Annotated in this window: 53 protein-coding genes (1 of these 53 running past the window's edge); 29 read left to right on the top strand and 24 right to left on the bottom strand. The window is 58.2% G+C overall.

Going from position 1 to position 57,671, the window contains the following annotated elements; translation table 11 throughout:
• The 10 genes from EYC79_RS02405 to EYC79_RS02360 all read left to right on the top strand — a co-directional run.
• Positions 1-214, top strand: partial view of an ABC transporter ATP-binding protein gene (locus EYC79_RS02405; RefSeq protein ID WP_130977045.1) — the end only. It extends 848 nt beyond the left edge of the window; 214 of the gene's 1,062 nt are visible here — the last part of the coding sequence; its start codon lies beyond the left edge, outside the window; its stop codon occupies positions 212-214.
• 30 nt (positions 215-244) lie between these two features.
• Positions 245-1,054, top strand: coding sequence for an inositol monophosphatase family protein (locus EYC79_RS02400; protein WP_130977044.1), 810 nt, complete (start codon positions 245-247; stop codon positions 1,052-1,054).
• A 204-nt stretch (positions 1,055-1,258) separates the two neighbouring features.
• Positions 1,259-1,996 carry a FadR/GntR family transcriptional regulator gene (locus EYC79_RS02395; RefSeq protein WP_130977043.1) on the top strand — a complete coding sequence of 246 codons (738 nt, stop codon included), beginning with the start codon at positions 1,259-1,261 and terminating at the stop codon, positions 1,994-1,996.
• Positions 1,997-2,060: 64 nt separating this feature from the next.
• Positions 2,061-3,572, top strand: a complete 1,512-nt coding sequence (locus tag EYC79_RS02390) for an ABC transporter substrate-binding protein (RefSeq protein ID WP_130977042.1) — start codon at positions 2,061-2,063, stop codon at positions 3,570-3,572.
• 81 nt (positions 3,573-3,653) lie between these two features.
• On the top strand, positions 3,654-4,601 hold the full coding sequence (locus EYC79_RS02385; RefSeq protein ID WP_062441422.1) for an ABC transporter permease: 948 nt from the start codon (positions 3,654-3,656) through the stop codon (positions 4,599-4,601).
• On the top strand, positions 4,598-5,470 hold the full coding sequence (locus EYC79_RS02380) for an ABC transporter permease (protein ID WP_130977041.1): 873 nt from the start codon (positions 4,598-4,600) through the stop codon (positions 5,468-5,470). The genes EYC79_RS02385 and EYC79_RS02380 overlap by 4 nt, the downstream gene beginning before the upstream one ends.
• Positions 5,471-5,491: 21 nt before the next feature.
• On the top strand, positions 5,492-7,276 hold the full coding sequence (locus tag EYC79_RS02375) for a gamma-glutamyltransferase family protein (protein ID WP_130977040.1): 1,785 nt from the start codon (positions 5,492-5,494) through the stop codon (positions 7,274-7,276).
• A 3-nt stretch (positions 7,277-7,279) separates the two neighbouring features.
• Positions 7,280-9,106 carry an ABC transporter ATP-binding protein gene (locus EYC79_RS02370; RefSeq protein WP_130977039.1) on the top strand — a complete coding sequence of 609 codons (1,827 nt, stop codon included), beginning with the start codon at positions 7,280-7,282 and terminating at the stop codon, positions 9,104-9,106.
• A 159-nt stretch (positions 9,107-9,265) separates the two neighbouring features.
• Positions 9,266-9,805 carry a cytochrome b gene (locus tag EYC79_RS02365; RefSeq protein WP_418121685.1) on the top strand — a complete coding sequence of 180 codons (540 nt, stop codon included), beginning with the start codon at positions 9,266-9,268 and terminating at the stop codon, positions 9,803-9,805.
• A gap of 10 nt (positions 9,806-9,815) precedes the next feature.
• The gene (locus EYC79_RS02360) at positions 9,816-10,649 is read left to right on the top strand and encodes a RibD family protein (RefSeq protein ID WP_130977038.1); all 834 of its coding nucleotides are present in this window, start codon (positions 9,816-9,818) and stop codon (positions 10,647-10,649) included.
• Here the strand turns inward: EYC79_RS02360 and EYC79_RS02355 are convergent.
• From EYC79_RS02355 to EYC79_RS02340, 4 genes are read right to left on the bottom strand one after another with little or no spacing between them, the layout of a single operon-like run.
• Entirely contained in the window at positions 10,578-11,372 is a 795-nt protein-coding gene (locus EYC79_RS02355) for a class I SAM-dependent methyltransferase (RefSeq protein ID WP_130977037.1), read from the bottom strand. The two genes, EYC79_RS02360 and EYC79_RS02355, sit on opposite strands and share 72 nt — an antisense overlap.
• Positions 11,369-12,415 carry a glycosyltransferase family 4 protein gene (locus EYC79_RS02350; RefSeq protein WP_130977036.1) on the bottom strand — a complete coding sequence of 349 codons (1,047 nt, stop codon included), beginning with the start codon at positions 12,413-12,415 and terminating at the stop codon, positions 11,369-11,371. The genes EYC79_RS02355 and EYC79_RS02350 overlap by 4 nt, the downstream gene beginning before the upstream one ends.
• On the bottom strand, positions 12,412-12,810 hold the full coding sequence (locus EYC79_RS02345; protein ID WP_062424332.1) for a 6-pyruvoyl trahydropterin synthase family protein: 399 nt from the start codon (positions 12,808-12,810) through the stop codon (positions 12,412-12,414). Before EYC79_RS02345 ends, EYC79_RS02350 begins: the two co-directional genes overlap by 4 nt.
• A gap of 13 nt (positions 12,811-12,823) precedes the next feature.
• Positions 12,824-13,825 carry a zinc-dependent alcohol dehydrogenase gene (locus tag EYC79_RS02340; RefSeq protein WP_130977035.1) on the bottom strand — a complete coding sequence of 334 codons (1,002 nt, stop codon included), beginning with the start codon at positions 13,823-13,825 and terminating at the stop codon, positions 12,824-12,826.
• A 156-nt stretch (positions 13,826-13,981) separates the two neighbouring features.
• Between EYC79_RS02340 and ribA the strand changes: the two genes are divergently transcribed.
• The 3 genes from ribA to EYC79_RS02325 are packed head-to-tail and all read left to right on the top strand — an operon-like array spanning position 13,982 to position 16,629.
• Complete coding sequence (gene ribA / locus EYC79_RS02335) at positions 13,982-15,088, top strand: GTP cyclohydrolase II RibA (protein ID WP_130977034.1); 1,107 nt, start codon at positions 13,982-13,984, stop codon at positions 15,086-15,088.
• Between the two features lie 24 nt (positions 15,089-15,112).
• A complete protein-coding gene (locus EYC79_RS02330) occupies positions 15,113-15,877 on the top strand; it encodes a CDP-alcohol phosphatidyltransferase family protein (protein ID WP_062424334.1) in 765 nt (254 codons plus the stop codon).
• Complete coding sequence (locus tag EYC79_RS02325) at positions 15,874-16,629, top strand: FkbM family methyltransferase (protein WP_245495172.1); 756 nt, start codon at positions 15,874-15,876, stop codon at positions 16,627-16,629. The genes EYC79_RS02330 and EYC79_RS02325 overlap by 4 nt, the downstream gene beginning before the upstream one ends.
• An 8-nt stretch (positions 16,630-16,637) precedes the next feature.
• Here EYC79_RS02325 and EYC79_RS02320 read toward each other — a convergent pair whose 3' ends face one another.
• Positions 16,638-17,555, bottom strand: coding sequence for a lysylphosphatidylglycerol synthase transmembrane domain-containing protein (locus EYC79_RS02320; RefSeq protein WP_245495171.1), 918 nt, complete (start codon positions 17,553-17,555; stop codon positions 16,638-16,640).
• Positions 17,556-17,672: 117 nt separating this feature from the next.
• Here EYC79_RS02320 and EYC79_RS02315 point away from each other — a divergent pair, with 117 nt between their 5' ends.
• Positions 17,673-19,250 (top strand): LTA synthase family protein, encoded by a 1,578-nt coding sequence (locus EYC79_RS02315; RefSeq protein ID WP_130977033.1) that lies wholly within the window; start codon positions 17,673-17,675, stop codon positions 19,248-19,250.
• Positions 19,251-19,270: 20 nt separating this feature from the next.
• On the opposite strand, the gene EYC79_RS02310 is transcribed toward EYC79_RS02315, so the two are convergent.
• The 8 genes from EYC79_RS02310 to dinB form a co-directional block, all read right to left on the bottom strand.
• Complete coding sequence (locus EYC79_RS02310; RefSeq protein WP_130977032.1) at positions 19,271-21,004, bottom strand: M14 family metallopeptidase; 1,734 nt, start codon at positions 21,002-21,004, stop codon at positions 19,271-19,273.
• Positions 21,005-21,009: 5 nt separating this feature from the next.
• Positions 21,010-21,858: an ABC transporter permease gene (locus EYC79_RS02305; protein ID WP_062441393.1), complete on the bottom strand. Its 849-nt coding sequence runs from the start codon at positions 21,856-21,858 to the stop codon at positions 21,010-21,012.
• Between the two features lie 6 nt (positions 21,859-21,864).
• Complete coding sequence (locus tag EYC79_RS02300; protein WP_062424339.1) at positions 21,865-22,788, bottom strand: ABC transporter permease; 924 nt, start codon at positions 22,786-22,788, stop codon at positions 21,865-21,867.
• Positions 22,789-22,862: 74 nt separating this feature from the next.
• On the bottom strand, positions 22,863-24,398 hold the full coding sequence (locus EYC79_RS02295) for an ABC transporter substrate-binding protein (RefSeq protein ID WP_130977031.1): 1,536 nt from the start codon (positions 24,396-24,398) through the stop codon (positions 22,863-22,865).
• Positions 24,399-24,437: 39 nt separating this feature from the next.
• Positions 24,438-26,273: an ABC transporter ATP-binding protein gene (locus EYC79_RS02290; protein ID WP_205654299.1), complete on the bottom strand. Its 1,836-nt coding sequence runs from the start codon at positions 26,271-26,273 to the stop codon at positions 24,438-24,440.
• A 470-nt stretch (positions 26,274-26,743) separates the two neighbouring features.
• Positions 26,744-27,097, bottom strand: coding sequence for a hypothetical protein (locus EYC79_RS02285; protein WP_130977030.1), 354 nt, complete (start codon positions 27,095-27,097; stop codon positions 26,744-26,746).
• Positions 27,094-27,837, bottom strand: a complete 744-nt coding sequence (locus tag EYC79_RS02280) for an exonuclease domain-containing protein (RefSeq protein ID WP_245495170.1) — start codon at positions 27,835-27,837, stop codon at positions 27,094-27,096. The genes EYC79_RS02285 and EYC79_RS02280 overlap by 4 nt, the downstream gene beginning before the upstream one ends.
• A gap of 36 nt (positions 27,838-27,873) precedes the next feature.
• Entirely contained in the window at positions 27,874-28,971 is a 1,098-nt protein-coding gene (gene dinB, locus EYC79_RS02275; protein WP_116493385.1) for a DNA polymerase IV, read from the bottom strand.
• A gap of 150 nt (positions 28,972-29,121) precedes the next feature.
• On the opposite strand from dinB, the gene EYC79_RS02270 reads away from it, so the two are divergent.
• Complete coding sequence (locus EYC79_RS02270) at positions 29,122-29,415, top strand: hypothetical protein (protein ID WP_062599871.1); 294 nt, start codon at positions 29,122-29,124, stop codon at positions 29,413-29,415.
• A gap of 125 nt (positions 29,416-29,540) precedes the next feature.
• Positions 29,541-30,431, top strand: coding sequence for a LysR substrate-binding domain-containing protein (locus tag EYC79_RS02265; RefSeq protein ID WP_112953802.1), 891 nt, complete (start codon positions 29,541-29,543; stop codon positions 30,429-30,431).
• A 6-nt stretch (positions 30,432-30,437) separates the two neighbouring features.
• Here EYC79_RS02265 and EYC79_RS02260 read toward each other — a convergent pair whose 3' ends face one another.
• Positions 30,438-30,704, bottom strand: a complete 267-nt coding sequence (locus EYC79_RS02260; protein WP_112953800.1) for a CBU_0592 family membrane protein — start codon at positions 30,702-30,704, stop codon at positions 30,438-30,440.
• Between the two features lie 235 nt (positions 30,705-30,939).
• Between EYC79_RS02260 and EYC79_RS02255 the strand changes: the two genes are divergently transcribed.
• The 5 genes from EYC79_RS02255 to EYC79_RS02235 all read left to right on the top strand — a co-directional run bounded on the left by EYC79_RS02255 (position 30,940) and on the right by EYC79_RS02235 (position 37,973).
• Complete coding sequence (locus tag EYC79_RS02255; protein WP_112519694.1) at positions 30,940-32,502, top strand: ABC transporter substrate-binding protein; 1,563 nt, start codon at positions 30,940-30,942, stop codon at positions 32,500-32,502.
• Entirely contained in the window at positions 32,502-33,449 is a 948-nt protein-coding gene (locus EYC79_RS02250) for an ABC transporter permease (RefSeq protein ID WP_062424349.1), read from the top strand. Before EYC79_RS02255 ends, EYC79_RS02250 begins: the two co-directional genes overlap by 1 nt.
• A complete protein-coding gene (locus tag EYC79_RS02245) occupies positions 33,446-34,270 on the top strand; it encodes an ABC transporter permease (protein WP_062424350.1) in 825 nt (274 codons plus the stop codon). Before EYC79_RS02250 ends, EYC79_RS02245 begins: the two co-directional genes overlap by 4 nt.
• Positions 34,267-35,880: an ABC transporter ATP-binding protein gene (locus EYC79_RS02240; RefSeq protein ID WP_116493384.1), complete on the top strand. Its 1,614-nt coding sequence runs from the start codon at positions 34,267-34,269 to the stop codon at positions 35,878-35,880. The genes EYC79_RS02245 and EYC79_RS02240 overlap by 4 nt, the downstream gene beginning before the upstream one ends.
• Positions 35,881-35,969: 89 nt before the next feature.
• Positions 35,970-37,973, top strand: a complete 2,004-nt coding sequence (locus EYC79_RS02235) for a CocE/NonD family hydrolase (protein ID WP_116493383.1) — start codon at positions 35,970-35,972, stop codon at positions 37,971-37,973.
• A 139-nt stretch (positions 37,974-38,112) separates the two neighbouring features.
• On the opposite strand, the gene ggt is transcribed toward EYC79_RS02235, so the two are convergent.
• The gene (gene ggt / locus EYC79_RS02230) at positions 38,113-39,870 is read right to left on the bottom strand and encodes a gamma-glutamyltransferase (RefSeq protein WP_116493382.1); all 1,758 of its coding nucleotides are present in this window, start codon (positions 39,868-39,870) and stop codon (positions 38,113-38,115) included.
• Positions 39,871-40,420: 550 nt separating this feature from the next.
• On the opposite strand from ggt, the gene EYC79_RS02225 reads away from it, so the two are divergent.
• The 7 genes from EYC79_RS02225 to EYC79_RS02195 all read left to right on the top strand — a co-directional run bounded on the left by EYC79_RS02225 (position 40,421) and on the right by EYC79_RS02195 (position 48,150).
• On the top strand, positions 40,421-41,305 hold the full coding sequence (locus EYC79_RS02225; RefSeq protein WP_116493573.1) for an AraC family transcriptional regulator: 885 nt from the start codon (positions 40,421-40,423) through the stop codon (positions 41,303-41,305).
• Between the two features lie 93 nt (positions 41,306-41,398).
• Entirely contained in the window at positions 41,399-42,310 is a 912-nt protein-coding gene (locus tag EYC79_RS02220; RefSeq protein ID WP_082479273.1) for an ABC transporter substrate-binding protein, read from the top strand.
• Between the two features lie 128 nt (positions 42,311-42,438).
• Entirely contained in the window at positions 42,439-43,941 is a 1,503-nt protein-coding gene (locus EYC79_RS02215) for a sugar ABC transporter ATP-binding protein (RefSeq protein WP_116493381.1), read from the top strand.
• The gene (locus EYC79_RS02210; RefSeq protein ID WP_062441356.1) at positions 43,931-44,908 is read left to right on the top strand and encodes an ABC transporter permease; all 978 of its coding nucleotides are present in this window, start codon (positions 43,931-43,933) and stop codon (positions 44,906-44,908) included. Before EYC79_RS02215 ends, EYC79_RS02210 begins: the two co-directional genes overlap by 11 nt.
• Before the next feature lie 37 nt (positions 44,909-44,945).
• Positions 44,946-45,677 carry an SDR family oxidoreductase gene (locus EYC79_RS02205; protein ID WP_112357999.1) on the top strand — a complete coding sequence of 244 codons (732 nt, stop codon included), beginning with the start codon at positions 44,946-44,948 and terminating at the stop codon, positions 45,675-45,677.
• An 80-nt stretch (positions 45,678-45,757) separates the two neighbouring features.
• Positions 45,758-47,368, top strand: coding sequence for an FGGY-family carbohydrate kinase (locus EYC79_RS02200; RefSeq protein ID WP_112358000.1), 1,611 nt, complete (start codon positions 45,758-45,760; stop codon positions 47,366-47,368).
• A gap of 56 nt (positions 47,369-47,424) precedes the next feature.
• Positions 47,425-48,150 carry an SDR family oxidoreductase gene (locus tag EYC79_RS02195; RefSeq protein ID WP_112358001.1) on the top strand — a complete coding sequence of 242 codons (726 nt, stop codon included), beginning with the start codon at positions 47,425-47,427 and terminating at the stop codon, positions 48,148-48,150.
• A gap of 65 nt (positions 48,151-48,215) precedes the next feature.
• On the opposite strand, the gene EYC79_RS02190 is transcribed toward EYC79_RS02195, so the two are convergent.
• From EYC79_RS02190 to EYC79_RS02175, 4 genes are read right to left on the bottom strand one after another with little or no spacing between them, the layout of a single operon-like run.
• On the bottom strand, positions 48,216-49,277 hold the full coding sequence (locus tag EYC79_RS02190) for a CobW family GTP-binding protein (protein WP_130977029.1): 1,062 nt from the start codon (positions 49,275-49,277) through the stop codon (positions 48,216-48,218).
• Positions 49,277-49,576 carry a hypothetical protein gene (locus tag EYC79_RS02185; protein ID WP_062599859.1) on the bottom strand — a complete coding sequence of 100 codons (300 nt, stop codon included), beginning with the start codon at positions 49,574-49,576 and terminating at the stop codon, positions 49,277-49,279. Before EYC79_RS02185 ends, EYC79_RS02190 begins: the two co-directional genes overlap by 1 nt.
• Positions 49,577-49,602: 26 nt before the next feature.
• A complete protein-coding gene (locus EYC79_RS02180) occupies positions 49,603-50,502 on the bottom strand; it encodes a polysaccharide deacetylase family protein (protein ID WP_062441341.1) in 900 nt (299 codons plus the stop codon).
• Positions 50,503-50,543: 41 nt separating this feature from the next.
• Positions 50,544-51,269, bottom strand: coding sequence for a FadR/GntR family transcriptional regulator (locus tag EYC79_RS02175; RefSeq protein WP_130977028.1), 726 nt, complete (start codon positions 51,267-51,269; stop codon positions 50,544-50,546).
• Positions 51,270-51,434: 165 nt separating this feature from the next.
• Here EYC79_RS02175 and EYC79_RS02170 point away from each other — a divergent pair, with 165 nt between their 5' ends.
• On the top strand, positions 51,435-52,418 hold the full coding sequence (locus EYC79_RS02170) for an asparaginase (RefSeq protein WP_130977027.1): 984 nt from the start codon (positions 51,435-51,437) through the stop codon (positions 52,416-52,418).
• A gap of 64 nt (positions 52,419-52,482) precedes the next feature.
• Here EYC79_RS02170 and EYC79_RS02165 read toward each other — a convergent pair whose 3' ends face one another.
• The 5 genes from EYC79_RS02165 to EYC79_RS02145 all read right to left on the bottom strand — a co-directional run.
• Positions 52,483-53,532, bottom strand: coding sequence for a sn-glycerol-3-phosphate import ATP-binding protein UgpC (locus EYC79_RS02165; RefSeq protein WP_113261099.1), 1,050 nt, complete (start codon positions 53,530-53,532; stop codon positions 52,483-52,485).
• Positions 53,532-54,380 (bottom strand): sn-glycerol-3-phosphate ABC transporter permease UgpE, encoded by an 849-nt coding sequence (gene ugpE / locus EYC79_RS02160; protein WP_062424364.1) that lies wholly within the window; start codon positions 54,378-54,380, stop codon positions 53,532-53,534. Before ugpE ends, EYC79_RS02165 begins: the two co-directional genes overlap by 1 nt.
• A 9-nt stretch (positions 54,381-54,389) precedes the next feature.
• Positions 54,390-55,271 carry a sn-glycerol-3-phosphate ABC transporter permease UgpA gene (ugpA, locus tag EYC79_RS02155; protein WP_112358007.1) on the bottom strand — a complete coding sequence of 294 codons (882 nt, stop codon included), beginning with the start codon at positions 55,269-55,271 and terminating at the stop codon, positions 54,390-54,392.
• 79 nt (positions 55,272-55,350) lie between these two features.
• Complete coding sequence (gene ugpB, locus EYC79_RS02150; protein WP_062441329.1) at positions 55,351-56,655, bottom strand: sn-glycerol-3-phosphate ABC transporter substrate-binding protein UgpB; 1,305 nt, start codon at positions 56,653-56,655, stop codon at positions 55,351-55,353.
• A gap of 293 nt (positions 56,656-56,948) precedes the next feature.
• Positions 56,949-57,671, bottom strand: a 723-nt coding sequence (locus EYC79_RS02145) for an efflux RND transporter permease subunit (RefSeq protein ID WP_165456942.1), incomplete at its 5' end; no start/stop codon positions are given.

The raw sequence follows: 57,671 nt of genomic DNA, 5'->3' as shown, positions 1-57,671 counted from the left end.
TCCAGGGTCGATCCGGATCGGCGGGCCGGGCGAGACCGGGATGCCGGGACGCGTGCTGCACACGGCCTATCTCGGCGGGCACCTGGAATACGAAGTCGAGACAGAAGTCGGCACGCTGTTCATCGTTGATCACGACATGAACCAGACTGTGAACGAGACCAGCGATGTCACACTCAGTTTTAAAAATCGTGGCATAGCGCTCATCGACGCGTGACCTTAGTGAATTCAATCAAGGACATTGGAAATGACAGAACGGAATGACGGCCTCGAACAGCGCTTTGCGCTTGCACAGGAATTGGCGGTCGAGGCCGGTGCGATGGCGCTCGACTATTTCAACAAGCGCGACAGCCTGGTGATCGAGACGAAGAGGGATCTTCAGGACGTCGTCTCGATCGCCGATCGCAACGTCGAAACCATGCTGCGGGAGCGCGTCGCTGCGACCTTCTCCGGCGACGGCTTTCTTGGCGAGGAGCATGGCTATGACGACGGTGTCTCCGGCTACACCTGGGTGGTAGACCCGATCGATGGGACCGCGCCTTTCGTCAACGGCATGCCAAGCTGGTGCGTCTCGATCGCCGTGGTCCGGGAAGGAAAGCCGGTCATCGGCGTGATCCGCGTGCCATGTGCCGACGAGACTTACGCATCTGCTGAAGGACATGGCGCGACCCTGAACGGCAGGCGTTTGACGCTCGATCCTTCCAGAAATATTCAAAACGCTCTGACCGGCATCGGTTCCAACAATTACGTCACGCCGGAGAGAGTTGGTCGGATCATCAGTGATGTCATGGCGCGTGGCGGCAATTTTATCCGCAACGGCTCCGGCGCGCTAATGCTGGCCTATGTGGCTGCAGGCCGGCTGGTCGGTTACTATGAACCCCATATGCGAGCCTGGGACTGCATGGCCGGTTTCTGCCTGGTGAAAGAAGCCGGTGGTCAGGTCATGCCATTCTCGCTGGAGGGCGAAAAGCTCTTCGAAGGTCAGCCTGTTCTTGCAGGAAATACATCATGCTATCAGGAGCTTGTGGAAATTCATCAAACCGGTTTGGCAGCTTGAGCTTGTTCTAATTTAAAAATCATCTTTAGCGATTTTAGAAAGCAGCGGTCCGTACCATGGCCGCTGCTTTTTCCATATATCTCAGGCAAGCATATTCGCTCGGTGGTGCGTTTTCTGCATAAAATTTCTGCGTGGATAAAATTTGAGCTTGACGAATGAGCTCGTTCCGCATTCATTGAACCAATGTGAAATTGGTACGCACCAATGAATGAGAAATCCAACATCGCTGGTCTCGACAATGCGAACTACGCGCTTGAACGTCTGCGCGAACTTATCGCTGTAAGTGCTTTTGGTCGCGATGGAAAATTGCCGACGGAGCGCACGTTGAGTGAGCGCCTTAGTGCGGGCCGCCGTGAAATTCGGCGAGCACTGGAAGTGCTTGAAGCGGAAGGCTTGATCTGGCGCCGCCAGGGTGCAGGCACGTTCCTCGGTCAGAAGCCCGATAGCTGGGGCGACCATGCGGCAAGCCTCGTCCCCGGCACGAACTTCATGGAAATCATGGAGGTGCGTCTTCGCATCGAACCGCAACTGGCGCAGCTTGCCGCCATGCGAGCCAAACCTTCCGATATTCTGCGCATGCGCGAAACCTGCGCCAAGATCTATGAGCGCACCGATGCGGATTGGCGGGAGCTTTGGGATGGTTCGCTCCATCGTCTGATCGCCCAGAGCGCGGGCAATCAGCTTTTTCTGTCGCTCTTCGACGTCGTCAATCGCGTGCGCCAAGACCCGTCCTGGCAGGCGGTTCGCGAGCGCGCCCGCCGGCTCGATGACACGCTGAAGGAATCGCGCGACCAGCATGCCGAAATCATCGACGCGATTGCGGCACGCGATCCTTCCAAGGCCGGTGAAGCCATGCGCAATCACCTCCTGACACTGCAGGAGCGCCTTATCCGCCAGACATCGATGGATCATCTCGATCACGGATCGAAGGGAGAGATCTGACAGACATCACCGCGGCAAGAACCGGAACACCGGCTGCCTGAACACCATCCAGAGGAAGAACGACATGAGACAGATCACCAAATTTTCCGCCACTCTGCTGACCGCAGCATTGCTCTCCACCTCGGCCTTTGCCGCGGATATTCGCATCGGCCTGCAGGACGACGCCGACGTGCTCGATCCCGCCCAATCGCGAACCTTCGTGGGGCGCCTCGTCTATACCAGCATGTGCGACAAGCTGGTGGATCTCGACAACAATCTGTCCGTCGTTCCGCAACTGGCCACCAAATGGGCCTGGGGCGACAATGGCAACACGCTGACGATGGACCTGCGTGAAGGCGTCGTTTTTCACGACGGCACGCCGTTCAATGCCGAGGCGGCCGTCTATACGATCGAGCGCAACATGACGATGCCGGAATCTCGCCGCAAGAGCGAACTCGCCTCCGTGGCGAAGGTGGAAGCGATCGGCGAGTATCAGATCAAGTTCACGTTGAAGAAGCCTGATGCCAGCCTGCTGGCACAGCTTTCTGACCGCGCCGGCATGATGATTTCGCCGAAGGCCGGCAAGGAACTCGGTGCGAACTTCGGTTCCAAGCCGGTTTGTGCCGGACCCTTCAAGTTCGTCGAGCGCATTCAGCAGGACCGTATCGTGCTGGAAAAGTTTGCCGATTATTGGAACAAGGACAACATCTTCCTCGACAAGGTGACCTTCCTGCCGATCCCGGACACCACGGTACGTCTGGCAAACCTGCGCGCCGGTGATCTCGACATGGCGGAGCGCATCTCTGCTTCGGATGCGGCATCGGTCAAGGACGATCCGAAGCTGACCTATGGTGAAGTCGTGGGACCGGGCTACATGGCCATGTATGTCAATATCGGCAACGGTCCGAAGGCCGACAATCCTTTTGGCAAGGACAAGCGTCTGCGTCAGGCTTTCTCGCTTGCCATCGATCGCGAGGCGATCAACCAGGTCGTCTTCGAAGGGACGGCAATGGCCGGTAACCAGGCATGGCCACCGACCAGCCCCTGGTACAACAAGGACGTCCCCGTGCCGGCGCGCGACGTGGAAAAAGCCAAGGCGCTGATGAAGGAAGCTGGCTTCGACCGCTACGAAATCGAGTTGCAGCATGCCAACAACACCACTCAGACGCAGATGATGCAGGTCATCCAGGCTATGGCGGCGGAGGCTGGCTTCGACGTGAAACTGAAGGCAACCGAGTTTGCCACACTGCTTTCCGAGCAGACGGCGGGCAACTACGTGCTTTCACGCTCAGACTGGTCTGGTCGTTCCGATCCCGACGGCAATATCCACCAGTTCGTCACCTGCAAGGGTGGCATCAACGACACCAAATATTGCAATCCGGAAGTGGACAAGCTGCTTGATGAGGCGCGTGCCTCGACTGACAATGCTGTTCGCAAGGAGAAGTATGATGCGGCGACCAAAATCCTCGATGACGATCTGCCGCTGATCTATCTCGGCCATCAAGCCTATCTCTACGCGACCTCCAAAGCGGTGACCGGCTTCACCCCTTCATCCGATGGCATGATCCGCCTGACCGGGGTGAAGAAAGGCTCATAAGCCCTTGATGTTCCGTCGCAGGCGCTGGCAACGGCGCCTGTGCCAATCTCTGGCACCTCCGGTGTTTCAAGGATCGATCCAATGCACATCTATATCGGCAAGCGGCTCCTGGTTGCCATACCAACGCTGCTTATCATTTCCATTTTTGTTTTCTCGCTGCAAAAGCTTCTGCCGGGCGATCCCATTCTCGCCATGGCGGGTGAGGAGCGCGATCCTGCCGTCATCGAACTCCTGCGCGAGCGGTATCGATTGAACGACCCGGTCGTTTACCAGTATTTCTACTGGCTCGGATCGGTGCTTCAGGGGGATTTCGGCATATCGCTGAGGACCAATCAGCCGGTTCTTGAATTGATCGGCCAGAAGCTGCCGGTCACCATCCAGCTTGCCGTGATGTCGATGTTCTTTGCGCTGATCATCGGTGTGCCGATCGGCATTCTTGCTGCCGTCAAACAGAATACGTGGATCGATTATCTTTCGAACATCGTGGCGCTGTCCGGTCTCTCTATCCCGAATTTCTGGCTTGGTATCATGCTGATCCTGCTGGTGTCGGTCCATCTCGGATGGCTTCCGGCATCAGGCTACGAATCTATTTTCGTTGATCCCGTGCGCTCGATCCAGACCATGATCATGCCGTCCTTCGTTCTCGGTAATGCGCTGGCGGCGACGCTGATGCGTCACACGCGATCTGCCATGCTCTCGGTGATGAAGTCCGACTATATCCGTACCGCGAGAGCGAAGGGACTATCCAGCTGGCAGGTGGTGCTCAGCCATTCCTTCAGAAACGCTCTTCTGCCCATCATCACTTTGTCGGCGCTGCTCTTCGGAGAATTGCTGGCCGGGGCTGTTTTGACCGAGCAGATTTTCACCATTCCAGGCTTCGGAAAGCTCATCGTCGATGCGGTCTTCACGCGTGATTATGCCGTCGTCCAAGGTGTGGTGCTCTGCACCGCGATCGGCTTCATCCTGATGAACCTGCTGGCGGATGTCGTTACGGTTCTCCTCAATCCACGCATGAGGGCTGCCATATGAGTGCGACCGTTCCAATAGCGGCCCCGGTCGCCAAGCGCTCGCAAAATCGCGCATGGAAAAAGATGAAGCGCAACAAGAGCGCCATCGCCGGTCTCATCATCATCGTGTTCTTTGCAGTTGTGGCTCTGCTCGCACCCGTTCTGCCGATCGCCGATCCCTATGCCACAAGCTGGAGCGCTATTCGCAAGGCGCCGTCGGCGGCACATTGGCTTGGTACGGATGATATCGGCCGCGACATCCTCTCGCGTATGATCTGGGGCGCGCAGGCCTCACTGATGGCGGGCGTCGTCTCCGTGTTCATCGCGGTCATCACGGGTGTTCCGCTCGGTCTTATCTCCGGCTATTTCGGCGGCTGGCTCGACCAGGTGATCTCGCGCATCACGGAAGCCTTTCTGGCAATGCCATTTCTGATCATGGCGATCGCGCTTGCCGCGTTTCTTGGCCCAAGCCTCACCAATGCGATGATCGCGATCGGTCTTTCTGCCATGCCGATCTTCATCCGGTTGACACGTGCACAGGTGCTTGCAGTCAAGACGGAGGACTATATCGAAGGGGCCCGCTCGATCGGGCTCGGTCATCACGATATCATGCTTCGCTACATCCTTCCCAACATCGTGCCGCCTATTATCGTTCAGGCGACATTGACGGTGGCAACTGCAATCATTGCCGAGGCAAGCCTGTCCTTCCTCGGTCTTGGACAGCAGGCGCCGGCGGCAAGCTGGGGCTCGATGCTCAATGTCGCGAAGAACTATCTTTCACAGGCACCCTGGATGGCCATCTGGCCAGGTGCAGCCATCTTCCTCGTGGTGATCGGTTTCAATCTCCTGGGCGATGGCCTGCGGGATGCGCTCGATCCGCGTGAACACTGATAATCCCGAAGGACTGATCCTATGACTGCATTCACAACTCGTCCTGAAATCCTCGGTACCTTCGGTGTCGTGACCTCCACGCACTGGATTGCATCCTCGGTCGGCATGAGCATTCTCGAAAAGGGCGGAAACGCTTTTGACGCTGCCGTGGCAACGGGCTTCGTGCTCCAGGTTCTCGAACCACATCTGAACGGTCCAGGCGGCGACATGCCCGCGGTGATCTATTCGAAGAAGAAGGACAAGGTCGAGGTCATTTGCGCGCAGGGTCCGGCCCCTGCTGGCGCAACCATCGAGCACTACAGAGGCGAAGGCATCGACATCATCCCCGGCGACGGTCTGCTGGCAACCGTGATTCCGGGCGCCTTCGACGGCTGGATGCTGATGCTGCGCGATTACGGTACGATGAGTGTCCGGGACGTGCTGGAGCCCGCCATCCATTATCTCGAAAACGGCCATCCGCTGCTGGCGCGCGTTTCCGCTTCGATTGCGGGACTTGCGCATTTCTTCGAGACGGAATGGCCGACATCCTACGAGACGTGGGTGCCCGGCGGTCACGTTCCGCAACCACTGTCAAACTTCAAGAACCCGGTTCTTGCCGAAACCTGGAAGCGGATCGTCAAGGAGTCTGAAGCCAAGCCTAGTCGTGAAGCTGGCATTGAAGCGGCACGCGATGCCTTCTACCGCGGCTTTGTCGCTGAGAAGATTGCCGACTATCTCGCTGAAGCCGAGGTGATGCATGCCAGCGGTTCGCGCCACAAGGGTGTCCTGACAGCCGATGACATGGCGGGCTATCAGGCCACCATCGATGCACCGACCACCTATGATTATCACGGCTGGACGATTGCCAAGACAGGTCCGTGGGGGCAGGGGCCAGTGCTGTTGCAATCGCTCGCGCTGTTGAAAGGCCTCGATATCGGCAAGATGGATCCGGCTGGCCCGGATTTCGTCCACACCGTCGTTGAGGCGATGAAGCTCGCCTATGCTGACCGCGAGGTTTACTACGGAGACCCGGACTTTGCGCAGGTGCCGGTGCAGACCTTGCTGTCGGACGCTTACAATGACGAGCGCCGCAAGCTTATCTCGGACCAAGCATCGATGGACCTGCGGCCGGGACTTGTGCATGGCTTCGAAAACCAGCGCGATCTGACACTCTCCATGCTGGACTCGATGCAAGGCACCGGGGCGGTTTATGAGCCGACCATGTCGCATCTGACCGAAAAGCGCGGTGACACCGTCCATATCGATGTCATCGACCGGGAAGGCAACATGGTCTCGGTCACGCCGTCCGGTGGCTGGCTGCAAAGCTCGCCCATCGTTCCTGGCCTTGGATTCTGCCTGAATTCCCGCGCGCAGATGTTTTGGCTGAAGCCCGGTCTTCCGACCTCTCTTGCGCCGGGCAAGCGCCCTCGCACGACATTGACACCGTCGCTGGCACTTTTCGAGGGTCGCCCGACATTGGCCTTCGGAACGCCTGGTGGCGACCAGCAGGACCAGTGGCAACTGTCCTTCTTCCTGCGCTATGCGCACTTTGGACTGAACTTGCAGGAAGCAATCGATCTGCCGCTCTTCCACACATCGCACTTCCCGGGGTCGTTCTATCCGCGGACCCGCCAGCCCGGCAATGTCATGATCGAGACGAGCGTCGGTGACGATACTCTGCGCGAATTGCGCAGCCGCGGTCATGACGTCACGCCCGCCGAACCTTGGACCGTGGGCCGCCTGACGGCTGCGCGCCGCGATCACGATGGGCTGCTGCGCGCAGCGGCAACACCACGCCTGATGCAGGCCTATGCTGTGGGGAGATGAGCCATGACCAACAATGGGCAGACGTCTAGCGAAACAGTTCTGCGTGTCAAAAACCTGACGACCTCCTTCAAGGTCGATGACGAATGGAAGACGGTGGTCCGCGGACTTTCCTTCGAGGTGAAAGCCGGGGAGACGGTCGCGATTGTGGGTGAAAGTGGTTCGGGCAAGAGCGTCACCTCGCTATCGCTGATGCGGCTTCTCGATCCCCTGTTTAGCCGCATCGAAGGTGAGGTTGAACTCAACGGCAAGGCCATTCTCTCCCTTTCGGAGCAGGAGATGCGCCATGTACGCGGCAATGATGTTGCGATGATCTTTCAGGAGCCGATGACATCGCTCAATCCGGTCTTCACCATCGGGCGGCAGATTTCTGAGGTGCTGATCCGGCATAAGGCGATGACCAAGGGTCAAGCCAGGGACGAAACGATACGGCTGCTGGAAAAGGTACGCATTCCCAATGCGGCTGGTCGTTTCGACGAGTATCCGCATCAATTTTCCGGCGGCATGCGCCAGCGTGTCATGATTGCCATGGCGCTGGCCTCGAAACCGAAGCTTCTGATCGCCGATGAACCGACGACCGCACTCGACGTGACGATCCAGGGGCAAATCCTCGACCTGATCAAGACCTTGCAGGAAGAGGAGGGGATGGCAGTCCTCTTCATCACCCATGATATGGGTGTCGTCGCCGAAATTGCCGATCGCACCATCGTGATGTTCCGCGGCGACCAGGTCGAGACCGGTGACACCGCGGATATCTTTCACCGTGGAAAGCATCCCTACACGCGTGCGCTTCTGGCAGCAGTGCCGAAACTTGGTTCGATGGATGGACATGGCAGACCCCTGCGCTTCCCCAAGGTCGATATGCAAACGGGAGAGGTGGGCGAGAGCGTCGAGGTCGCGGACACCGTGGAGGGCGGCCTGACGCCGGTTCTTTCGGTCAAGAACCTTGTCACGCGCTTTGCCATCCGCTCCGGTCTCTTCGGCCGGGTGACGGGTGCGGTGCATGCTGTCGAGAATATCAGCTTCGATCTCTTTCAAGGGGAGACGCTTTCCCTGGTGGGCGAGTCCGGCTGCGGGAAGTCCACAACGGGCCGGTCGATCACCAGGCTCGTGGAGCCGGAGTCCGGTGAAGTCTCTCTCGACGGTTACGATGTGCTGAAGCTCGGCCCAACGGACCTGCGTTCTTTAAGGCGAAGCGTGCAGATGATCTTCCAGGACCCGTTCTCAAGTCTCAATCCGCGCATGACAGTTGGGTCGGCTGTGGCCGAGCCGATGATCAAGCACCGCATCGCATCACCATCGGATGCGCGTCGAAAAGCGGCTGATCTTCTGGAGCGGGTCGGATTGTCATCGACCATGATGGATCGCTACCCGCACGAGTTTTCCGGCGGTCAGCGTCAACGCGTGGCGATTGCTCGCGCTCTCGCGCTCAATCCGAAAGTCATCGTTGCCGACGAGAGCGTCTCCGCCCTTGATGTGTCGATCAAGGCGCAGGTCTGCAATCTGCTGATGGATTTGCAGGAACAGTTCAAAATCGCCTTCCTTTTCATCAGCCATGATATGGCGGTTGTCGAGCGCGTCAGCCACCGGGTGGCGGTGATGTATCTCGGAGAGATCGTCGAAATCGGCCCGCGTACGCAAATCTTTGCCAATCCACAGCACGCCTACACGAAAAAGCTGATGGCAGCGGTGCCCGTGCCAGACCCAGCCCGCCGCGGCATTCGCCGCAATGCCGGTATCGAAGAGCTGAAAAGCCCTGTCCGCAATGTCGGCTATGTCGCGCCCAAGAGGGAGTATCGTGAAGTTTCGCCGGGACATCTCGTACTGGCCTGATCGGGCCACAACGAATGTGGTCAACAGCGTGACCTGACATCGGGTCACGTTGGGGTCACTCGGCGCCTCGCAAACGTACCGCACCGATTTCCATCCATGCCGACAACTATCCTTGGCTCCGTCCGTTGTGGCATGATGATGCTCAATCCTGGAGGAGTCATGAGGATGAGTGATCGATCGTTGCCAGATATTCCCAGATACAGTGCCGCTTCGCGGGTGCTGCACTGGATCGTTGCCATCCTGGTTTTTCTGACATGGCCGCTGGGGCTGATGATTGGCTTCGTCAAAGATGAAGTGAAGCTCGACTTCTACTTCGTCCATGAAAGCCTCGGCTTTCTCATCCTTTGGGTCATGTTGCTGAGGGTAGGAGTCAGGCTGTATAGACGGGCGCCACCGATTGGGGGACCGGCGCTGGAGCGGATTGCCGCCCACTCAGTCCACGGTCTGCTCTACCTCTTCCTCATCATCATGCCGGTGTCGGGTTTTCTTGCCACGAATGCGCATGGCTTTCCCCTGCAGTGGTTCGGACTGGTGCCTATCTGGAGCCCGATCGGAAAATCTCCAGACATCGCGCCGACATTTTCGGCGATCCATGAATGGAGCGCGTGGATCATTTTGGCGTTGGTCGCGTTACACATGCTGGCTGTGATCTTCCACCATTTGATCCGCCGGGACGCCACGCTTTACCGCATTCTTTAAAGGGACGTCGATGCGCAACCTTCACATGACCGACAGGCTCTGGACGAAGCTTCTTTCCATTCGCGATGGGAAGGACACGCTCCGCCGTAAGGAAGCCGACCCGGCGCTGATGCTTTATGGTCCGATTGCAGCGGGAAGGGAGGGTTTCGTCATCGCGCAGGTTGGTCAGTCGCTCGATGGGCGCGTCGCAACGCCGACAGGCGATGCCCGCGACATTTCCGGACCTGACGGTCTGGCGCATCTGCATCGGTGCCGCGCGCTCGTGGACGCGGTCATCGTCGGTGTCGGCACGGTACAGAACGACAATCCCCGGCTCTCCGTGCGCGAAGTCAGGGGACCAAGCCCAACGCGTGTCATCATCGACTGCAAAGGCGAACTGACGGGGAAGGAAGGACTGTTCAATGATGACGGTGCGCCGGTGATCGTCATACAAGGACATGACGCCCCCGCAACGTCGTATCGCGCCGAGGTGGTAAAGCTTCAGCGCAACGGCCGCGGTCTTGATCCGCGCGATATTCTTGATTGTCTTGCACAGCGCGGCCTCAAGCGCGTTCTTGTCGAAGGCGGCGCGCGCACAATCGCCCGCTTCATCGATGCGGGACTGATCGACCGACTTCATGTCGCGATTGCGCCCCTGATCATTGGTTCGGGCCCGTGCGGCATTTCGCTTCCGCCGATTGCACAGCTTTGCAATGCTCACCGCCCTCAGGCCGATATTTACGGCCTTGGGAGCGATGTGCTTTTCGACTGCTGTCTGAAGCCGCAAGCAGATTCAAGCGTTCGGAAGGGCCAGGAAATCCGTGTGGCCGACGATGCACCGGCTTCCATCTATGCCAACGCGTGACAGACGAAAGTCGAGCCACTGCTTGAACTCTGCGGGGTCGATGTTTCCGATTTCGTGGATAGGGGTGGCAAGCCCAGCAAGAAACTCGATTTGAAGCGCCTCGGATTCCGGTCCAAGCTCCCATGGGCTGGAGGCCGTCTCAATGGAGAATCCCGCTTCTTCGCATAAGCCCGATAAATAATCGGTGGCATCTGGTCCCAGAGCGGGTCCGAAACCCTTGTCCTTGCGCTGATGCGCGTTGAAATCGGCCACAACGGCACTATCCAAAGGGTGCTTGATCGACCATTCCATGACGCCATCATAGTTGAGCGCGGCATAAAGCCCGATCTTTTTGCGTGCCAATCGCTGGATAAATCGGCGGCAAAAATCCTCCGAACAGAGGTCGAACAAAGCGGATGCGGTAACGACCGCGACATTCTCGAGCAGACTTTCGTCGAGCGTGTTCAGGTCGGCGCAATGAAACGACACATCGTCCCGCGGTCCGATCTGGCGTTTTGCTTCGTCAAGCAACACCGCCTCGTAATCCAGCAACCTCCAGTCCACATCGGCCAGAAGTGGCGAGAGGGTGCGGAAGGTCGATCCGGTGCCGCAACCAATATCCATGACGACACGCGGGGAGTGAGACTCGATGTACGTTTTCACCGTCTCAACAAGAGACGACGATCGTGCCGCGCGATCGGCCGGTTCACGAAGGCGAAGCCATTCCTTGTCAAAGCCGCTCATATCAAACCTTTCAATCTGTTGGAAATGATGGTGGACGTATCGGTCCAGGTCGGAAGCTCTCCGCCCGCGAATGCGGCAGCCTCGGCCCGGCGAGCTCGCTCGTGGGGATCGATCAAGAGGCGTCTCAGTGCAAAGGCCACAGCCTCGACATCATCCACCGGGACCAGGAAACCGGCATCGCTTGGGACGACATCCGGCACGGCGCCCGAATGACATGCAACGATCGGTAGGCCGTACGAGAGTGCTTCCGCAAACACCATGCCGTAGCCTTCATACCGGCTGGCAAGGGCAAAGATATCGGCGCTGGCATAGGCAGCCGAAAGATCTTCACATTCGCCCGCAAGCGTGATGCGGTCATTGAGGCCAAGAGCTCCGATCTGCTCCTCCAGAGCTGAGGCGACAGAAGGGTCGAGATGTGGGCTGCCGATGATCGTAGCCTGCCACGCGAGATCGACGATCGTTGCGAGCGATGCGATCAGAACATCGTGGCCTTTCCGTCTCGTGAGTGAGCCGACGGAGAGGATCTGCGGGACCTCGTTGTGTGTCTTATACCCTTGCAGCGGCTTTGCTGTGCCGGGCACAGCGACGCTAACCTTTGATTCTGGCACACCAAAGTTCTCGATCAATTCGCGCGCCGTCATCGGTGAGGTGACGAAAATATGCTGCGTGGCGGCAAGCGCGTTTGTTTCGGTGTACCGCAAGCGAGTTTGATCGCTCTCGCTGACGCCGGTCTCGAGCGCCAAGGGATGATGAACGAGCGCCACGATCTTGAGACGCGTTTCCTCCCGTTTTGCCCACTCGTCCATCACGCCAAAAGCAAGCCCATCAATCATCACGAGCATGCCGTCAGGCAGCGCAGAAAGCCGCCTTTCAGCCTCTCTCAGAAGGTTTGAAGACGGGGAGGGGAAACCCTCCCCGAGGGGAAGGAGATCGATCGACCATCCAAGCCGATCGAGCCCCGCTATGATTTCGCGATCATAGCCGTAGCCCCCGGTTTTCAGCTCGAGATCACCGGGGTAGGCAAAGGCCAGCCTTGATATCAAAGGTCGGCCTCATACCAGCCGCGCGCGGCATGCGATTCATGCAACAGCACCCGAATGCGGCAAATCCGATGGCTGCCTGGGCCAAGACGCTTGACGGCCACCGCTTCAGCCAACTGATCGAAAATGTGTTTTGCGATGACTTCAGTGGTGCTGACCTTACCCTTGAAGATATCGAGCTCATCAAGGTTCTGATAATTCAAGGGCTTCAGGGTTTCGGAGAGAACAGTCGTCGCTGCCCCGATGTCGACTGCAAGACCGTCTTCGTCCACGTCTTTCGTGAAGAAAGCTGCATCGACGACGAAGGTGGCGCCATGCATGCCCTGTGCCGGTCCGAATACCGGACGCGGAAGGCTGTGGGCGATCATGATGTGGTCTCGGACTTCGACTGCGAACATGGTCTCTCTTTCGTTAGTAGCGGATGCGGTGGCAGAGCGTCGTCTGCGATGAAAGGATACGGGGATAGTCGTCGGCCAGATCAGCAAAGTCTGTCTCGCCGGAAATGAGGTGATCGAGGCTATCGTCCGCCAACAGTTCCAAAGCTTTCGCCATGCGTCGGCCAAAACTCCAGCGCGCTCGCCGTGCAGGGGGAACGGCACCTACCTGTGAACTTAATAGTTGCAGGCGCTTGGAATGAAAGGCGCCGCCGAGCGGAATGGAAATGATCTTGTCGCCATACCAGCTTGCCTCGATGATACGCGCCTCGGTGCCAGCATGTTCGATGGCTTCGGAAAGCGCGGCGCCGGCCGCCGATGCGTTAATCAATACGTCAAATTCGCCCTTGAGCGTGCCGGCCTCTGCAAAGGAGATGCCCATGGCCTCAGCATGCGCGCGGCGATCGGTATTGGTATCCACCAATACCGTATCGGTGCCCGCAATTCGGAGAGAAATGTTGGCGATCAAGGTTCCTACGACGCCGGCGCCAAAGACAGCGACACGGTCACCGGGTTGGATCATGGCATCCCAGACGATGTTGAGTGCCGTCTCCATATTTGCTGCGAGAACGCCACGCTCCGGGGGAAGACCTTCCGGCAATACAGCGATCATGTCCTTCGTGGTGACGAAACGATCCTGATGCGGATGGAGGCAGAATACCGTCTTGCCGATCAGATCGTCCGGGCCGGCTTCAATCCTCCCGATTGTGGAATAGCCGTACTTTACCGGAAATGAGAAGCTGCCTTCCATGTGAGGGCCGCGCATTCTGTCAAACTCGCTCTGCGGCACCTTGCCAGCAAGCACGAGAGATTCGGTACCGCGGCTGATCCCACTGTAGAGCGTGCGGACAAGAACCTGATCTGCCTGAAGAGGTTCGATACCCTCTTGCCTGATGGCGCAACGGTTGGCCGTCTCGATCCACAGCGCCCGGCATAATGTGGTCTTGTTACTCAAAGTTTCGGCCGATGCTGATGCCAAAATGGTGATCCTAATAAATGCAAATTCCAATGGAGCGTATTGCCGAGACACGCGTTTTGTTCCGTACGGATTGCTAAAATAAATTCCGTGTCTGCGAGAAATCCAACCATGATCTTCTCCGTAGAAAACAAAAACCGTCTAGGGAGAGTATGTCACATGTCGTCTGCCACCCATGCTGCTTTTCAGTTTTCCACCCCAGAGATCGAAGTCGAGCGCGCCGTTTCAGAACTCCGCTACGGTCGCCCAATCCTCTTCTCCTCAAACGAGCGACGGCTGGCAGTTCTGGCACTGGATGCCGTTGCGCCTTCGATTTACGACCAGTTTGCGATGGCGACCGAAAACAACCATTCTCTCCTTCTCACTGCACCGCGCGCAACGCGCCTGGGCATTGCGGGTGGTGGAGACGTACTCACGCCGCTTTCGGGCGTCAGCTTCGAGGAGGCGTCGCGGCTGTCCTACGTTCTTGGCGCAGACCGTCCCCAGAATTGGACGACAGCCGACGAACTTGCATCGCAGACGGCAGAATTGGCGCGTGTCGCGCTTCTCCTGCCTGCTATGGTCATGGCCGATGTTTCTTCCTCGCCTGAGCGTTTTGCCGGATGCTGCGAGCTCTCTGCGTCACGCCTGCTGAATACAGAAATGGCGCTCCAGCGCTTCGAGAAGGTGGTAAGAACGCGCGTTCCACTCAAAGACCTGGGCAATTCCGAGTTTGTCGTTTTTCGCGGCGGTCTTGCGCAAAAAGATCAGGTTGCGATCGTCGTTGGCAATCCGGACGTGTCGCGCACCGTACCGATCCGCATCCATTCGTCCTGCATTACGGGTGACCTCTGCAACTCGCTGAAATGCGACTGTGGGGATCAGTTGCGCAATGGTCTCGCACTGTTGAAGCAGGCGGGTGGCGGCGTGCTGCTTTATCTTGACCAGGAAGGTCGTGGCACTGGCATCGGCGCGAAAATGCGTGCCTATGGCTACCAGCATCTCGGCCTTGACACGATCGACGCTGACGCCGAACTTGGCCTTTCCGAGGACCACCGTCGTTATGAAGCGGCGGTTGCGATGTTGGGTCATATGAACATCAAGAAGGTCGCCGTCTACACAAACAATCCAACCAAGATCAACGGCCTTCGTGCCGGAGGTATCGAGGTGGAGGCGCGCGCTCCGGTAACGGGCACCGTCACCGCCGAGAACCAGAACTACCTCCGCACCAAGACCGTCCGTGCCGGGCATCTGATGGACCTTGAAACGCTCGTTGCAGCCGAATAAGTCCATGATCCCGGGAGGATAAAAATGGCACTAATACAGGGCGAGTCGCTCGCGACCTTGAGAGACCGGAGGCCTCTCGTGCGAAACACGTTGGCAAATCTCGCCTGCCTGCTGCTCGGCACCATCGCCGTCGCGGTTTTGGTGCGTGTGGAAATGTCGCTGGGGTGGGATTTTGTTGTTGCCGCAACGCTGTCCCTTTCGGCAATATTTGCCTTCGTGCTCTACCTGCTTCCGCAATATCCGCATCGGCGGTTCGGCTATGCCAATACGGTGACGGCCATTCGAGCCTCGCTCGTGAGTTTGACTGCAGCAACTGTGCTCTGTTTCGAAAGTCTGCAGCAGGCGGACACGGTCTTATGGATCCTCGTTGGTGTCGTTGTGGTGGCGCTGGCGCTTGACGGAATAGATGGCTATCTCGCACGGCGGTATCGTCAAGAATCCGAGCTTGGCGCTCGCTTCGATATGGAAGTCGATGCCTTCCTGATCCTCATCCTCTCGGTCGCGGCCGCTCTTCTGGACAAGGCGGGTGCCTGGGTGCTGCTGATCGGACTGATGCGGTATTTCTTCGTCGCGGCCGGTTGGCTTGTTCCGGCGCTCGCGGCTGATCTTCCTTCATCGATCAGGCGCAAGTTCGTCTGTGTGGTGCAGGTGTCGATCCTGTGCCTCATCCTCGTTCCAGCCGTGGTTGCTCCAGTCTCAAACTATCTGGCGGCGGCGGCACTCCTGGCGCTCGTTTACTCATTTGCTGCAGACATCGTGTATCTCGTGCGCAAGCGGGTGAGCGCATGACGATGGCCAGGACGCTATCGTCATCGCTTGGTCTTGCTCGGTCTCTCGTCGTTTATTACGGTCAGCCGTGGCGGCGCTTTGGATTGAAGCGCTTCTACCGCTCCCTCGTCTCTCCCGGGCAGCTTGTCTTCGACATCGGCGCTCATGTGGGAAGCCGCAGCCGAACGCTAATCGAGATCGGAGCGAGGGTCGTCGCAATCGAGCCCCAGCCTCTCTTTGCTGACTTCGTCGAAAAGCATCTTGGCAAAGAGCTTGAGGGCTTCGAACGTGTCGCTGTGGGTGCAACGCAAGGAAGCGTCGATCTGCTGATCTCCAGCCGTCACCCAACGGTCACCAGCGTTTCGTCCAGCTTTGTCGAGGCGGTTAAGAAAAATGCAGGGTTCTCCCACGTCAAGTGGGATGGGAAGGTCACCGTGCCCATGGTGCGACTGGATGATCTCATCGAAAAATTCGGTGTGCCAGCCTTCATCAAGATCGATGTGGAAGGCGCTGAAGCCGCGGTTCTGGCAGGCCTGAGCCGGCCCATCGACCTGATTGCGTTCGAGTATATTCCCGCCATGCCGTCGGTTGCCAACGACGCGATCGCAAAGCTTGCCTCGATCGGCGACTATCGTTTCAATCGCGTCGAGGGCGAAACGCATCGCTTCGTTTCGCAAGGCTGGAAAACGGGAAGCCAGATGCTGACGGAACTTGCTGCGATGCCGGCCGATGCCAAATCGGGCGACATCTATGCGCGGATCGATCGTCGGTGAGGTAGTGGTCAGGCGTGGCTCGGTCGTCTCTTCAAGGCGCTCGCGGCAAGAAAGATCACGCCGGGCGCCGTGCCAAGGAGCGACAGCCAGCCATAGGTGATGCTCGCCGCCAGTCCATCGAGCGGTGCGGCTCCCAACAACGGCCAGAGCGCCATTGCCGCAGCCTCACGCGTGCCCCAGCCGCCAAAGCCTGTCGGAATGAGCATTGCCACGAGACAGAAGGGAATAATGGTCAGACAGGCGACCCAAGGCAGTTGCGCGCCCGTCGCGCCAGCGGCAATAAAGAATATGATCACATAGGTCGAAAGCACGCCCGCACTGGTTGTGGATTGCATGATCCAGGCTCCCCGCCGCACGAAGACTTCGGCGATGCTTTCATGCAACGCGTTTTGCGTGGCCCACTTGGGCTTGGCGACATAAAGAGCGACGATCGCGGCCAGAAGCAATGCGCCGGCGAACAAGAGGTAGTGCCGCAGCTGTTGTCCGAAATCCGCCTGCGTCACCAACGGCCAGACGCTGAGGCCGACGATCGCAAGAATGAAGAATGCGATCTGTCCGGACAGTCTCTCAAATATCACTGCCTTGGCAGGTTGCCGCCAGCCCCCGGGTTCGTCACCCCGCATGCGCCACGCTCTGATCGCATCTCCACCCACGCCGCCAGGGAGCGTCTGGTTGAGAAAACTCGCGACATAATATTCTCGTATTGCCTTCAGCGTGGCGATGTCCTGCCCAAGACGGCGGGAGGTGAAACGCCAGCGAAGTGCAGACAGAACGATTTGCAGCTGGACGAGCGCAAGGCACACTGCGACAACGGTCCACGAGGTGCGGGAGAGCGATTGTCCAAGAGCATTCAAATCTGTTCTCAGGACGATCGCCGCCAGAAAAGCAAGCGTGATGAAAGAGACGACTATTCGCAGTTTGTTCAAGCGGAATACCTTTGCATTTTGGCTGCTTTTCCAGCTCAGTGATACGCACTGCATTGAGAGTGGATTGAAGTGAACGGGAAAATCGGGTTCAGCCGCAAACACATTAACTTGAAAGCCATGATCGGCGCATTGCTTTTCTCTTTTGCTGCACTGCTCGCTTTCAACCTGCCTGATCACCCCGACGCGTTCGGTGTGGGAGCGTTTACGAGGCTACCACTCGAATGGGCGCTCATCGGCCTTCTCACGCTTTTGACGAGGGGCTGGCTGCGGCGCATCGTGATTTTCTTATGCGGCTTTATCGTCTTTCTCGTCCTTTTCCTGAAGCTGGCTGACATCGGCGTCCAGTCCGCCTTCCAGCGCCCATTCAATCCCTATCTCGATCTGAAGATGATGAAGGATGGTTGGAACCTGATTTCAGGCACGATCGGCACACCGGCAGCGCTCGCAGCGCTGATCGGCGGCGGTCTGCTTTTCCTTCTTGTCGCAAGCATCTTTCTGAGGTCGCTCAAGTGGATGGCCAGCGCAACGGTATCAACGGGGCGGATTTTGACCGGGGCGTTTGCAGCAATCCTTGTGATCGGGGCGGGGCTGATGTGGCTCGGCTTGCCTTGGGTCGATCTTCGCACGCCCGTCTATTTGTCGAACAGACTGAGCCTCGTCGTCCGTTCCGCGGAGGATATGCAAGCTTTCGAAAAGGAGCTGGCGAGCGGGCTCGGCCCGACGAGTGGAGACGACCTTTTCCAAAGGGTCAAGGGCAAGGATGTCATTCTGGTCTTCGTGGAATCCTACGGGCGGTCCGCGGTCGAAGATCCTCTTTATGCCGATATCACAGGTCAGCGGCTCGGTGCCATCGACCAGCAGCTCGGAACCGCGGGCTTACACGCGGCCAGTGGCTGGGTCACGTCTCCAACGGTTGGAGGTCTGAGTTGGCTTGCTCACGGCACCTTGCTGTCCGGGCTGTGGGTCGATAGTCAGGCACGCTACGATCGGCTGATGATCAGTCACCAGCCGAGCTTGAACCGGCTGTTTTCTCAAGCCGGATGGCACTGTGTGGCGGTCATGCCGGCGATCACTATGGCGTGGCCGGAAGCGAACTATTTTGGCTACGACCAGATCCTGTCGGCATCCGGCCTTCAATATCGCGGCAAGCCATTCAATTGGGTCACGATGCCGGATCAGTACACCATGTCTGCCTTTGATCGGTTAGCGCTGACGCCTGCCCATGAGCGCGGACAACGGGTCATGGCCGAGATTGCGCTCATATCCAGCCACGCGCCTTGGACGCCGGTGCCGACGCTCATCGATTGGGACAAAGTCGGCGATGGCTCTGCCTTTAACGACCAGGCTGTCAGCGGCGACCCGCCGTCCGTCGTCTGGGCCGTCCCAGACCGGGTGCGTCGCCAATATATACAGACCATCGATTATTCGCTGGCGACGCTTGGGGAGTTCATGGAAAGTCAGCGCCGAGATGTGGTCTACGTCATCCTCGGTGATCACCAGCCGGCGTCGATCATCACGGGGCAGGGTGCGTCACGCGCGGTGCCGGTGCATATTGTCAGCGATGATGCAGACCTTGTTGCGCGCTTCGAAGCCAAGGGATTTGCCAGCGGTATGATGCCCGCTGACACGACGAAGGAGCAACCGATGAGCACGCTTCGCCAAACTCTGATCGACACCTTCAGTGGCGCGCCCTGAGAACGGCGCGCCTGCCTGCATCAGGCGGATGCGCGTTCGCGCATGATATCCTGCCAGGCATCATAGGCCGAGAGAACTGTTTCCATCTGCGCCGTATGGCCGGTGATAAAATCGTCGCCATAGATCGTTTCGTCCGGGTACTCCGTGATCAGGGTCATCGGGACGGTATGCCGATCATCGACGGATGAGAGGCAGGGGAAGCCGTTGATGATCCGAAAACCGGTTTCGCCAGCGTGGATTTCATAGAGCGCGATCTGGCGGTTGTTGTAATCGAGAAGCCCAGGGATAGCACCGAGATGACGGGTCACCCTGTCCAGTAACGCTTCGGCCTGACGTTCCCAGTCCGGGTGATGGCGGATGATGAGGAAGAAGCCCTTCGGCAATGTCCACATGGCGAAGTTGCGCGGCACATAGCCGGAAAGCGGGCGCGTCCATTCATGCGAGGGATAGCCATGCAGGTTCACATGCAGCTTGGCATCGCTCCTTTTCTCCGCCTTGAAACGAATTTCCTTCTCGAACAGGTTGGTACCTGCATTCTCGGAGGTCCGATATTCGAGATCGTCGCCCAGCGCGGTGTAACGTGCGGCATGGTGCATGTGGCGCGGGTTGTCGAGGCGAAGACGCTGGTGCACGGCATATCCGTCGGGGTTCTCCAGCGGCGATATCGTGAAGTGGGCCTGCTTCCTCTGGCCGAGCTTCCGGGCCGCGCGAAGAGCGCCGACAATGCCCGTCGTTTCGTTCGGATGTTGCCCGCCGCTGATCATCACCGCGGCATCGTCGCCGGATTTGTAGCGGGCAGATAGGATGCGTCCGGAACGGGACCGTGCTTCGAAAGCGTCTCCGCCGACTTCGGCCAGGAGCTTCCTCACCTGGCTTTCCGCAATCGGCTCTTGAGCGGTGTCGATCGGCTGCTCATCCCCGTCTGAGAAACCTGTGGTAAGGGCCCGCGTCTCGATGACGACAGAAATTTCGCCATTGCTCCTGGCGATTTCAGGCACGATCTGTCCTGGTCTGAGACCTCGATCGCCCAATGGGCGCCCCGACTTCTTCTGGAAAAATTCGAGAAGCGAAAAATAGAAATCCTCGTGCAGCGCCTCGCGAAGGCTGACGACCTCATCGCCGACCGGCAACAAGATGTCTTTCGCGGGGTGAACAACGCGGATGTTCAGCTCTTCGAAATAGGGCTCCTGATCACCCCAGGCATGATCGGCTACGGCTTTGATGCCTGCTTCGAAGAGCTCCTCGTAATCCGTCGCCAGTCGCTCGCCCGGCTGCCCGCCAAGCTTCAACCAGCCTGTGGGCGAGACATTGATTTCGCCGACGATGTCCGTATGCACCCGGTTCGGCGCGAGGACGATCACGCTCTCGATCCGCTCCCCACGCTTCAGCGAGACATCATAATGAAAGTCACCGTCGTTACGGGCAATGAAGTCAATCTTCGCCTCACCAACCAGAGCCGCGAGCGGATAGGCCTCCAGGCGGAAGCGGTTTGCCGGGGCGTTGGCATGGACCGGATAGCGCACTTCGATCGCCTCGACACCATCGAGGTCGATCTCTTCCAGGAAGGCAAAGAGAAGAGGTTTGTAAGCGCTGCGAATGCGGGCAGTCACGCCCTTCTCCTGCAACCGTCTTTCCGCCTCTCTCCGGCTTTCCGTGTCGTCGAAGGTCCAGGCTTCCAGCAGTTGGCCCGGAATGGCGAGCTCGACAATAGCGTCCAGCGTTCGAGTGAAAGTCTGGTTTAAAAGCGGGCTCATGGCGATTACCTCGAGGTTCTGCCGGTCGGATCGAGGCTATCGCGCAGCCAGTCGCCGAGGAGGTTGAGACCGAGAACGGTCAGAAGGATCGCCAAGCCTGGAAAGACGCTGACCCACCACGCGGTCTGAAGATAGGTCCGCCCGTCTGCCAGCATGCCGCCCCAGCTTGGGATAGTGGGATCGACGCCAAGGCCGAGGAAGGTGAGGCTGCTTTCAAGCAGGATGTTGTTGGCAACATTCAGTGTCATCAGCACGATGACGGGACCGATCAGGTTTGGCAGCAGGTGCTGGAGGATGATGCGCCAGTCCTTCACGCCGATAGCACGGGCCGACAGAATGAATTCGCGCTCCCTCAGTGTCAGCACCGAGCCGCGCACGAGGCGGGCATATTGCACCCACTGCGAGACGATCAGCAGGATGATGGTGTTGGTGAGGCTGCCCCCGACGATCGCGATAAAGGTGATCGCAAGCAGGATAAAGGGCATGGCAAGCTGGATGTCTGCAAAGCGCATTACCAGCATGTCCCAGAAGCCGCGGTAGTAACCCGCCACAAGCCCGACCGCCACGCCGAAGATCACCGCGCCGATGACAGAGGTGAAGCCAACGAGGAGTGAGATTTTGCCGCCGGCGACGACGCGGGCCAGCACGTCACGGCCAAGCGGGTCGGTGCCGAATGGATGGGCGGCATTCGCAAACGGCTTCGCGAGCCGCGCCATCAGATCGATTTTTTCCGCGCCACCTGGAAAGAGGACATCAGAGAAAACGACGGCAAGGCAGATCACGACCGTCAGCGTTGCGCCAAGGATGAATTCAAGACTGTTGAAGCGCGAGAGGCGCGAGGTGTTGGCAGCCATCGTCTCTTACTCCGTGCGGATGCGCGGATCGACAAGCCCATAGGCAATATCGACCAGAAGGTTGATGCCGACAATCATCAGCGACAGGACAGTGATGACGGCCTGGAGAACCGGATAATCACGAGCGCCGACCGCATCGAAGGCAAGCGTACCGAGCCCGGGCCAGTTGAAGACGCGCTCGATGACGACGATGCCGCCGAGCAGGCCACCGAACTGAAGGCCAAAATAGGTGATGAGCGGAATGGCGCAGTTGCGCAGGGCGTGCTTGTAGAGCACCTTGTTTTCGCTCAAGCCCTTGGCGCGTGCCACCATCACATATTGCGAGCGCAAAGTGTCAAGCATGGCCGTGCGCACAAGCCGGACATTGGTCGCTGTCAGGATGACGCCCATTGTCACGGCCGGCATGATATAGCTTGCAAATCCGCCCATGCCGCTCGGTGGCAACCAGCCGAGCGTGATCGAGAAGAGCAGCACCAGCATGGTTGCGAGCCAGAAATTCGGAAACGACAGGCCGACGAGCGAGAAGATGCGGATCACCTGATCCGCCGTCTTGCCGCGTGACGTGGCAGCCTTGATCCCAAGCGGAATGGAAAGCGCAATCGACACAGCCATGGAGATGAAGGCGAGCGCCAGTGTGGCTGGGAGTGCGTCTGCAATCAGTCGCGAAACAGGGGTGCTGCCTGTAAAGCTGCGTCCGAAATCAAGCGTCACGAGCCCTTTCAGGAAGCTGAAATACTGGACGAAGAATGGCCGGTCGGTGCCAAGCGCCGCACGGATGCGCGCAAGATCGTCCTCCGTCATGCTGCCGCCGCCCTGGAACATGGTGACCGCAGGATCGCCCGTCAGACGGATCGCAAAGGAGACGAGAAGGGTGATGGCGATGACGACAAAAATCGCCTGCAGCAATCGCTTGATGAGAAAACCGGCCACGAGCTTTTCCTTGAGAAATGTCCTGCCTTGCCCGCGCAAAACGGGCAAGGCGATGCGTCAAAGGGTCGAGAGACTTATTCGACGGTGACGTCGGTGAGCTTCAACCGGTTGTCCGGTGGTGCGACGAAACCCTTGACCCGCTTGTTCAAGCCGTAGATGGCATTGGTGTTGTAAAGCGGAAGTTCGAGTGCGCGATCAGCGGTGTAACTGCCGATCTCCTTCAGGATCTTTTCGCGTTCGGCACGGTCGGTCAGCGGGCGCTGGGATTCCAGCATCTTGTCCAGCTTCTCGTCCTTGTCGTACGGGTTCCACTTTTCGCCGGAGTGGTACATGGAGTAGGCCGTGTTGTCGTAGTCGAAGGTCCAGCCGCCCCATTTCTGCTGGAACATGGCGCCGGTCTTGCCCTGCGGGATAATGTCGTTCAACAGCACGTTGGTTTCGTAGGGCTTGATCGTTGCAGTGATACCGACCATCGAGAGGTAGCTGGAAATGACCTGAGCTACTTCGTTCATCGTTGCGTCATTGCCGCGAATGTCGATCTGGAGCGTCGTGCCCGGCTTCACACCGGCTTCTGCCAAGAGCTTTTTGGCAGCTTCCGGATCGTAAGGCAGCGGCTTCAGTTCTGGGTCGTAGCCAAAGGACAGTGCGCTCTGGAAGCTGGCGATTTCCGAGGCCTGTCCGGCGAGGATCGACTTCACGATCGTGCCGCGATCGACCGCCATGATGATCGCCTTGCGCACCTTTGGATCGGCTGTGACGCCGTCGCGCGTGTTAAAGCGCAGCGCATCGACCGTGGGCCCCGGAACGCTGACGATCTCAAGTTTGGAGTCGCCTTCGATAACAGGGATCATGCCGATTGGAATGGTCGGCGGGATGACCAGATCGACGCGGCCAGCCTGAAGTTCCGCCACTGCGGTCGCCGGTTCGGCGATGAAGCGGTATTCCAGTTCCGAGAGCTTCGGAGCGCCGCCCCAGTAATCGGGGTTGGCTTCCAGCTTGATGTTGTTTTTCGGTGCGTAGGACACGAACTTGAACGCGCCGGTGCCGACAGGATTAAGGTTGAAGTTGTCCTCTCCCTTTTCCTGGATGTATTTCGGCGGCACGATCATGGCGCCGTAGCCTGCCAGCTTGGTCAGCAGCACGGGATCGGGCGCCTTCAGCTTCATGTCCACGGTGTAGTCGTCAATAACATCGACGCTTTCGATCGACACATAGTTGGAGCGCTGTGGGCCCTTTGCACCCTGTTCGCCTAGAAGGCGCTCGAAGGTGAACTTGACCGCGGCTGCGTTAAAGGGCTCGCCGTTGTGGAACTTGACATTCTGGCGAAGCTTGAAGCGGATACGCTTGCCCTCATCCAGTTCTTCCCAGGATTCGGCAAGGCCCGGCACCAGTTTCAAATCCGGACCACGATAGGTGAGACCGTCAAAGATGTTGGTGGCGACCGCCGCCCACTGAACCAGAAAGGTGTCGATCGGGTCCCAGCTACCCGGATCCTGCGGGCTGGAAATGGTCATTTTGCCGGCGGCAAGAGCGGGCGATGCCACGAATGCAACGCTGGCCAAAGCCAGCGATGTCACAGCAGCGGATATTCCCCTTTTGATTATTCTCATCTTCTGTTTCCTCTTCAGATGGTGTGAACGTTGGATCGGTCAGGCACTTTGAGCGATGAAGTGGCCTGGGTTGATTTCCCGATGGACAAGGATTGGTGGTTCGTCGCCCACGCGGCGCACCGGATTGGGGATCTCACCTTCGATCATGGCGATGCGACGCTCGATAGTCGGGTCGGCGACCGGGACGGCGGAGAGCAGCCGGCGGGTGTAATCATGCGTGGGCGTCTCGAACACCTGGCGACGGCTTCCCATCTCCATGATCTGACCGAGATAGAGCACCGCCACGCGGTGGCTCATCTTCTCAACCACGGCCATGTCATGGCTGATGAAGAGATAGGCCAGCCCGCGTTCGGCCTGAAGATCCATGAAGAGATTGATGATCTGGGCCTGAATGGAAACGTCGAGCGCCGAAAGAGCTTCATCGGCAATGATCAGCTTCGGATCGGATGCGAGGGCACGGGCGATACACACACGCTGCCGCTGGCCGCCGGAAAACTCGTGAGGATAGCGCGAGGCGTGTTCGGACGTTAGTCCAACGCGCTCCAGCAACTCATCCACACGTCGTTTCACGGCCTTGTTATCGTTGATCAATCCGTGAGTGTTGATCGGCTCTGCAATCGAAAAGCCAACTGTCTTGCGCGGATCGAGCGAGGCGAAAGGATCCTGGAAGATGTATTGAACTTCCTGGCGCATGCGGAAGCGCTCGGGGGCGGACATCTGCGAAAAGCTGCGGCCATTGAACGAGATCTCGCCAGATACGGCGTTTTGCAATTGCTGGATGGTCCGTCCGATGGTGGACTTGCCGGAACCGGATTCACCGACCAGCGCCAACGTTTCGCCTGCATGAATGTCGAAACTCACCTTCTGGACTGCACTCAGACGATGGGTCGTCTTGCCGAACAGGTTCTTGCGGATGTCGAAACGCACGAAGAGATCTTTGACGGAGAGAAGCGGCTTTTGATCGTATTTTGCCGTGTCCTGGACACGCTCTTCACCGACGGTGACGGGTTCGCCATTCTGCAATACGGTCAGCGGCAAGCGTTTGGGATAGTCTTCGCCTTCCATGCTGCCAAGGCGGGGAACAGCGGAGAGCAGGGCGCGCGTATAAGGATGTTTCGGATTGGCAAAGACCTCCCTGACCGGACCTTCCTCGACCTTTTTACCCTTCCACATCACGACGACATCATCGGCCATCTCTGCCACCACGCCCATATCGTGGGTGATGAAGACCATGCCCATGCCGAGTTTCTTCTGCAGGTCGCGCATGATGTTGAGGATCTGCGCTTGAATGGTGACATCGAGTGCGGTTGTAGGTTCGTCGGCAATCAAAAGTTTCGGCCGGCAAGCGAGCGCCATGGCGATCATCACGCGCTGGCGCATGCCACCGGAGAGCTGGTGGGGATAGCGATTTAACAGTTCGGCCGCATCCGGCAGACGCACCATGTCCAGAAGCGAGCGAGCTTGCGCCATCGCAGCCTGTTTGCTCAGTTTCTCATGTAAAATCAGCACTTCGCAGATCTGATCGCCGATGGTGAAAACTGGATTGAGAGAGGTCATCGGCTCCTGGAAGATCATGGCGATCTCCTTGCCGCGGATCGACCGCATCTCCTTCTGAGAAGTTTTCAACAGATCCTTGTTTTCAAATAGAATTTTCCCCGTCGGATAGGTCGCACCCATCATATCTGCCAGACGCATCGTCGAGAGTGAGGTGACGGACTTGCCCGATCCTGATTCACCGACAACTGCAACAGTCCGACCCGCCTGCACCGTAAAAGACAGATCGTCCACGACGCGGCTTTCGCCAAACTCAACGCTCAGACCTTGGACGGAGAGGAGCGGCTTGCTGTTGTCCATAAAAGTAATGTCCTTCGTCATGCTCATACCAGCACTCTTGGTGCAAGGACCGTGCCAGTGTCGCAAAGGTGGAGGACATAAGCATTGTCCACGCCAGCTGCGCAGGCGCTAGAATTGGTCACAGGGTCGCTTTTGAGGCCGATGAGCAGCATCGTACTGGTTTCCTCCACAATACAGGTCGACGCTAACAAAGGCGAACAATCCTGTCCATCCTGTTGAACAATTTTTGCATATTGCCCTACAAATAGTCACATGCTTTCGCATTGGGCGAGAGGTGCACGCGATGGGCCGGCATGGCATGGCATGATCACGCGTTTTGAAACTGGATGCGGGTCGGCCGAGCTTTTCGGGTTTGAGGCATCTTAACCGGATGCCGCCGAGCGCGGATGAAGACGCCGAACGCGATCCGCTCGACGGGAGTGACATGGAGGGACTGGAACCTTGGGGGCCTTTGACGAGGCATTCATAAATTGAGCTGTCACCCTGTCCGCTCAATTACCGTTGGCACGGTCTTCTTCGGCAAGCTGCGAAAACCAGGCCGCATAGGCTGTGTTCTTCACGAGATGCCGATTAAGATCCGGCTCCCCATCGTCCCACCACACCTTTCCCCTCTCGCCGAGAGCGATCTTGGCTTCGTCGACCCGCGCTCTCGCTTGCGCCAGCGCTACACGATCGCCCTTGGCTTGCCGAACCGCTCGCCTCGCGGCCATCAGTTCCTTGACCAACCGTATCCTGGTCTCTTCATCCAGAGCGGGATCGCTTTTGCGCCAGAGGCGCCCGCGGACCACGAAGTACCGACCATCCGGCGTGTCAGGGTAAGAGAAGGGCTTTTCACGACTGCTCACAGCAACGACCCCTGCGCCGGTTCCAAGTCCTGCTGCGTTTCCATTTCACCGCGCCTTGTCAGCTCGGTTTGTGCGCTGAAGCGCACGTCGCTATCCCGGTCTTGAAGATAACTGATCAGCGTTTCGGTGCTCAGGCGGTCCCAACCTTTGCCGCGATCGGGACCGGCGGGCACGCGCGGCAGCAGCCCTGGCTCGGCGCTCCAAGCCAAGAGCTCTTCGAGCGAGGCGGCGTTCAGCATATCGCGCAGGTGATGGGCGGTCACATAGGCGTCTGGCATGGCGCGGTGTGCCGGCAGGCCAATCTCATGCGCCAGGCCTTCCGGCATGCGCAGATAGCGTAACATCTGATTGGAAAAACGCGGCAATTCGGGCCAAACCCGCAGCGCACATTTCCACGTGCAGATCCATGGCAATCCTCCCGTCAGCCGAGCCGTGCAATATCGCTGTTCGAAGGCTGCGCGGTGGGCTGCAAAGGCCACCACGCCTCCCTCGGGGCGCAAGACGCTTGGCGCCACTTCCTTCCAAAACGGGGCGTCCGCGACCTGCTCGTCAAGAATATGATGGATGGCCATTGTGTCAGCCGTGATCGGGCGACCGGGATTGACGAAGCGGGCGCCGCGCTCGTTCGTCAGCGCCCAACGTCTCCCTTCTACAAGTGCGACATCCTGCCAGCCGATTTCGCAAACGTCGTGGGCGCCGTTGCCGGCGGTCTCCAAATCAATCACGCGGATGCGGTGCACTGACACCTTCAGCTCTTCCCTAGGCTCTTTCATTGATCATAAATCGAAGCCGAGCTGAGGTTGTTCCCCGTCGTCTGAAATGCTCTCGTTGGTGAGGGAGGAAAGAGTGACTCCGAGCAAGCGAACGGACCGTTTGAACGGATAGACGGTCGCAAGCAGTCCCGCAGCGGTTTCGAGGATCGCGTTGCCGTTGGCGAAGGGGACAGCGCTGCTTCTGCTGCGCGTCGCTTGCGTGAAGTCGGAGTACTTGATCTTCACGGTGACGGTCTTGCCGCTGAAACCTCTGGCCTGGCAGTAGCTCCAGACCTTCTCGGCAAGTGGCTTCAACTCGTCGGTGGCCAGACTGAGGTCATCAATATCCTGCATGAAAGTGTCTTCAGCACCGACTGATTTTCGTACACGGTCGGGTCTGACCCGGCGCTCGTCGATGCCACGCGCGATGCCATAGAAATATGGCCCCGACTTGCCGAAGTGATGTGTCAGAAACTGCAAGGTCTGCGCCTTGAGATCGGCACCAGTTTCGATCCCCAATCTGCGCATCTTCTCGGCAGTTGCCGGTCCGACGCCGTGAAACTTCTTCACCGCGAGGCCCTCGACGAAAGCAGGCCCGCGCCTGGGTGTGATTACCGCCTGACCGTTGGGCTTGTTGAGGTCCGATGCCATCTTGGCGAGAAACTTGTTATAGGAAATTCCGGCGGACGCGTTGAGGCCAGTCACCTTTTTGATCTTTTCGCGGATTTCCAGCGCAATCTCAGTCGCGATCGGCATGTCCTTCAAATTTTCAGTGACATCCAGATAGGCTTCATCAAGCGATAGCGGTTCTATCAATGGCGTGTATTCGGCAAATATCTCCCGGATTTGCTGCGAGACGGCGCGGTAGACTTCGAAGCGTGGTCTGACGAAAATCAGGTCGGGGCACTTTCGTGCTGCGGTCACGGAAGGCATGGCTGAATGCACGCCAAAGGCGCGCGCCTCGTAGCTCGCTGCTGCCACGACGCCACGCGCCGCAGCGCCACCCACGGCAAGAGGCTTTCCGCGAAGATCAGGATTATCACGCTGCTCGACGGAGGCGTAGAATGCGTCCATGTCCACATGGATGATCTTGCGAAGCGGCGAGGGGTCGTTAAAGCTCATGGAGGCCAGAGAAGCTGTTTCGAACAAAAGAAGAACATAGCATGTGTGGTGGCATGCGCCAAGACATCGCGGCCAGAAGTTTGTTGCGTTGATGAAACCAGCGGACCGATGGGGAGTTTGACCTACTCACTATATCTCAGGAGATCCGTTATGGCCGACAACGCCACCAATACCATTCGCGCGACATTCGAAACCCGCGAGGCCGCCGACCTTGCTGTCGAACATTTGGTGCAGCAGCACGGCATTGCTCGCCCGGATATCTTCATCCAGTCGGCTTCCGACGAAAACACCACAGGAACGGAATCGTCACGCGGCGACGTGAAGCGCGCCGACGCTCCCCACGAAGGTGAGATCGAAGTGTCGGTCGATATCGCAGCAGACCAACTGCAGGCCGTTCAGCGCAGTTTTGGTGACGCCGGGGCGATCCGCGTTTCAGGCCGTTGAAGCAAAACGTCAAGCTTAGGTGGCGGCCTATGGGTTCTTGCAAGTGAGCTTGCCGCCTAAGTCAATAACGACGTTGATGATCCCGCGTTGTGGATGTATTTGATCCGGCAACGTCAGGGATCAAAATGCAGACCTTTTCTAGATTGCCGCCACTTGAAGCGCTCGTTGTTTTCGAAGCGGCATCGCGTCTCGGTAGCTTTTCCCGTGCAGGCGTCGAACTCGGCCTGACCCAAAGCGCGGTCAGTCGCCAAATCGGCAAGCTGGAAGCATTCATCGGCTCGAAACTGTTCGAACGGGTGCCGACAGGCGTGCGATTGACGACTGTGGGCGAGAATTATTCGATCGATGTCTCCCGACTAATCCTTGATATTGCAAGTGTCACGGATGGTGTTCGCTCCTGGACGGGTGCCAGCCAGATCACGATTGCCTGTTCCAGAGGGATCGCCGATCAGTGGTTTATGCCTCGCCTCAAGAAACTGAAGAACGATATTGCAGGGCTTGAACTCAGGCTGCGCGTTACCGACGACGTTGCGCATTTGCGGCTGGACGAATTCGATCTTGCAATCTTCTACCGCAAAGAAAGACCGATTGGGGTTTGGCTCTCTGAGCTTGGCCAGGAAGAGGTGGTCCCGGTCTCTGGCGCTGGCGCATTGTTACTGGAAGAGCAGAAGGCGCCGGTCCTCATTTCCATTGAAGACTCCATGCGCGAGTGGCAGGATTGGGGCGATTGGTGGCGATCATCAAAGATGTCACCGCCGCAGGATGCAGTGCACTGGAAACTTGGAGATTACGGGCTGTGTGTCGCCGCTGCCTCCCAGAGTCTCGGCACGACGCTCGGCTGGACATGGCTCATCCGCGATCAACTGGACAGCGGTGTCCTCGTTCCGGTGCATAGCCACACGATGCGATCCGAAGGACGATTTTATCTCATGCGGCCTGCTGACCGACATCAGCGAAAGATCGTGCGCGAAGTGGCCGACTGGCTGATTGCAAACAACAAGGCGACCGCGCGCTGATTTTCGTTACGCTTGCACCACACGCGCTCTGCGCCGACGATCCAGCATGAAGCGTGCGTAACCGATCAAAGTGAATATCAGCCAAGCCACCTGCGAAATCAGGGAGCCAAGATTGAAATTCCATATCAGCGAATAGATCAGGAGAACGCCGCCTAGGATGTTGAGAATGGTGTAGCGACCGTCTTCAACGCTCAGAATGCGCAATTGCAGCAGGGCATATGCGATGAGATAGAAAATTGCTCCTGCAAGGCCAACAATGTCCGCAAGCCCCATTTATACGCACTCCGTAACCGCCTATTATAGACGCTTGGCCACGCCGGCTCATTCCGGCGACGCTCGTGTACTCCGCTTCGCAAACAAGCGGATACGCTTTGATTTCATGACCCCATGCGCAAAAATCATACCCCAGCTTACGGCTGCGTCTCTAGTGCCGAACCGCTGAGTACGATAGGCCAAGCCCCCGAGAGCCGTCCCATGAACGGCGATGATAAAAACAGGGAACTGCACCATGACACACTCCCCATCTTCCTTTTCGCTCGACCGACGTAGCTTCCTCATCGGCGCCGCCGGCCTGACGGCGCTTTCCGCTGGCTTCATCACACATGCCAGCGCGCAAGACGCTCAAACTCCGAAGAAAGGGGGCGTGCTGAAACTTGGTATCGGCGGCGGTAGCACCACAGACAATCTCGATCCGCGCATCTTGAAGGACTGGGTACCCGTCAATCAGGCCTTCATGATCATGAATGGTCTTGTCGAGATTGACGCCAACAATCACGCGGTTCCAGAATTGCTTGAAAGCTGGGAAGCGCAGCCGGGTGCCAAGGAGTGGGTGTTCAAGCTGCGCCAAGGGGTGACCTTCCATAACGGCAAGGCGCTGACGGTCGAAGATGTGATTTATTCGATCAATCTCCACCGCGGCGAGACCACCTCTGCAGCGCGTTCTATCGCGTCTGCGCTGAAAAGCGTCGAGAAAGTCTCAGACAGCGAAATCAAGATCGTCCTTGAAAGCGGCAACGCCGACCTTCCCTACATTCTCTCCGACTACCACTTCCTTGTCGTTCCCGAAGGATGGACGGATTTCAACAAACCTGTCGGTACGGGGCCGTTCGTGTTCGAAAGCTACGATCCCGGCGTCCGGTCGCGTTTCACGCGCAATCCCAACTATTGGAAGCCGAACGCCGCGCATGTCGACGCCGTCGAAGTGATCGTCATCAATGATATCGCTGCGCGCACCAATGCCATGATGTCGGGCCAGGTTCATGCGATCAACCAGCTTGATTTCAAGACGGTCGATCTCCTGCGTCGCAACCCTAACCTCAACATCGTTCAGTCGGCTGGTGGCCAGCATTTCACATTCCTGATGGATTGCACGCAGGCGCCCTATAAGGACAACAATGTCCGCCTCGCCATCAAGCACGCAATCGATCGCGAACAGCTTTTGAAGACCGCCCTGCGTGGCTATGGCCGCCTCGGCAACGATCATCCGATCCCAAGTTCCGATCGCTTTTACGCGGCCGACCTGCCGCAGCGCCCTTACGACCCCGAGAAGTCCAAGTTCTATCTGAAGCAGGCTGGGCTCGATACGTTGAAGGTCGAGATATCGGCCTCGGACGCGGCTTTCTCCGGCGCGGTCGACGCAGCAGCGATTTTCCGCACCAGCGCTGCCAAGAGCGGGATCGATGTGTCGATCAAGCGCGAGCCAGCGGATGGATACTGGGACAATGTCTGGATGAAGGCGCCGTTCTGCATGTCCTATTGGGGCGGACGTCCGACTGCCGACCAGATGCTGACCATTGCATACCAGTCCACCTCGGCACAGAACGACACGCACTGGAAAAACGAGACCTTCGACAAGAAGCTGATCGAAGCCCGTGCGCTTCTGGACGATGCCAAGCGCAAGGAAATCTATGCCGAGCTTCAGGCGCTTATCTCGAACGAGGGCGGCGCGATGATCCCGATGTTCGGCGATTATCTCGACGCCACCTCCAAAAAGCTCAAAGGCGTCACCACGCACCCGATGTTCAACTTCATGGGTGCTCGTCTCGCTGAAAAGGTATGGTTGGACGCGTAATGACTATTCTTATCCTAAAGCGCATTGCTTTGGGTATTCTGACGCTACTGCTCGTGTCGGCGCTTATTTTCGCCGGCACGCAGCTTCTTCCTGGTGACGTGGCGTCAGCAATACTCGGACAGAATGCAACGCCCGAGTCTCTCGCTGTGCTGCGCACGGACCTCGGTCTCGACCAACCGCTGCTGCATAGATATTTTGCCTGGCTCGGCGGGTTTGTAACCGGTGACCTCGGCAATTCTCTCGCCAACCGGCAGCCCGTCGCGGATCTTCTGTGGCCACGGTTCTGGAACACCATGGCACTTGCGTTCTACGCTGCCGTGATCTCCGTGCCAGTTGCCGTTCTTCTGGGGCTCTTGAGCGCGATCTGGCGAGGCACTGTCTTTGACCGGGCCGTCAATATCGCTGCTCTCGCCTTTGTGTCGCTTCCCGAGTACTTCCTCGGCCTGCTGCTGATCCTGTTCGTTTCCGTGCAATACAATCTCCTGCCGAGCCTTGCGGACACATATCCCGGAATGAGTATGGGAGACTGGCTGAAGGCGACGACGCTTCCGGCTCTGACGCTTGTTTTGGTAACGGTCGCCCAAATGCTGCGAATGACCCGGACGGCGGTCTTGGCCGTCATGGATCAGGCCTATGTGGAGACCGCTTATCTGAAGGGTCTACGCACGAAGCGGGCCGTTCTCCGCCACGCGCTTCCCAATGCCGCGGCCCCAATCGTCAATGTCGTATCCTTCAATATCGCCTACCTGATCACCGGCGTCGTTCTGGTCGAGGCGGTGTTTAATTACAACGGGCTTGGTCGCTTCATGGTCGATGCCGTTTCGAAACGCGATCTACCGCTGGTGCAAGCGGCGGCGCTGGTGTTTGGCACCGCCTACGTCATCTTGAACATTATTGCCGACGTTACGGCCATCGCGCTCAATCCGCGCCTGAGGCATGCCCGATGAAATTCCTGCGTACTGTTTCACCGACGGCATGGATCGGTCTGTTCATCATTTCACTCAACATTATCCTGTTCTTGGCCGGGCCCCATATCGCGCCTTTCGGGCAGGAGGAGATCGTTGGATCGCCCTTCGATCCGCCTTCGGCTGCCCACTGGTTCGGTCTCGATCAGAATGGCCGGGACATGCTGTCGCGCATTCTCGCTGGCGCGCAGATGTCCATTGGCGTTTCGCTCGCCGCATCTTTGTTGTCGTTTACCATCGGCATCACGCTTGGTTTCATCGCCGCTATTTTCGGCGGCTGGCTCGACACCATCCTCTCGCGCATCGTTGATACCGTCATGTGCATTCCGGTGTTGATCTCGGCCTTGGTCGTCTTGCAAGCGTTGGGATCGTCAATCCCGGTTCTCATCGTCACCATCGCGCTGCTGGACTCGACCCGCGTGTTTCGTCTGGCACGTATCGTTGCGCAAGGGATCAATGTTCTCGAATATGCCGAAACCGCACGTCTGCGGGGCGAAGGTCTTTTGTGGCTGGTTTTCAAGGAAATCCTGCCGAATGCGCTGCCGCCGCTGATTGCGGAATTCGGTCTGCGCTTCTGCTTCACGTTTCTCTTCGTTGCCGGCCTGTCGTTTCTGGGCCTCGGTATTCAGCCGCCTTTCGCCGACTGGGGCGGTATGGTGAAGGATAATCAGCAGGCTATTCTTTACGGCCTTTATGCGCCGCTTTATCCCGCTGCCGCAATCGCCATCTTGACCATCGGCATCAATCTTGTGGTGGACTGGTTGCTGGCGGGACGTAGCGCTATTCAAGGAGCGGACCGATGAGCGAAGACAAAGTCCTTCAAATCCGTGGCCTGAAGGTCGCAGCCCCCAACGGCGCCATTCTGGTCGATGGCATTGATCTCGACCTGTCCCGCGGTGAGGTCAAGGGCCTCATTGGCGAATCGGGGGCGGGGAAATCCACGATAGGCCTCGCCGCCATGGGCTACGGTCGAAATGGCTGCCGCATCGTTGACGGCGAGATCGTCGTCGATGGCATCTCTTTGATGAAGATCGGCCGCGCTGGACGTGAGGCGGTGCGTGGCGCGCGTATCGCCTATGTCGCACAGAGTGCTGCTGCGGCTTTCAATCCGGCGATGAAAATCGGCGATCAGATCATCGAGGGGCCTCTCTATCACGGCATCATGAACCGGCAGGAGGCACAAGCCTGGATGCTGGAGCTGCTTGAGGCGCTGCAACTGCCGGATTTTCGCAATTTCGGCAATCGCTACCCGCATCAGGTTTCCGGTGGTCAGTTGCAGCGCGCCATGGTCGCAATGGCGATGTCATGCCGCCCAGACATCCTCGTGCTGGATGAGCCGACCACGGCTCTGGACGTCACGACGCAGATCGAGGTTCTCGCACTGCTGCGCGATCTTATCCAGCGGTACAAGACTGCAGCCCTTTATATCACGCACGACCTGGCGGTGGTGGCGCAGGTGGCCGATAGCATCACGGTCTTGCGCCATGGAAAGCGGGTGGAGGAGGGGAGCGCCGAGCAGATCCTCGAGCATCCTCAGGAAGAGTACACCAAGCGTCTTGTCTCGGAACGCGAAACGAGCATGGCGGGGCAAGGGGTTCACCACGAAAGTGGCGAGGTCTTGCTGGATGTGCGTGACGTGACGGCTCATTACGGCCGCAAAAAGGTATTGGACAATGTCCATCTGACGCTTCGCCGCGGTGAGACTCTCGCCATTGTCGGCGAATCCGGGTCGGGCAAGTCCACGCTCGCACGCGTTATCGCGGGTCTGCCGCCTCATTCGTCGGGAGTGATCTCACTCGCCGGACACAGGCTTGCCGACAGCTACAAGAAGCGCAGCCGGGAAGAGCTGCGCCGTATACAACTCGTCTATCAGCTACCGGATGTGGCCCTCAACCCGCGACAGGCGGTTGGCGACATCATCGGTCGTCCCATGTCATTTTATTTCAACATGAAAGAGGATCAGCGTGTTTCCGAAGTCGGACGGTTACTCGATCTTGTCGGACTACCGCGAGACTTTGCCGAGCGACTTCCAAAGGCGCTTTCGGGCGGCCAGAAGCAGCGCGTCTGTATCGCCCGCGCTCTTGCAGCGCGTCCCGATCTCATCATCTGCGATGAGGTCACGTCTGCGCTCGACCCCCTCGTGGCAGAAGAGATCTTGCGATTGCTGCGCTCGTTGCAGGATGAATTGTCTGTCTCCTATCTGTTCATAACCCATGATCTGGGTGTCGTTCGCAGACTGGCGGACCGGACGATGGTGATGCAGCATGGCGTGATCGTTGAAACGGGCATAACCGCAGATGTTTTTGCCCCGCCTTACAAGCCCTACACCGAGCAGCTCATCACCTCAGTGCCGGAACTGCGACGAGACTGGCTTGATGGGGTGCTGGCAAAACGCGCAATCTCCGCCGCTTGAGGACGATGGCGATCTCGGATCGCCGTTCAAAATCCTGTCGTCGCTACTGGAGTCCCGGTAAGGCGCATAATCTGACTGGAATATTTGAAATGACAGTGCATGTCCAAGAACACATCTGGATTCCCTTGAGCGATGGTACGCGCCTTGGGGCGCGGCTCTGGTTGCCGGAAGACGCAGAACAATCGTCGGTCCCGGCAATCCTTGAATATATTCCCTACCGCAAGCGCGACGGTACTCGTGGGCGCGACGAGCCGATGCATGGCTATTTCGCAAGCCAGGGCTACGCGGCCATTCGCGTCGATATGCGTGGGACAGGCGAGTCCGATGGACATATGGCGGATGAATATCTGAAGCAGGAGCAGGATGACGCGCTTGAAGTGATCGACTGGATTTCCCGCCAAGCCTGGTGCAGCGGCAACGTTGGAATGATGGGAAAAAGCTGGGGCGGCTTCAACAGTTTGCAGGTAGCGGCGCGCAGACCACCCGCACTGAAGGCGATCATCACCGCCTACTCGACAGATAATCGTTATACGGACGACATTCATTACATGGGCGGTTTGCTGCTCAATGATAATTTGTGGTGGGGCACAATCATGCTGGCCTACCAGAGCCGGCCTCTTGATCCAAAGATCGTCGGCGACGTGTGGAGAGAGCAGTGGCTGGAACGGATCGACAAGCTCCCTTTCTTCCCCGCTCTTTGGCTCGAACATCAGCGTTATGACGACTATTGGAAACACGGTTCGGTGTGTGAGGACTGGAGCGCCATTGAGTGCCCGGTGCTGGCAATTGGGGCATGGGCCGACAGCTATACCAATCCGGTATCCCGACTCTTGGAAAACCTTCAAGTTCCACGTCGCGGGATCATCGGCCCCTGGGGGCACATTTACCCTCAGGATGGTGTTCCAGGTCCTGCCATCGGCTTCCTTCAGGAGGCAACCCGCTGGTGGGATCAGTGGCTCAAGGGTGAAGAGACCGGCGTCATGGACGAGCCCATGCTGCGTGCCTTTGTCTGTGACACGATCGAACCCACAGGCACGCGCACCACGACGGAGGGTCGGTGGGTTGGTGAAGCAGAATGGTCATCGCCTGAGATAACTGCAAAGCAGTTCCATCTCGGCGCTGATCGTCGCCTTGGCGGAAACGCATCGCAGGCAGCGATCCTGCAAGTTCGTTCTCCGCAAAGCCACGGAAAAGCAGGTGGCGAATGGATGGCAACGGGTTGCCCAGGCGAACACCCGACAGACCAGCGGCTTGATAATGGAGGCGCGCTCGTTTTCGAAACCGAGATACTGGAACAGGATCTCGATGTGTTGGGTGCACCTTCGGTCCGCCTTCGCGTTGCTGCAGATTGCCCGGTAGCGCAAATATCGCTGCGGTTGAACGATGTTCTGCCGGATGGCCGCGTGACGCGGGTAAGCTATCAGGTCTTCAACCTGACCCATCGTGATAGCCATGAAGAGCCGGAAGCATTGGAGGCGGGCAAATTCTACGATTTAGCGATCAAGCTCAACGATTGCGGCTATCGCTTTGCCAAAGGTCATCGCGTTCAACTGGCCATCGCCACTGCCTATTGGCCAATGGTCTGGACGTCTCCATACAATGCGACGCTCAGCATCTCCGTGGCGGAGAGCAGACTTGAGCTCCCTGTTCGTGCGCCCTCGCACGAGACGAAAGTGCGTTTCGATGCACCCGCTCACGGGCCGTCGACTCCGATGACGCAGGTCGATGCTGGAACGGTCAGGCGCTGGACCGAACAGGACCATGAAACCGGAATCAATACCTACATCACGGACGGCGTGGGCGGCTTGTTCGGAGAGGGCGTCATCCGCTTCGACGAGATCGATACTCAACTCAGTCACAGCCTTCGCCGTGAGTTGACCATCAAGGACGACGACCCGCTCTCGGCGAAATACGTACTCACGCAGAGCTATGAAATGGGGCGTGACGGCTGGCGGATAAAAATCGAAAGCCGAACAGAAATGCGCTCGGACAAGGACAAATTCTACCTGGCAGGAGAGTTGTCAGCATCCGAGAATGGAACGCTGGTCAAGACGCGCCAATGGGACGAGCGCTTTGACCGCGATCTGATCTGAGCCCCATATCGAAAGACTAGCAAGAGCGAATGGTGCTGAGTGCACCCTTCGCTCAATTGCTTGAGGCATGGCAGAAAGAGTGCGTCTCAGTTTCCCATTGGTGCTTTTGGCCAGACGAAATGAGCCTTCGAGGTCAATCCTATTCTCCCAGAGCAACGCCCTCTCGGCGTGGATCGGCGCTTCCAGCCAAGCCTTTGCCGGTGATCTCGATGGCGTGCAAGCCGGAATTCATCTCGCCCGGCTTCACGTCGTACCCGAGTGATTTGAGCGGTTCGGCCATGTCTTCCGCCTTGGTGCCGGCCTCGATATCGTAGGTCCCGAAGCGATTGATGAGATGCGGCTGGGCCACGATCTCCTCCACGGACATACCCCAGTCGATATAGGCAATCAGCGCCTGCGCCACATATCCGATGATCTGGCTGCCACCTGGCGAGCCGATGGCGAGCAGTGGTTTTCCGTCCTTCATCACGATGGTTGGTGCCATCGATGAGCGCGGCCGCTTTCCAGGCTCGACCCGATTGGCAATCGGCAGGCCGCCGTCATGGGTCTTGAAGGAAAAGTCCGTCAACTCATTGTTGAGAAGAAAGCCGTTGGTCATCAGACGTGAGCCAAAGCCATTTTCGATCGTTGTCGTCATGGAAACGACGTTGCCTTCCTTGTCGACGATGACGAAGTGACTGGTGGACGGCAATTCCAGTGCCGCATCCCGGCCGAACAGTAGAGCGTGGTCCCAGCCGGGTTCGCCAGCTTTGACCGCATCCTTGCTCAAGGCCTTGTCGCCATCCAGCAGCCTTGCGCGCTCGCCCAGATAGGATTTGTCGAGCAAGCCCTTGATCGGCAACGGCACGAAGTTTGGATCGGCCACGTAACGTTCACGGTCGGCAAATGCAAGACGTTGGGCATCGCCGATAATGCGCCAGCTTTCCACATTCTGTGGTCCCAAAGCCTTGAGATCGAAATTTTCCGAAAGGCCGAGGATTTGGCTGACGGCGACTGCTCCTGACGACGGCGGACCCATGCCGCAGACATCGAGAGCGCGATAGGTGAAGCAAACTGGTTCTCGCTCGATGATACGATAATTGGAAAGGTCGGCGAGCGAAAGTACGCCGGGATTGCCGGCGGCTTCCCGCACGGTCTTGATGATGTCCTCCGCAATTTTCCCCTTGTAGAATGCGTCAGCACCACCTTTCGCAAGAAGCGCAAGCGTGTCTGCGTAAGATGGATTTTTTAACACGGTGCCTGCCTTCAAAGCCGCGCCTGAGCTATCGAAGAAATAGGACGTGGTCTCCTTGTAGGTCTTCAACCGGTCACCCTCGGAGGCGACCAGGGAGGCGAGACGTGGCGATACCCGGAAGCCTTGTGTTGCCAGGGTCTGGGCCGGCTTCAGGAGGTTTGCCCATTCCGTTTTGCCGAAGCGTTTGTGGACGTCCTCGAGAAGGCGGACGGTTCCAGGCGTACCAACCGAGCGGCCGCCCACCACGGCGTCCATGAACTTCAGGGGCTGGCCTTTCGCGTCGAGAAAGAGTGTCGGGGTGGCCTCCATGGGCGCCGTCTCCCGGCCATCGAAGGTGGTCAGCTTCCCACTTTTTGCATCGTAATAAACGAGAAACGCACCGCCGCCGAGACCGGAGCTCTGCGGTTCGACGAGACCAAGCACGGTCTGCACCGCAACCATCGCATCAATCGCGTTCCCGCCATTGGCAATCACATCACGCCCCGCCTCAGCCGCGAGCGGATTGGCAGCCGCCACCATGAAGTTTTTGGCTTCCACGCGTTGAGCCGTTGCAACCGCCGTTGCTTTTTCCGGGGCAACGGTGTCGGACGCCTGCTGAGCTGAGGCCCCGGAAGAGCAAAGGGCCAGGGCAAGAAAAGTTCGGCTGAGAAGTCTCGGTTGCATTTGTCCTATCCTTCTAATTGGCACGACGACCAACTGCAGTGGGACGCGACACCGCGCGAGCCCATGTGGGCCCACCGCAAACGATTTGGTCACACTATGAGGACTGTGTCACAGCCTGTCCACTCTGACTGATGACAGGTGCACGACGCGCGGATGGGGGCTCCGATGATAGTCCGCCATTTTACCGCCGATGCTTTTCTGATGATTATCCATCACCGGATGCGCGAAAAAGTATAAGCCAGGCGCCTGTGTAGCCGCCTCTCGAAGCGCGAAAATTTTAGCCTTTCAGCGTGCCGTTGCGCGGGTTGTGAACATATCACGCGAAGTTGTTGGCTAAAATCGATGCAGGATTGGTGTTCATTGTTAGGTTCAATGCACTGCTATTCCTTTTTCAGCATAGGGCAGTCAAAAAAGTATCAGCAATTTCTGCGGCGTGAGGTGGAGTAATCGCTCCAGTCGCGCCTATGCTCCACCTCAACGCCTGGGACGAGCCATAAGAGGAATGGTCTCGTTTCGACTTGAGGCGGACGTGCGTGAGGGAGGAACCATGATGCAGCCCGATCTGGAACTGGTCCACATTCGCAAGGGCGAGTCTTTCGCTGCCTGGCGGCATGGCTACCCGTTCCGTACGGTTCGCTGGCATTACCACCCCGAATACGAAATCCACCTCGTCGTGGCGACGTCCGGCACCTTCTATATTGGCGACTTTGTCGGACGCTTCGACCCCGGCCAGCTGATCATGACCGGCCCCAATCTCCCCCAGAACTGGATCAGCGAGATAGAGCCCGAGGAAATCGTTCCGACGCGCTCTCTCGTGATCCAGTTTCCGGAAGCGTTCATAGAAGAAGCCAGTGCATGCATGTCAGAGATGGAGCCGGTCCGCAGCCTGCTGGAACGCAGTCGCCGTGGCATTCTGTTTGACGACGATACGAGCAATCGCGTCCGGCCTTTGATCGAAAGGTTGATCGAAGCGCAGGGGCTTACGCGCCTCGCGCTCTTCTGGGAAATTCTTGACCTTCTGGTCAAAGCGCCATCTCCGGAGGTTCTGGCCAGCCTCAGCTATGAACTGGACTTGGCAGGCACTGGCGATAGCGGCATCAATCGCGCCTTGTCGCATCTGCGCCAGCATCTGACCGCGCAGGTGGATGAAATTGACCTGGCTGAGATCGTCGGCCAGAGCCCCAGCACGTTTTCACGCGCCTTCAAGCGCCACACAGGTACGACGCTTGTCCGTTACCGCAACCAACTGAGGATCGATCTTGCCTGTCAGATGTTGCTGGCGGATCAGGACGTCAAGGTTGCCGAAGTCTGCTACGACGTGGGCTTCTCCAACCTTTCGAATTTCAACCGGCATTTCCTGAAACTGAAGGGAATGTCGCCGTCGAGGTTCCGAACCATATTCGCGGCCCAAAAGGCGGCAGTCATGGCGGAATAACCCACCGGCACATCGCAGATTTCATCAATTCGGACAGACGACTGTCCGGAAACGGGTAGTTGCTGCCCAATTTCCAACGGGAGGAAGAGTAATATGAAAATGAAGTCAAAGTTTCTGATGGCGACAGCCGCCCTTGCCCTGATGGCCGCTCCGGCTCTGGCACAGGAAAAGCTGAAGATCGGCATGACGTTTCAGGAGTTGAACAACCCATACTTCGTGTCCATGCAGGAAGCTCTGAAGGAAGCCGCAGCGAGCATCGGAGCCGATGTCGTCGTAACCGATGCCGGCCATGATGTTGCGAAGCAGATTTCCGACGTTGAAGATATGCTTCAGCAGAAGATCGACATCCTTCTTCTGAACCCAACCGACAGCGCGGGCATCGAAGCCGCCGTTCATGCAGCCAAAGCTGCAGGCGTCATCGTCGTCGCCGTGGATGCCAATGCAAACGGTCCGGTCGACACCTTCGTGGGTTCGAAGAACCGCGATGCGGGCTACATGTCTTGCAAACATCTCGGTGAAGCCGTTGGCGGCAAGGGCGAGGTTGCGATCCTCGACGGTATTCCGGTCGTGCCGATCCTCCAACGCGTCGAAGGCTGCAAGGCTGCACTAGCGGAATTCAAGGATATCAAGCTCGTCGACACACAGAACGGTCGTCAGGATCGCTCCGTGGCTCTTGGCGTGGTCGAAAACATGATCCAGTCGCACCCGAACCTCGTGGGTATCTTCTCCGTGAATGATGGCGGTGCCATGGGTGCGCTTTCGGCGATCCAGGGCTCCGGCAAGGACATCAAGCTGACCTCCGTGGACGGCGCTCCCGAAGCGGTGAAGGCCATCGCCGACGGTACGCCTTTCATCGAAACGACGGCGCAGTTCCCACGTGACCAGGTCCGCGTTGGACTTGCCATGGCGCTTGCTCAGAAATGGGGCGCACGCGTTGTGCCGAAGGAAGTGCCGATCGACGTCATGGTCGTGGACAGCAAGAACGCCGGCGAGTTCAGCTGGTAATAACTCCTCCCAGGCTCCGTCCCCGCTTAGGCGGGGGCGGGACGCTTGGATCTAAAGACATTAGAGCGTCCTTTGTGCGTCCGGAATGACGCACGGCGCTCTAAATCCCGACCATTGAGGAGGGTAGAGTGCTCGAACTGAACGGAATAAGAAAAAGCTTCGGCAAGATCGAGGTCCTGCGCGGCGTCGACCTCCAGGCACGCCCCGGTGAGGTGCACGCGCTTCTCGGCGAAAACGGTGCTGGCAAGTCGACCTTGATGAAAATTCTCTGTGGTATTTTGCAGCCCTCCGACGGGACGATCCGCATCGACGGAAGAGAGCGGCAATTCGCCAATTATGACGAGGCGATTGCTTCCGGGATTGGCATCGTCTTTCAGGAATTCAGCCTGATCCCCTATCTCAACGCTGTCGAGAACATGTTCCTCGCCCGTGAGATCCGCGGGCCGCTTCGCCTCTTGAACAAGGGCGCCATGCGCAAGCGGGCCGCCGAAATCATGAGCCGCTTGGTGGTGGATGTTCCACTCGACGTGCCGGTCAATCGGCTCTCGGTCGCCCAGCAGCAATTTGTCGAAATTGCGAAAGCGCTTTCTCTGGATGCGCGCATTCTGGTCCTCGACGAGCCGACCGCGACTCTGACACCGTCCGAGACCGAACACCTCTTCAATGTCATGCGAGAGTTGCGTCGTCAGGGTGTGGCGATCATCTTCATTTCGCACCATCTCGAGGAAATTTTCGAAATCTGTGACCGCATCACCGTTCTGCGTGACGGCGAGCTCATCGGGTCTTGCATGACATCCGAGGTGGACAACGACCGTCTAGTTGAAATGATGGTGGGCCGGCGCATCGAGGCGAGTTTCCCGCAAAAGCCGAAGCTTGATCCGTCGGCCGAGGTAGTGATCGATGTCGAAGAACTCCAGCTGAAGAAGGGCGGGCCTGTCTCGCGGTTTTCACTGCGCAAAGGAGAGATCCTCGGCTTTGCGGGGCTGGTTGGCTCGGGTCGCTCGGAAACGGTGCTCGCTATGCTTGGCGCACATTCGGCTTCACGGCGCAGAATAAAACTTGATGGCTCCGAAACACGATTTTCCGGTCCTGATGATGCGCTGATCCGCGGCATCGGTCTGCTGCCGGAAAGCCGAAAGGAGGAGGGGCTGATTACCAGCTTCTCCATCCTGCAAAATATTTCGCTGAACAACTACCGCAAATATCGGAAAGCCCACTGGTTCCTCGACCTGAAGAAGGAGCTGGAGCACACGAAGAAAGCAATGGCGCAGGTGCAGGTCAAGGCGCAGGGACCCTATGCCCGCGTTGACACCCTATCCGGTGGCAATCAGCAGAAGATCGTGATTGCCCGCTGGTTGAACCATGACATGCGGGTGCTGATCTTCGACGAGCCTACGCGCGGCATCGACGTTGGCGCGAAGGCCGAGATTTACGCGCTGATGCGGGCATTCGCCGCGAGCGGCCACTCCATCATCATGATCTCGTCGGAACTGCCCGAGGTGATCGGCATGTCCGACAGGGTCTGCGTCTTCCGCTCCGGCGGCATCGTCGCCACGCTTCAGGGCGAAGATATCAATTCCGAAACAATAATGACAAACGCTACCACCGGGAGAGTTGAACATGTCGCTTGATGCTAACACCGGCGTTGCCGCGAAGACGGGCGGCTTCAAACTGAGCGGCCTGCTGCATTCGCCGCTGGCATTGCCGCTCGCAGGTCTGATCGTCGTCTCGATCCTAATGGGTCTTGCGAGCGACAACTTCTTCAGCGTCAATAACATCATGAACGTGCTTCGCCAGGTGTCCGTCGTTGGCATCCTTGCCGTCGGCATGACTTTCGTCATCCTGACCGGCGGCATCGACTTGTCCGTCGGCGCGGTCATGGCGCTTGTGGGAACGCTCTCGGCGGGATTGATGGTCAATACCGGATTGCCGGCTTCGATCGCGCTGCCTGCCGGACTCTTCATCGGGCTCGGTATCGGCATATTCAATGGCGCACTTGTCGCCTGGGGAAAAATGCCAGCCATCATCGTCACGCTGGCGACAATGGGAATGGCGCGTGGTCTTGGCCTCATCTATTCAGGTGGCTATCCGGTCAGCGGCATTCCGAGCTGGATTTCCTGGTTCGGTGTCGGCCGCATCGGTGTCGTTCCAGTCCCCGTTGTCATCATGGTCGTCATCTACGCCATCGCCTGGGTCCTTCTCCAGCGAACCGCCTTTGGCCGTCACGTCTACGCCCTTGGCGGCAACGAGCTCGCAGCCCGGCTTTCGGGAGTGAAGACGCAGCGCGTCAAGCTCGCCGTCTATGGCATTTCAGGTGTCACCGCCGCACTTGCCGCACTCATTCTGACCGGACGCCTGATGAGCGGTCAGCCCAATGCCGGCGTTGGTTTCGAGCTGGATGCGATCGCTGCGGTGGTGCTTGGGGGGACGGCGATCGCCGGTGGCCGCGGGCTCATCCTAGGCACGCTGATCGGCGCCGTGCTGCTTGGCATTCTCAATAACGGCCTCAACCTGATGGGCATCAACCCCTATCTGCAGGACGTCATCAAGGGCTTCATCATTCTGCTGGCCATCTATATCGGGCGCGAGTGGCGCTAGGTCAGCCGACAACCTTTCCATAACGCAGGAGAACTAAATGTCTGAATCGCTGCAAGGCAAGATCGCGGTCATCACCGGTGCCGCCTCCGGTATCGGGCTTGCCACCACCGAAGCGCTCTTGGAGCAGGGCGCCACCGTGGTCATGGTCGACTGGAACGAGAAGGCCTTGAATGAGCTTGTCGCAAAGCTTGGCGAGCGTGCCATTGCGCAGGTCACCAATCTTCTGGATGCCGACAGCTGCAACGCCATGATCCCCGAAATCCTGGCAAAGGTCGATCACATCGACATTCTCTATTGCAATGCCGGGACTTACATCGGCGGTGACCTGACGGAGACCACACCGGAAGCCATCGACAAGATGCTGAACCTCAACGTCAACGCCGTCATGAAGAATGTCCACGCCGTCGTGCCGCACATGTCGGAGCGCAAGACTGGCGATATCATCGTTACGTGCTCGATTGCCGGACACTTCCCCACCTATTGGGAGCCTGTCTATTCCGGTTCCAAGTGGGCGATTACCAGCTTCGTCCAGGGCATGCGCCGCCAGATGATCCCGCACGGCGTACGTGTCGCCCAGGTCTCGCCCGGTCCGGTCGTCTCCGCGCTGTTGGCAGACTGGCCGGAGGAAAACCTCCGCAAGGCCAAGGAATCGGGTAGCCTCATCGACGCGAGCGAAGTGGCCGATGCCATCGTTTATATGCTGACGCGCAAGCGTACCGTCACCATCCGCGACATGCTGGTTCTGCCGACCAACTTCGATCGCGTCTGATAATCGAGTGGCGGCTGTCACATCAATGGGTTCAGCCGCTTCTCTCATGTGTTGTGTGATCCGCTCGAGGAGTATTGCAAATGGCTTCCTACCTGATTGGCGTCGATGTCGGCACCGGATCTGCTCGGGCAGGTGTCTTCGATGTGGAAGGTAAGCTTCTCGCAACGGCCAAACGGCCGATCTCAATGCACCGGCAAGATGGCGGTATTGCCGAGCAAACAAGTGGTGAGGTGTGGCAAGCGGTTTGCGAGAGCGTGCAGGAAAGCGTTTCGCGAGCCGGTATCGATCCGGCAGACGTGACGGGTCTCGGTTTTGACGCAACGTGTTCGCTTGTGGTCTGCGGTCCGGACGGCGAGACGCTTCCGGTTGGCGCCCCCGACCATCCTGAGCGGGATATCATCGTTTGGATGGACCACCGCGCGGTTGGACAGGCTGAGCGGATCAATGCCGGCGACCACGCCGTCTTGCAATATGTCGGCGGGCGCATTTCGCCAGAGATGCAGACGCCCAAGCTCCTATGGCTCAAGGAAAACAGCCCTCGTGTTTACGCCCGCGCCGCGCACTTTTTCGATCTGACGGATTTTCTGACATGGAAGGCCACCGGATCGCTCGACCGCTCTGCCTGCACCGTGACCTGCAAATGGACCTATCTTGCCCATGAGGATCGGTGGGACGCTGATTATTTCAATGCCATTGGTCTCGGTGATTTGGCGGAGCAGGGCTTCCGTCGCATTGGTCAAAACGTCGTCCATCCAGGCACTGCGCTCGGCGCCGGCCTGACGGATGAGTCCGCGAAGGCAATGGGGTTACGCCCCGGCACCGCTGTCGCCGCCGGTCTGATCGACGCGCATGCTGGCGGGGTGGGTACGGTCGCGGCAGGCGGAGACGCCTCGCGATGCCTCGGTTATGTGTTTGGCACCTCATCCTGCACCATGACGACCACCGCCGAACCCGCTTTTGTACCTGGTGTCTGGGGTCCGTATTATTCTGCCATGGTTCCAGGCGCCTGGTTGAATGAGGGCGGGCAGTCCGCCGCAGGTGCTGCCATTGATTATCTGGTGCAACTGCACCCGGCGTTTACGGAGGCGAAAGAGCGCGCAAACAATGATGGCAAGGCCTTGCCAGTCTGGCTCGCCGATCGCGCGTTGAGCTTAGCTACGTCGGCTTCTGCCGCAGTGGATATCGCCAGGGATTTTCATGTGGTGCCGGAATTTCTCGGTAACCGCGCACCGTCCGCCGATCCTCACGCGCGCGCGGTCATCGCTGGTTACGGGATGGAGACAGGGGTGGATTCGCTCGTTGCGCTTTATGTTGCTGGACTTCTTGGCCTCGGCTACGGGCTTCGCCAGATCATCGAGACGCAGGCCCGACACGGTGCGCCGGTGGAAACCATCAGCGTCAGCGGCGGTGCCGGTGCCCATCCGCTTGCTCAGCAATTGCTGGCGGATGCGACTGGTATGCCTGTCGAGTTGACGGAATGCGAAGAGCCGGTTCTTCTTGGTTCGGCTATGCTTGGTGCGGTTGCGGCAGGAACTTTCCCGGATCTTTCGTCGGCCATGCCGAAGATGTCTCGGGTTAAAAACCTTGCCTCGCCAGAGGCCGCGTTCCGCAAGGTGCATGATCTGCGCTACGAAGCGTTCCTGGCGCTGCAGAATGCAGCCCGCACCATTCGTTCCAACACCCATTCCTGAATACCGTCGAAGTCAAAGATCAGCAGGCCAACGCGGCCGCATTACGCGAGGATATCATGCAGTTTTCTGGAAAGTCCGTCATCATCACCGGAGCCGGCAAAGGGATTGGACGCGCCTGCGCCCGCCTCATGGCGGCACGCGGTGCAGAGGTCGTGGCGATCAGCCGGACGCAGTCCGATCTCGACAGCTTGAAAGCCGAAATTGGCGGACGTTCGATCCGTGCCGATCTCGCCGATGCCGTCGCTGTTCGTGCTGCGATGGCAGAGGCAGGCACCTGCGATTTTCTGATCAACAGCGCTGGGATCAATGTGCTGGAAAGCGTATTGGATATGACCGACGCAGGCTATGAAGCTGTGCTCGGCATCAATTTGCGCGCCGCCATCATCACCTGCCAGGAGTTTGCCCGGGCACGCGTCGCAAATGGCGGTGGTGGTGCGATCGTCAACATCACGTCGATTGCCGGTCACCGCGGGTTTCAGGATCATCTTTGCTATGCCGCGTCCAAGGCGGGGCTTGAGGGCGCGACACGCGTGCTCGCCAAGGAGCTTGGTCCCCATGGCATCCGCGTCAACGCGGTCGCCCCCACCATCACGCTGACCGAACTTGCTGCGGAAGCATGGAACGATCCGGTGAAGAGCCAGCCGATGATGGTTCGCCATCCGCTCAATCGCTTCGCTGAAGCGGAGGAAGTGGCAGAGAGCATCGCACTCCTGCTGTCCGACGACAGCAAGATGATTACCGGTGCCATACTGCCGATCGACGGTGGTTTCCTCGCTGTTTGATCAGCGGTTTTCAAAGCTGATCAGTAGAGAAGCCGCACGCTCGGCGTTCGATGAGCGAGGCGTGACTATCGCTCCGCCTGCTTCGGCGAGTCTGTTATTGCAAGCGGATTGGCCTCGACGAAGGCGGCAAAGGATTGGGCGATATCCCCGATGTCGCCATCGACAATAAAGACGAGAACGCTGGTGCGGTCCTCTGCCGGCCACGCGGCCATGTGCACGGGCTGGTGAATAAGGTGTTGAACACCGTGGATCACCACCGGTGTCTCATGTCCGTCGACGCCGATGATGCCCTTGACGCGCAGGAGCTTCTTGCCATGCCTGTTGACCAGCAACGAGAGCCATGTCGAAAACCGCGGCCATGACACGGCGTTGGGCGTGGTTAGGGATATGGCGCGGATCGCCCCATGCGCGTTGACGTCCTGAAACGGTGCATTCGCATGGTCATGGTAGCGCTCCGCTGCGACCCAACGCCGTGCTTCGGCGGGCCGGGCTGAAAGGTCGTGGATGTCCTCCGTCAGGATCAGGCTCGCAGCAGGATTCGCAGGATCGCTGATTTCAATGCTGGCCGTCGGATTCATGGTCGATAGCTTGGCGATGAGCGCCGCTATCGCATCGGGCTCGGCAATGTCCGTCTTGGTGATGACAAGTCGATCGGCGACGGCGACCTGCCGCGCGCTTTCGGTATAGGTCTCGATGTTGTGTTGCCCATTCGGAACCTCGACGACGGTGACGATGTTGCCCATCGAAAAATGATATTTCAACATCAGATCAGCCGTCAGCGTGGCGACGATCGGGGCCGGGTCGGCAAGTCCTGTTGTCTCGATGATGAGCCGGGTGAAAGACCCTATACGACCTGACTTGCGCTTTTCGAAGAGCGACAGGATCGCCTGCTTGAGATCGCCGCGGATTGTGCAGCAGATGCACCCACTCTGCAGAAGGACAGTGTCGTCCTCGATTGTCTCAACCAGCAGGTGATCGAGGCCGATGCTGCCGAATTCGTTGATGATCACGGCGGTGTTGGAAAGATCGGGACCCGACAGCAACGCGTTAAGCAGGGTCGTCTTGCCTGAGCCCAGAAAGCCGGTGAGGACGTTGACGACGATGGGTGGTTGAGCGCCAGATGGCATCACGCCTCCCGCATTTTCGACAGAAGCGTTGGATCGAGAGGGTCGATCACCTCGCCGGCAAAAGCCTCAGCCAATGGCCACAATTGGCCCAGATGGTCTACGACGGCACTTTTTCCCGTGCGGCCGGTGAGAACATATCGATCATTCCAGACCTTCAACCGCAGGCCAAAATGAGTGAGGACTGCATTGACGGCGCTGGCCTGACGGTAGCGCTCGGCGGCAGGCGTCATCGACGCAACGCCTTTGCCGCCGCTGCTCCAATGATCCGCCGCGCCAAGCGCACCGCACAGGCCGCACATTCGCTTTCTCCCTTATGCCTTGAGACTTATGATTGCGGACGCGCCGTGCCGCTGCGCGGGTAACGCTTGGAAAAGTCAGCGGCGATCTCTTCCATGGTGACGAACTTCACGCCCTCAAACTGACGGATGTGGTCGAAGATGCGCTCGTGCATCTTGAGCACGTGGGGTTTGCCGGAAACATCCGGGTGGATGGTGAGCGGGAAGACGGCATAGTCATAATTTTCATAGACCCACTCGAACTGGTCGATCCACATTTGCTCGAGGTCGCGCGGGTTGACGAAGCCGTGGCTATTGGGCGCGGCCTTGATGAACATCATGGGCGGGAGGTCGTCGAGGTTCCAGGACGCAGGGATTTCGATCAGGTCGGTTTCGGGACCTTGGGTAAAGGGTTTCATCCAGTGCGACGGATGCTTGGAATAATCAATCTTCGTCCATTCGTCACCGACGGTGACGTAATAGGGGTGGTGGTCGTTGTGCATGAGGGAGTGATCGTAAAGAATACCCTTTTGCTTCAGCAATTCGTTGGTCTTGGAGCCGAACTCCCACCAGGGGGCCACATAACCGCGCGGCGGCTTGCCGGAAAGCTTGGTGATGAGATCGACGCATTTGTCGAAGATCGCTTCTTCCTGTTCGGGCGTCATGGCAATCGGGTTTTCATGGCTATAGCCATGCATGCCGATTTCGTGACCGGCATCGGCAACCTGCTTCATCTCATCCCAGAATGTCTCGATCGAGTGTCCGGGAATGAACCAGGTGGTCTTGATGCCCCACTTTTCGAAGAGACGGAGCAAACGCACAGAGCCGACCTTGCCTGCAAAGACGCCGCGGGAAATATCGCAGGGGCTGTCTTCGCCACCGTAAGAGCCAAGCCAGCCCGCGACGGCATCGACGTCGACACCGTAGGACACCAAAATTTCCTTCGCCATGATCGCTTCCTTCTGTAATGGCCGGGTCGGCCTGATTGAATTCAGGGCAGTTCGGTTGGAGAGAGGCCCGAGCGGCTGCCCCCCATGCTGATATGTTTGCGCATGTAATAAAGCGCACCGTCCGGATCGCCGCGTTCGATCGCCTCGAGGATTAACTCATGCTCCTTGACCGCAGGCCAAAGATCGCCAGGGTGCAGGACCGGCATGCGCTGGCTCTCCTGCATGACGCCGGCGAATGTTCGATGCATATCGACGAGGAGGCGGTTGCCGGAGATCGCCAAGATCTGGCGGTGAAACTCGGTATCTGCCTCCACGTAACCGCTCAGATCTCCGTCCTGTGCCGCGCGGCGAAAGGCGGCTAGCGTGTTGCTCAGGGCGGCAAGATCGTGCTCCGTGCGCGACATCGCAGCAAGTTGCGCAGCATAACTTTCGACAACATGCCGCAACTGGTACACCTCGCGAAGAGAATAGGGTGCGGCTTGCGGCCAGGCACCGCTCCTCTCGTCGCTGCCATCGGCGATAACGAAACCGCGACCATTGTCTTGAGCTTTGATTTTGCCGGTGGTCAACAAAACGGAGATGGCCTCACGAAGCGTCGCCCGGCTGATGTCGAGCAGCCTTGCGAGCTCCCGCTGCGGTGGCAGCGCGGATCCTTGCGACCAGTGGCCTTCAGCGATCATCGAGGCGAGTGCTCTCACCGTTGCCGCGACAGCGCTTCCGCCTGCGCTTCCCGCTTCTGCCGTTTTCCTGATCGCTGTTTCAACCAAGTGCGCACTCCATCTTGGTCTGACCAAAAGTTCTATTCAACACAGAAGATCGGATTTTGGTCAGGCCGTCAACGTCAAAGAATAGGCAATCGATGCCCAATTCTTCGCCATTTGACAATCTTGGTCAGACCAAGTTAGCTGACGTAAAGATTTAGGGGAAAGATCATGACGAAAACTGTTTGCCTCATCACCACGGGCGGTACGATTGCCTCGCAGAAAAATGCGAGCACAGGCCATGTGACGGCGAAGCTTGGCGGAAGCGAGCTTCGGGCGTCGTTGGGAAGCCGTCTCACCGGTGTCGAGCTGGTGGTCGATGAATTCATGACCGTCGGGAGCTTCGCACTCTCGCTCGAAGACGCTTTTGCTCTCGCCTGCAGGATAAGAGACCATCTCGCCGACCCCAAGATCGACGGTGTCGTCGTCACGCACGGAACCGACACAATGGAGGAGAGCGCCTATATGGCCGATCTTCTCATCGATAGCGAAAAGCCGGTCGTCTTTACCGGTGCGCAGCGGGCAGCCGACGAACCGGATGGCGATGGTCCACGCAACATTGCCGACGCGGTTCGCATCGCTGCATCTGAGACCACCCGCGGTCTGGGAGTCCTTTTGTGTTTCGAGCAGGAGTTTCATGCAGCCCGCGACGTGACGAAGTCCCACACCTCTCGCACCGACACGTTCATTTCCGCCGAACATGGGAAACTGGGTGAAGTCGATGGTGAGTTGGTTATCGTGCACCGGCGCCCGGTGGGCCCGGGCAAAATTCCTGCGACGCGCGTCGAGACGGATATCGAGATCATCAAGCTCGGAATCGGCACAAGCGACCGGTTCCTGCGCTTCGCCGCCTCGGAGGGAATGCGGGGCATCGTGATCGAGGGCTTTGGCCGTGGCAACGCCACACCTGCCGTCACGGCTGCCGCTATCGATCTCGTCAAGAGCGGTGTTCCGGTCATCATGACGAGCCGATGCCAACGTGGTCGCGTCAAGCCGATCTATGGGAATGGCGGTGGCAAAACGCTTGCGGAAGGCGGCGTTATCTTTGCAGGGGATCTGAGTTCGCAGAAGGCGCGCGTTCTTCTGGCGTTGCTTCTCGGATCTGATTTGGGAGTCGAAGACATAGGCCGTGAGGTTGAGCGCTTCGGTCTTTAGTCGGCGTTTCGGTCTATCGAATGGTTGAAGCGGGACCTTTGGAGGTCTCGCTTCATTCTTGACGTCAGTCGATACGAGCGCCGCTGGCGTTGAAGAAGTGCAAATCTGCCGCCTTTGCGCCGATCTGCACGACGTCGTCCATCTCGATGCGCGAGCGTCCGGCCACACGAAAGACGATGGCGCTGCCATCTGCCAGTATGCCGTGCACGTAGCTTTCCGCGCCGACCAGTTCCACCGCAGCAACCTTGACGGAGGCGGTAAAAGCCTCGGCCTGTGGAGCGTCTGCGATCAGGTGAAGGTCTTCCGGGCGAATGCCGAGAGTGGCTGCAGCCGCTGGAACTGCCGCAGTCTGCGTCATCGACCAATTGCCAGAAGATGTCGGGATCGCAAGCAGGTTCATTGATGGCGAGCCGATGAAGGTCGCGACAAAGGTCGTTGCCGGGCGCTCATAGAGTTCGATCGGCGTACCGACCTGCTCGATACGTCCTGCATTCAAAACCACCAGCCTGTCGGCCAGCGTCATCGCTTCCATCTGATCATGCGTGACATAGACGCTTGTCGTTGCAAGCGAGCGCTGGAGCCGCTTGATCTCGACGCGCATCTGGACGCGAAGCTTGGCATCGAGGTTCGATAGAGGCTCGTCGAAGAGATATGCGGCGGGTTCGCGCACGATGGCGCGGCCCATCGCCACACGCTGGCGCTGGCCGCCGGACAGTTGCCTCGGCTTGCGCTCCAGAAACTGTTCGATCTCGAGCGCCTTGGCTGCCTGCTCGATACGGCGATCGATCTCGTCTTTCGGCGTATTGCGGTTCTTCAGTCCGTAAGCGAGGTTCTGCCGCACCGTCATATGCGGGTAGAGCGCGTAGTTCTGGAACACCATGGCAATATCGCGCTCTGACGGCTCCAAGTCGTTGACCACCCGATTGCCGATCGAGATTTCACCGCCTGAGATGCTCTCAAGGCCCGCGATCATGCGAAGCAAGGTGGACTTGCCGCAGCCGGATGGGCCGACGAGGACAACCAGTTCCCCGTCGGCGATCTGCAGGGATACACCTTTGATGGCTTCGACATTGCCATACATCTTGCGGACATCGTTCAAAACAATCTGGGCCATTACTTTTCTGTCTCCACAAGACCTTTAACGAACCATCGCTGCATCAAAACAACGACGATGATAGGTGGGATGATAGCGAGGATCGCGGTTACCATGACGTAGTTCCAGGGGGTGGAGGCGTCAGTGAAATCGACCATGCGGCGCAGGCCGATGATGATCGTGTTCATCTTGGCATCGTTCGTGACCAGAAGCGGCCAGAGATATTGGGTCCAGCCATAGATGAACAGGATCACGAAGAGTGCTGCAATGTTGGTGGTCGAGAGCGGAAGAAGGATGTCCTTCATGAAGCGGAAGGGTCCGGCATTATCGATGCGCGCTGCTTCGACCAGCTCTCCCGGGATCGTGAGGAAGAACTGCCGAAACAAGAAGGTTGCCGTTGCTGACGCCATCAGAGGCAGGGTCAGGCCCGCATAGGTGTCGATCAAACCGAGATCAACGATCACCTTATAGGTTGGCAGGATGCGCACCTCGACCGGCAGCATCAGCGTGATGAAGATCATCCAGAAGAAGAACATTCGGAAGCGGAAGCGGAAAAAGACGATGGCGAAGGCGGAGAGGAACGAGATGATGATCTTGCCGACGGCAATCGCCATTGCCACGACGAAGGAGTTGAAGAGCAGGCGTTCAAGACTGACGCCGACCACACGTTCGACACCACCGGCCACAGCTTCCCGGTAATTTTCTATCAAATGTCCACCCGGGAGCAGCGACATGGGTGGGCGGATGATGTCTTGGGACGTCATCGAGGAAGCAATGAACGTGTAGTAGATCGGGAAGGCGACAATGATGATGCCGATGATGAGGATGAGATGGCCAATGCCATTTGCGATGGGGCGTTTTTCAATCATGTCCGGTCCTCATCCGTAATGGACCCGCTTCTCGACGAAGCGGAACTGGAAGGCAGTCAGGCCGATCACGATGATCATCAGGATCACGGACTGGGCCGCGGATGAGCCAAGGTTCAAATTGACGAAGCCATCATTGTAGACCTTGTAGACCAGCGTTTCGGTCGCCTTGGCGGGACCGCCTCCGGTTACGGCATGGATGATGCCGAACGTGTCGAAAAAGGCGTAGACGGTATTGACCACCAAGAGGAAGAAGGTGGTGGGGGCCAGAAGCGGGAAGATGATGGTCCAGAAGCGCCGGCTCCCACGAGCACCGTCGATGGCTGCGGCCTCAATGAGCGATTTCGGGATTGCCTGAAGACCGGCCACGAAGAAGAGGAAATTGTAGCTGATCTGCTTCCAGGCGGCTGCGACGACAATCAGTGCCATTGCCTGGTCTCCCTTGAGCAACGGGTCCCACTGGAAGCCGGTCGAGCGTAGCAGATAGGCGAGCGTTCCCATGGCAGGGTTGAACATGAAGAGCCACAGCATGCCGGCGACGGCTGGTGCCACGGCATAAGGCCAGATAAGCAGCGTGCGATAAAAGGTCTGTCCGCGCACGACCTTGTCGGCGGCCGTTGCAAGCAGCAATGCTACGGCCATGGAAACCAGGGCCGTCAACGCACTGAAGACGATCGTGACCTGAAGCGCGTGGAGATAATTCGGGTCCGAAAGTGTATCGGAAAAATTGGCGAGACCGACGAACGTCGTTTTAAGCCCGAATGCATCTTCCTGCAGCACCGATTGATAGATCGCCTGGCTTGCGGGCCAGAAGAAGAAAATCGCGGTCAGGATGATCTGGGGTGCCAACAGGAGGTAGGGCAGGATTTTGTTCGGGAAGTGAACCGTGTGCAAGGGTGATGCTCCTCAGCCGGCCAGGGAAAAAGCATTGCCCGCATCCAAAGATGCGGGCAGCGGCTTCAGCTTATGGTGATTACTTGGAGGCAGCCGCGATGGCTGCATTGCCGCGCTCGACGATCTGGTTCAGCGTCGTCTTGGCATCCTGCTTACCAGCCAGCATGGCTTCGAACTGCTCGTTCATGATGTCGCGGACCTGTGGCAGGTTCGGCAGGCGAACACCCTTGGAGTTTTCCGTCGGTGCCTTGCCCATCATTTGAAGGATCGGCGTTTCACGCGCCGGATTCTTTTCGTAGAAGCCGGAAGCCTTCGTGGCTTCGTAAGCGGCATTGGTTACAGGCAGATATCCGGAAACCTGATGCAGGCGTGCCTGGATCGGCGTTTGCGACAGGAAGTGGAAGAACTGGGCAATGCCCTTATATTCTTCATCAGATTTTCCGCCAAAGACCCAGAGGCTCGCGCCGCCTGGAATGGTGTTCTGTGGTCCGTGACCTTCGTAATAGGGAAGCTGGCCGATGCCGTAATTCATTCCCGACTTTACGATGTCGCCAAGCCCGCCGGAAGACTCCGTCAGGATCGCGCATTCACCCGACAGGAAAAGCTGTTTCGCTTCGGACGTGCGGCCGCCGTAACGGAAGGTCCCGTCTTTGGCCATATCGGCGATCGACTGGAAATGCTCGACGAAGAGCGGCGCGTTGATCTTCAACTCCACTTTGCCGCCACCGAGGCCGTTCTCGTTCGTTCCGTAGGAGACGTTGTTCCAGGCGGCGAAGTTCTCGGTCTGGATCCAAGTCAGCCAGGTCGAGGTGAAGCCACAGGGTGCAGCACCGCTCTCCTTGATCTTGCGTGCCGCTTCGAAGACTGCGGGCCAAGTCTTTGGAGGGTTCTCCGTATCGAGGCCGGCTTTCTTGAAGGCATCCTTATTGTAGTAGAGGATCGGCGAAGACGAGTTGTAGGGGAAGGACAGCATCGTGCCATCCGGCTTAGAATAATAGGCAACGATACCTGCAAGATAGTCGGCCTTGTTAAACTCGAATCCACCCTTCTTGAGAACATCGGCGACCGGCATAATGGCGCCTTCTGCACCCATCATGACGCCAGAGCCAGCATCGAAAACCTGGATGATGGCCGGAGGCTGCTTCGACCGGAAGGCTGCGATCCCCGCGTTCAGGGTTTCCGGATAGGTGCCCTTGAACACCGGTGTGATCTTGTACTCGCTCTGGCTCTCATTGAACTCCTTGGCGAGCTGATCGACCACCTCGTTGTTCGCACCGGTCATGGCGTGCCACCATTGCAGCTCGGTTGCGGCAAAGGCAGAGGTGCCAAAAGAAAGCGAAATAGCAAATGCCGCCGCGGATGCAGCGAGACGTTTCGTGGACATGATGCCTCCCTAGTTTTACGCATGGTCCAGCAACAAGCTGTCCAGGATTTTTTTGCGCCGGAACCTCCCAGAACCAGCGCCAACTCGCTTCATTCGAAGCGTGTCATATAGAAAACGAAAACAAGTGAACGTGCAACGAAATTGTGACAGTTGGTTTTCGCGGGTTGTGCAAAACCAAAGGCTGAGAAGATCGATGGGCCGCTGGCTTCGGCTTAGAACACCCCAGACGATGTAGAGAAGCCCCGAAGACAATCGTCCTCGGGGCTTCTGGCTTGACGATATTGTGATCGCCGTCACACCGCTTCGCTCATTTTGTAGTCGGTGTTTGCAGGCTCTTGCTTGTGCTGAATCAGCGGGCGGTTGCCGGAGAGTTTGCGAACGAGCACATAGAAAACCGGTGTCATGAAGATGCCGAAGATCGTGACCCCGATCATGCCTGAGAAGACCGCGACGCCCATGGCGGCGCGCATCTCGGCTCCGGCGCCCGTAGAGATGACCAGCGGCACCACGCCCATGATGAAGGCAAGCGATGTCATCAGGATCGGACGCAGACGAAGGCGGCTGGCTTCGATGGCCGCGGCAACCGGTGAGCGGCCTTCGAACTCCAGTTCCCGTGCGAACTCCACGATCAGGATGGCATTCTTCGCCGATAGCCCGACAAGGACGATGAGGCCGATCTGGGTGAAGATGTTGTTGTCTCCGCCCGTTAGCCAGACGCCGGTCATGGCGGCGAGCACGCCCATCGGCACGATCATGATGATCGCGAGCGGCAGAGTGAGGCTCTCATACTGTGCGGCCAGAACCAGATAGACCAGCAGCAGCGCTAACGGGAACACCAGCAAACCTGAGCTTCCGGCAAGGATCTGCTGATAGGTCAAATCCGTCCACTCAAAGGAGATGCCCGATGGCAAGGTCTCACTGGCAATGCGTTCGATGGCTGCCTGGGCTTCGCCGGAAGAGAAGCCGGGTGCTGGGCCGCCATTGATATCAGCCGACAGGAAGCCATTGTACCTCGT

The sequence above is a fragment of the Agrobacterium cavarae genome, assembly GCF_004310285.1.
GTDB lineage: Bacteria > Pseudomonadota > Alphaproteobacteria > Rhizobiales > Rhizobiaceae > Agrobacterium > Agrobacterium cavarae.
The sequence above is the reverse complement of the archived record's forward strand: the minus strand, read 5'-3'. Positions and strand labels throughout refer to the sequence as shown.

Bases quoted from the DNA above. Each gene is read 5' to 3' on its own strand.
- EYC79_RS02400 (WP_130977044.1), top strand. From the start codon at position 245: ATGACAGAACGGAATGACGGCCTCGAACAGCGCTTTGCGCTTGCACAG.
- EYC79_RS02395 (WP_130977043.1), top strand. From the start codon at position 1,259: ATGAATGAGAAATCCAACATCGCTGGTCTCGACAATGCGAACTACGCG.
- EYC79_RS02390 (WP_130977042.1), top strand. From the start codon at position 2,061: ATGAGACAGATCACCAAATTTTCCGCCACTCTGCTGACCGCAGCATTG.
- EYC79_RS02385 (WP_062441422.1), top strand. From the start codon at position 3,654: ATGCACATCTATATCGGCAAGCGGCTCCTGGTTGCCATACCAACGCTG.
- EYC79_RS02380 (WP_130977041.1), top strand. From the start codon at position 4,598: ATGAGTGCGACCGTTCCAATAGCGGCCCCGGTCGCCAAGCGCTCGCAA.
- EYC79_RS02375 (WP_130977040.1), top strand. From the start codon at position 5,492: ATGACTGCATTCACAACTCGTCCTGAAATCCTCGGTACCTTCGGTGTC.
- EYC79_RS02370 (WP_130977039.1), top strand. From the start codon at position 7,280: ATGACCAACAATGGGCAGACGTCTAGCGAAACAGTTCTGCGTGTCAAA.
- EYC79_RS02365 (WP_418121685.1), top strand. From the start codon at position 9,266: ATGAGGATGAGTGATCGATCGTTGCCAGATATTCCCAGATACAGTGCC.
- EYC79_RS02360 (WP_130977038.1), top strand. From the start codon at position 9,816: ATGCGCAACCTTCACATGACCGACAGGCTCTGGACGAAGCTTCTTTCC.
- EYC79_RS02355 (WP_130977037.1), bottom strand. From the start codon at position 11,372: ATGAGCGGCTTTGACAAGGAATGGCTTCGCCTTCGTGAACCGGCCGAT.
- EYC79_RS02345 (WP_062424332.1), bottom strand. From the start codon at position 12,810: ATGTTCGCAGTCGAAGTCCGAGACCACATCATGATCGCCCACAGCCTT.
- ribA (WP_130977034.1), top strand. From the start codon at position 13,982: ATGTCGTCTGCCACCCATGCTGCTTTTCAGTTTTCCACCCCAGAGATC.
- EYC79_RS02330 (WP_062424334.1), top strand. From the start codon at position 15,113: ATGGCACTAATACAGGGCGAGTCGCTCGCGACCTTGAGAGACCGGAGG.
- EYC79_RS02325 (WP_245495172.1), top strand. From the start codon at position 15,874: ATGACGATGGCCAGGACGCTATCGTCATCGCTTGGTCTTGCTCGGTCT.
- EYC79_RS02315 (WP_130977033.1), top strand. From the start codon at position 17,673: ATGATCGGCGCATTGCTTTTCTCTTTTGCTGCACTGCTCGCTTTCAAC.
- EYC79_RS02310 (WP_130977032.1), bottom strand. From the start codon at position 21,004: ATGAGCCCGCTTTTAAACCAGACTTTCACTCGAACGCTGGACGCTATT.
- EYC79_RS02305 (WP_062441393.1), bottom strand. From the start codon at position 21,858: ATGGCTGCCAACACCTCGCGCCTCTCGCGCTTCAACAGTCTTGAATTC.
- EYC79_RS02295 (WP_130977031.1), bottom strand. From the start codon at position 24,398: ATGAGAATAATCAAAAGGGGAATATCCGCTGCTGTGACATCGCTGGCT.
- EYC79_RS02290 (WP_205654299.1), bottom strand. From the start codon at position 26,273: ATGACGAAGGACATTACTTTTATGGACAACAGCAAGCCGCTCCTCTCC.
- dinB (WP_116493385.1), bottom strand. From the start codon at position 28,971: ATGAGCTTTAACGACCCCTCGCCGCTTCGCAAGATCATCCATGTGGAC.
- EYC79_RS02270 (WP_062599871.1), top strand. From the start codon at position 29,122: ATGGCCGACAACGCCACCAATACCATTCGCGCGACATTCGAAACCCGC.
- EYC79_RS02265 (WP_112953802.1), top strand. From the start codon at position 29,541: ATGCAGACCTTTTCTAGATTGCCGCCACTTGAAGCGCTCGTTGTTTTC.
- EYC79_RS02260 (WP_112953800.1), bottom strand. From the start codon at position 30,704: ATGGGGCTTGCGGACATTGTTGGCCTTGCAGGAGCAATTTTCTATCTC.
- EYC79_RS02255 (WP_112519694.1), top strand. From the start codon at position 30,940: ATGACACACTCCCCATCTTCCTTTTCGCTCGACCGACGTAGCTTCCTC.
- EYC79_RS02250 (WP_062424349.1), top strand. From the start codon at position 32,502: ATGACTATTCTTATCCTAAAGCGCATTGCTTTGGGTATTCTGACGCTA.
- EYC79_RS02245 (WP_062424350.1), top strand. From the start codon at position 33,446: ATGAAATTCCTGCGTACTGTTTCACCGACGGCATGGATCGGTCTGTTC.
- EYC79_RS02240 (WP_116493384.1), top strand. From the start codon at position 34,267: ATGAGCGAAGACAAAGTCCTTCAAATCCGTGGCCTGAAGGTCGCAGCC.
- EYC79_RS02235 (WP_116493383.1), top strand. From the start codon at position 35,970: ATGACAGTGCATGTCCAAGAACACATCTGGATTCCCTTGAGCGATGGT.
- ggt (WP_116493382.1), bottom strand. From the start codon at position 39,870: ATGCAACCGAGACTTCTCAGCCGAACTTTTCTTGCCCTGGCCCTTTGC.
- EYC79_RS02225 (WP_116493573.1), top strand. From the start codon at position 40,421: ATGCAGCCCGATCTGGAACTGGTCCACATTCGCAAGGGCGAGTCTTTC.
- EYC79_RS02220 (WP_082479273.1), top strand. From the start codon at position 41,399: ATGAAAATGAAGTCAAAGTTTCTGATGGCGACAGCCGCCCTTGCCCTG.
- EYC79_RS02210 (WP_062441356.1), top strand. From the start codon at position 43,931: ATGTCGCTTGATGCTAACACCGGCGTTGCCGCGAAGACGGGCGGCTTC.
- EYC79_RS02205 (WP_112357999.1), top strand. From the start codon at position 44,946: ATGTCTGAATCGCTGCAAGGCAAGATCGCGGTCATCACCGGTGCCGCC.
- EYC79_RS02200 (WP_112358000.1), top strand. From the start codon at position 45,758: ATGGCTTCCTACCTGATTGGCGTCGATGTCGGCACCGGATCTGCTCGG.
- EYC79_RS02195 (WP_112358001.1), top strand. From the start codon at position 47,425: ATGCAGTTTTCTGGAAAGTCCGTCATCATCACCGGAGCCGGCAAAGGG.
- EYC79_RS02190 (WP_130977029.1), bottom strand. From the start codon at position 49,277: ATGCCATCTGGCGCTCAACCACCCATCGTCGTCAACGTCCTCACCGGC.
- EYC79_RS02185 (WP_062599859.1), bottom strand. From the start codon at position 49,576: ATGTGCGGCCTGTGCGGTGCGCTTGGCGCGGCGGATCATTGGAGCAGC.
- EYC79_RS02180 (WP_062441341.1), bottom strand. From the start codon at position 50,502: ATGGCGAAGGAAATTTTGGTGTCCTACGGTGTCGACGTCGATGCCGTC.
- EYC79_RS02170 (WP_130977027.1), top strand. From the start codon at position 51,435: ATGACGAAAACTGTTTGCCTCATCACCACGGGCGGTACGATTGCCTCG.
- EYC79_RS02165 (WP_113261099.1), bottom strand. From the start codon at position 53,532: ATGGCCCAGATTGTTTTGAACGATGTCCGCAAGATGTATGGCAATGTC.
- ugpE (WP_062424364.1), bottom strand. From the start codon at position 54,380: ATGATTGAAAAACGCCCCATCGCAAATGGCATTGGCCATCTCATCCTC.
- ugpB (WP_062441329.1), bottom strand. From the start codon at position 56,655: ATGTCCACGAAACGTCTCGCTGCATCCGCGGCGGCATTTGCTATTTCG.